Here is a 53,963-nt window from a genome sequence, read left to right as displayed (position 1 = left end):
CTTCCCACCGCCTCGATGATGACATCCGGCCCGTCGCCGTTGGTGAGCTCCTGGAGCTTCTCGTGCAAGTCCACTTTGGCTGGATTGATGGTGTGGGCTACGCCGATCTTTTGGGCGATTTCCAGCTTGGAATCATCCAGATCGATGGCGATCACGGTGGCTTTTCGGTTGACAGCGGAGGCCACGGCGCCCAGTCCGACGATCCCGCAACCCAAGACGGCCACGGTATCCTCGATTCCTACCCTGCCACGGGCTGCGGCATGGAAGCCCACGGTCAGAGGTTCCGCCAGGGCGAGCTCGCGCAGACTGAGTCTTTTGGAAAGAAAGAGGTCTTGCCAAGGGGCACAAACGTAGCGCGTCATTGCGCCGGGACGACGCACGCCCATGGTTTTGTTGGTCCTACAGGCGTTGGGACGGCCCTTTCGGCAGGCCACGCAAGTGCCGCAGGCGAGATAGGGGTAGAGCGTGACCCGGTCTCCGACCTGGACGGTGCCGGGTACGTCCGAGCCAAGGTCGACCACCGTCGCTCCGACCTCGTGACCGAGGATATTGGGGTACTCCTGAAGGGGGAAAAGGCCTTTGAACCCGTTCATGTCTCCGCCGCAAAACCCAACCATGCCCACTTCCAGCAGGACTTCCCCTGCTTTGGGCGATGGTTTTTCGATTTCGCGGACTTCTGATTTTCCGATTTCGGTAAGAAAAAGTGCTTTCATAGTTTTTCGTCAACCGACCACAGACGACAGTCCACAGCCGATGCTAGTTTTGTTTTTAAATTCATTTTCTGATATCGGACTTTCATCCTGGTCAGTAATTTAAATCCCCCTGCCCCCTTTGATTAGATTGGTATTTCAGGTTTAGCTTGAGAATAAAGGGGGAGTGGGCTCCCGCTTAGATCTTCGTGTTAAGTCTTGATACTAGCGTCTTGCTACTCGATACTAGATATTGTTTTCCGCCTTTCCCTCAAACCACATCCGGTTTTTCACCGGGGCGACTAGGGACTCGATCTGTGCCAAAAGCTCCGCCGGAATCTCAAAGTCCACCGCGGCGACGTTTTGCTTGACCACTTCCAGTTCGCACATGCCGACAATGGTCGTGGCGATGTCGGGATGGTTCATGGCATAGCGCAAAGCCACGTCACTCAGCCTCACTCCGTGGCTTTTGCAAAGCTCCAGCAGAACAGGCTGCATAGCTTTGACCTCGTCCGGAGAGCGGTGCCAGGGCGGAAGGCTGGCGTCGGAGAGGATGCGCTGCATCAGGGGTGCGGCATTCATCAGGCCGAAGCCTAGCTCTTTGGAAAGCGGCACCAGCTCGTCGTTGATTTCATCCTCGAGCAGGTTATAATGTCCCCAGGAAAGCACGCTGTCGGGCTTGCTCTCCCTTGCTATCTGGGCAAGGTAGCGCACGGGAAGTCCGGTGATTCCCCAGAATCTCGCTTTGCCGGACTGTACGACTTCCTGGATGGCCGGAATAGCCTCCTCGATGATGATACGCTTGTCCACAAACTCGATGTCGTGAAGCTGGAAGAGGTCGAGGTAGTCGGTCTTCAGGCGGGTGAGCGACTCGTCTATGCTTTGGAGGATTTTCTTTCTGGAAAAATCAAAGTCCTGCAAGTCGTATCGGCCACATTTGCTGGCCAGGATGATGTCTTTTCGCTTGCCCTCCAATGCTTTTCCCAAGCGGGACTCCGCCAAAGTCAGCCCGTAAAAGGGAGAAACATCGAAGAAGTTGACGCCATGGTCTAAGGCGTAGTGAACGGCGGAGAGGGCTTCTTTTTCATCGACGGGGTCAAAAACGTTGCCCATAGGGGAAGCTCCAAATCCAAGAATGGAGACTTTCATTCCGGTTTTTCCTAGGCTGCGATAGCGCATATTTTGGGTTTGAAAAAAGGTTGTGGAGCCAAGTTAAAAGATTTTCTATAAGTCTATGTCCTGTCTGCCGCCAAAAGGCTGTCCAGTTCCCAAGCTTTTCCACCCCAGGCGCTCAGCGCAAAGGCAGCCCCCGCGGCGGCGAAGACGGAGTAGTCAAACGCCCCTTTGATGCCGGTGGAGAAGGTCATCGACAGCCCAAAGATGAGTAGCAATACCCCGCTCAGCTTGGCAAAGAGCTCCGTCTTGAAGCCAAGCAGGAGGCAGATCGCAAAGAGGACTTCAGCCGCGGTGGCGATGGCAGCGAGCGAAGGGACGAGGGACTCGGGAAACCATGGATTGATGAGTCCGGTGTAGGCGACAAAATTGCCCCAGTCGCCCCAGACGGAGACTTCGCTGGGCCACATGCCGAATCGGTCTGCCACGGCGGAGAGAAAGCCAGCCGCCAGCGCGACCCGCAGAAAAAGCTTGATGAATTTGTGGTTTGGGTTTTCCATATGGTTGGTTGCTAAAGATTGTTCCCATTCAGGATCGTCCCGTCTTTCACCGTCTTCAGGTAGGTGACGGTCTTGCCGTCCTCGCCGACTTCGCAGACGCGGTAGCAGGGAAAGGGATTGCCCCAGCTGCCGCCAAAATGTCCTGACCAAAGGAAGGGGTTTTTCTTGTACAGCATGATTCCGTCCACGTCGTGGTCATGCCCGTGGAAGGTTGCTCGCAGGTTTGGATAGCTGGCGATGAGGTCGAGGATTTCCTGGCAGGCGACGCCGTGTCGGGTCCAGTCGTTTTGGGAGATGTGGACAAAAAGGAAGACGTGGGAGAGGGCCTTATACGCTTCGAGTTGGGATTTCAGAAATGCCGCATCTGCGCAGAGATAGTCTCCTGCTTCGTTGGAGCAGCTGGCCAGGATGATGCCATGCTGGGCTTTGCTGACAAATGCAAAGTTGTCCGGCCGACCCCAGATCTCTTCCCAAGCCGCATCGGACACACGGTCATGGTTTCCCCGGGTGGTGTAGTAGGGCACTTGCAGCGTGTCATAGACCTTTTTGACCTCCGGCATCCACTTGGGTTCGTCATGGATCAGGTCTCCGTTGAAGACCACGAAGTCGACGTTTTCCTCCCGGTTGATCGCCTGGATCAGGTCACGGTGGGAGCTTTCGAAGTCCGTGTTGGGCTGGCCATAGTGCCCGTCGGAAGCGGTGATGAACTTGAGGCGTGTGGCTTTGGGGAAGTCCAGTTTCCCGTAGGAGACAAAAGGAAGCGTCATGAGCGAGGTGCCGAGGAGGCTGATTTTTTGGAGAAAAGGGCGTCGGTGCATGTAGCCAATTTAGTGAATGAAATATTAGTACCCGTAATGATGCACGTAGAGACTTTTGATCCAGGATTTGTCGCGTATAGTCGTCCACAGTCGACAGACCACAATCCACAGCCTGAAAAAAAGGTGGTTCGACGCGGTTCCAATTGTACAAGTGTACGATTGCATAGAGACTTAGAATGAAATGCGGTCTCCTGTGCCTGGAGAGAAGAATTAGTTTTCTTCTAGATATCGCTTTCCTGACTTTGGTCATGGTTTGGCTTCAAGAGGATCGATACTTTTAACCATCAAAACTTTTCAACGTGGCCCTACCCCAAAGATTCAAGCGTTTTCTTTTTTCGAAAAGCCTGGTTCCGCCAAGGCGATGGAGACCTGCCGCCACTTTTGTGGTAGCCATCCTACTCGGCTTGGGTGTCTTCCTGTTGGACTTTTCCAATGCCTCCTCTTACCTCTCTGACGATCCCCAGGCCTGTGTCAACTGCCACCTGATGACTCCCCAGTACATCACCTGGACGCACAGCTCCCACCGCGAGGTAGCCAGCTGCAACGATTGCCACGTGCCGCATGACAACGTGGCTAACAAGTATTTCTTCAAAGCCAAAGACGGACTCTACCATGCTTCCATTTTCACCATGAGGGCCGAGCCCCAGGTGATACGTGCCCGTGAGCCCTCCATCGAGGTGATCCAAAACAACTGCATCCGCTGCCATCAGACCCAGGTGACGGATGCGAAGATGGAGGCTTTTGTCGCCGACCACGCGAGCAGCCGCACCGACCGAACCTGCTGGGAATGCCATCGCGACGTGCCGCACGGCCGAGTACGCAGCCTCTCCTCCGTGGGAGCCCAGATCGAGCCGATCAAAGAGTACTCTCCGGAAGATCTGAAGGTCATCCCCTCTTGGCTGGAGGAGTCGATGAAATCCGAAAAATCCAATCCCGAGTGATATGAAATCGAGCATGAATAGCACCTCAAACCTACCCTTGACTGCCTGTCATGCGAGATTCCATGTGGCGTTCAAAGACAAATCGTAAGCACATGAAAAACTGGATCCTTTTTACCATCACCGCAGTAGCTGCCTTTTTGCTTGCGCTTTTGGCAGTGAACATTTTCGAGCGGAAGTCCGAGGCGAAATTTGCCTACCAGCCCAAAGTGGAGATCGAGGGGATAGAACCCCGGGATTCGGTCTGGGGACTCAACTATCCCCGCCAATACCAGTCCTATCGCAAGACCGCCGATACGACTTTCCACAGCATGTATGGCACCTCGGGGCACAAGGATATGCTGGAGTCCGATCCTGAGCTAGTGGTGCTCTGGGCAGGCTATGCTTTTTCCAAAAACTACAATGCCCCCAAAGGCCACGCCTGGGCAGTGGAGGATATCACGAAAATACTGAGGACAGGCGCTCCCATGGCTCCCGGCGAAGGACCCATGCCCTCTACCTGCTGGACCTGCAAAAGCCCCGACGTGCCCCGCCTCATGAGCGAGCTGGGCGTGGCGGAGTACTACAGCCAAAAGTGGTCGGACTTTGGCTCCCAGGTCATCAACCCCATCGGCTGCGCGGACTGCCACAATCCCAAGACCATGCAGCTGACCATCACCCGGCCTGCTTTGATCGAGGCTTTTGAGGCCATGGGCAAAGACATCAACCAAGCCTCGCACCAGGAGATGCGCTCCCTGGTTTGCGCCCAGTGCCATGTGGAATACTACTTTGACAAGACCAAGCCAGGCATGGAAAAGGCGCAGTACCTGACCTTTCCCTGGAAGGATGGCATGGACGTGGAGGATATGGAGGCCTACTATGACAACATTGATTTTGCCGACTGGGTACATCCGCTCAGCAAGACGCCCATGCTCAAGGCCCAGCATCCTGACTATGAGCTCTTCGAAATGGGAGTACATGCCAAGCGCGGCGTAAGCTGTGCGGACTGCCACATGCCTTATCAGACCGAGGGCGGGCAAAAGTTTACCAACCACCACATCGGTTCCCCACTGTCCAATGTCGAAAACTCCTGCTTTGTCTGCCATCGGGAGAAAGTGGAAGACCTCGTGACCGACGTGTACGAGCGTCAGCGCAAGATCAAGGAAGGAACCGGCAACCTTCAGATCCTGATCGCCAAGGCCCATATCGAAGCAGCCAAAGCCTTGGAACTGGGCGCCACCGAAGCGCAGATGGCCCCGATTCAAAAGGGCATCCGCCATGCGCAGTGGAGATGGGACTACTCGGTCGCCTCCCACGGAGCAGCTTTTCACGCGCCTTTGGAAACCAGCCGCATCGTGACCTCTGCCACGGAGATCATCCAAAACACCCGCATCGACCTCAGCCGACTGCTGGCCAGTCTGGGCTACAACCAGGAAGTTCCCATGCCGGATCTCAAAAACAAGCAGGCACTCCAGGCCTACGTGGGCTGGGATATCCCGAAGGATCAGGCAGCCAAGCAGGACTTTCTGGAGCAGGTGGTGCCCCAATGGCTGAAGGAGGGAAAAGCCCGGGAGGCCAAAATGCCCGTCAAGACAGTCGGAAGCAACTAATCCGAAGAGGAAATGAAGCAGTTGAAATGGATTTTTGGAATGCTGGGGATGCTTTTGCTGAACCCTTTACCCAGCTTGGCGCAGTTCAACGTCGACGGGCAGATATTGATCCGAAGCGAATTCAGAAACGGCTACAACAAGCCAATTGCCGAGGGCCTGGATCCCGCGGGATTCATCGCCCATCGTGCCAGATTGCAGGCGGGCTATAAGCTGGATAGGTTTAATTTCTACATGAGCGTGCAGGACGTGCGCACCTGGGGCAGTACTTCCCAAGCCAACGTGACGGACGGGTTTCTCTCCCTGCACGAGGCCTGGGGCGAGGTGGATTTCGGGGAAAACTGGAAAGTGAAGCTGGGACGCCAAGAGCTCAACTATGACAACTTCCGCTTTCTTGGCAACCTCGACTGGGCGCTACAGGGGCGTTCCCATGATTTTGCCTTGGTGAAATATGAGAAGGAAAAGTCCAAGCTCCACTTCGGGGGAGGCTTCAACCAGGACGGGCAGGCGCTGAGCGGGAATATTTTCACCGTCCCAAACCAATATCGGGCGGCGCAGTTGGTTCGCTTTGAGAGCGTGCTCGGCAAAGTGGACTACACCCTGCTCTTTTGGAATGAAGGCAGGCAATGGACGACGAAGGATGCGGCTGGAAATATCACGGACAAAGGAGTTCGTTTTCGCCAGACGCTCGGGATTCCCATGCTCCGCACCACGCTGAAGAACACCACGCTCAGCGGCTACTTCTATTCGCAGTTTGGAGAGGATGTCAGCGGGACAAAAGTCTCCGCCTTCAATGCCAGCGCCCAGGTCAGCCAGCTGCTGGTCAGTACCGAGGAGGGGAAAAAGTGGCGCGCCACGCTGGGTGCCGAGTTGATCAGCGGGACTGACCGCGCTGGAGCCGACAAAAACAAGTCCTACACCCTGCAATACGGCACCAATCACCTCTACAATGGCTACATCGACTGGTTTTTTGTCAGCAACACCTGGGAAAATTCCGTCGGCTTGAAGGACTTCTTCATCCGAAGTCGTTACGAGTTCAATCCGAAATTTTGGATGCAGACCGATTTCCACAGCTTTTCTTCCTACGCGGATACGAGCCTTCCCGGAGAAAGCCCAGACTCCCAAAGCAAAAACCTAGGCTCGGAGCTGGATCTGACTTTCGGCTGGATCATCCACGAGGCCGTGTCGCTGCAAGGGGGATACAGCCAGTATTTTCTCTCAGATACCATGCGATCCCTGCATGCCCAGACCCTCAGCGATCAGCAAAACTGGGCCTATCTCATGGTCATCTTTCGACCTACGTCCAAGGCCAAATTCATCGGAGTCCTACAATAAACCGGCCTCACCCGAGCCGGCACATGCCCATACATGAAGTTTCTCTTTTCCACCAAAATCAGTCTCGTCCTCTTGTTAGCAATGGCCATTTCCATGGGAGTGGCCACTTTCATTGAAAACGACTACGGTACCCTCGTCGCCCGAAACCTCGTCTACGAAGCCTGGTGGTTTGAGCTGATCATGGCTTGGCTGTCGGTAAATTTCCTCTTTCATATCAGAAGCTACCGGCTCTTTTCAAAGGAAAAGCTTGCGCTGGGAATGTTTCACATCGCCTTTGTCATCATCGTGGTCGGAGCGGGGGTGACGCGTTTTTTCAGCCGCGAGGGCGTGATCCATATCCGCGAAGGACAGTCCCAAAGTACCTTTTACACGGCTGAAAACTACCTGCAGCTCGCTGACGCAACGGGTGCTGTGGCGCTCAGCCACCAGGAATTTATCCCGAAGGTTTTTGAGGCAAAAGCCTATCCGATAGAGCTGGGTGGAAAGAAGTTTTACCTCAAAGCCGAGGACTACATCAAGGGAGCCAGGGAGGACTATGGTCCGGGAACCGAGACCCTCATCGAGGTGTCGGTCTTGGATCAGGGAAACCGGCAGGATTTTACCCTGAAAAAAGGCCAAACCCTGAAAGTGGGTGAGCTTTTGATCAGTACTTCAGCGCAGCCCGAAGCGCAGATCCAGCTCATTCCCACAGACAGCACCTGGCAGCTGCTGTCTGCTTTTCCGCTCCAGCTCATGGAGATGGCCACGCAGCAGATGGGCAACCAAAATTCCCTTGTGATCGCTCCGCTGAAGCAGCGCACGCTTTACCAGTGGGAGTCGGGGGCTTTGGTCGTCCGATCGATTCGGGAAAACGTCAGCAAGATCCTCGTGGCCGAACCCGATGAAAAGGTGGCCAAGGACTTTCTCGACGGGGTGAAGGTGTCCGTTTTGGATGAGTCGGAGAAAGTTTTGAAAACCGGCTATTTCCTCAAAGTGAACCGGAATCCGGACTGGGTGGATTTTGATTTCGAGGGGGAAAGCTACCGATTTACCTACGGGCCAAAAGCGCAGACTTTGCCTTTTTCGCTTTATCTAAACGACTTTCAGCTGGAGCGCTATCCGGGTTCGAGCAGTCCCTCCAGCTACGCCAGCGAGGTGATGGTGGAGGATGGGGATGCGGAGCCCTGGCCTTACCGCATCTTCATGAACAATGTCCTGGACTACGGCGGTTACCGTTTCTACCAGTCCTCCTACGACTCCGACGAGCGCGGCACCGTCCTCTCGATCAACCAGGACCGGCCGGGCACCTACATCACCTATTTGGGCTACACCCTCTTGGCGCTGGGGATGTTTTGGACGCTTTTTGCGAGGGGAAGCCGCTTCCAGCTGATTCTTTCCCGTCTGGGGAAAATCAACAAAACGGCCATTTTGATCGCGATCCTTTCTTTACAAAGCCTGACACTTTTAGCCCAAGACAGCCTGCCGCGCTTCGTTCCGGAGGAAAAAGCCGCCGCCTACGGTCGCCTGATCGTGCAGGATCTGGATGGGCGCATGAAGCCGCTGAATACGCTCGCCAACGAAATCGTGCGGAAAATCCACGGCAGGTCACGCGTGGAGCTGGATCTGCCCATGGGCAAGATTAGTCTGAGCCCGGAGCAGTTTCTCCTGGCCGCGCAGATGAATCCCGAGCTATGGACCCGCGTGCCACTGATCAAGGTGGACGCCCAAAAGGGGGTTGAAATCTTTGGGATTCTGGGAAAGGAGCCGAGCGACTACCTGAGTTTTGCGGACTTTGTGGGCGAGGAGGGAGCCTACAAGCTTACCGCCAAAGTGGAGGAAGCCAACCAGCTCAAGCCCTCCCAGCGCAATGAGGGGCACAATGAGCTGCTCAAGGTGGACGAGCGCTTCAATATTTTCTACGGGCTGCTGATCGGTGACTTTCTCAAGCTCTATCCCAATCGCCTGGACGACAACAATACCTGGTACACGGGGCAGCAGTTTACGGAAGGGTTTGATGAGGAGGATGGGGTGTTTGTAAAAAACATAGGCCCGATGTACCTCCGAGCGGTGGCCAATGGCCTGGATACTGGAGACTGGACGGAGGCGGACGAGACGCTGGGCTACATTGATCTGTACCAGCGCAAGGCCGGCGAAGAGGTTTATCCCGGAGAGCTGGAGATCGATGCGGAGCTGCTTTATACCAAAATCAACTTGGGGAATCGCCTTTTTGGCGTGTTTTGGCTACTCGGGCTAGGCATGCTGGGGCTGGGGATTGCGATGCTTTTTCGTCAGAGCAAGGCGCTGTCCATTTCCTGGAAAGTCGGCGCGGTGCTGGCTTGGCTGGGTTGGCTGGCATTTACGGTCCACCTGCTTTTACGCTGGTTTATCGCCAAGCATCCACCTTGGAGCGACGGCTTTGAGATGCTCGTTTTTGTGGCTTGGGGCGTGCTGGTGTCTGGTTTGGTCTTTTCCGCCAAGTCCCGATTCACCATTCCCTTGGCCCTGCTTTTCTCGGGCACATTGCTTTTCGTGAGCTTTCTCGACTGGCTTAATCCCGAGATCACCAACCTCATGCCGGTGCTGAACTCCTACTGGCTCAAGATCCACGTCGCCATCATCGTAAGCAGCTACGCACCGTTGGGGCTTTCGGCTATCATCGGTCTGCTGAGCCTCATTTTGCTGATTTCGAAGCCGGCAAGTCCCCAGGCTTCTTGGTGGCGAGCGCAAAAGGAACTCATCGCCGTCAACGAGCTCTCGATCACGATTGGGCTCTTTTTGCTCGCCATCGGGACTTTTCTCGGTGGCGTTTGGGCCAATGAAAGCTGGGGTCGCTACTGGGCCTGGGATCCCAAGGAGACTTGGGCGCTGATCTCCGTGCTGGTCTATGCGATCATCCTGCACCTCCGACTCGTACCTGCCACCCGCTCCGCTATCGTGTACAACTTGGCCAGCCTTTGGGGCTTTTCCTCCATCGTGATGACTTCCTTTGGGGTCAACTACTACCTTTCCGGCCTACATTCCTACGCCAAGGGCGATCCGGTTCCCGTGCCGCTTTGGGTGTATTGGGTGGTGGCTGTGTTGGGCATTGTCTCCCTGCTTGCGGTTTTGAGATTCAAAAAGCTTTCGGCCAAGGAGAAGTTGGATTTGATGGTGTGAGTCGGCAGTATAGCGATTCGAAAGGAGCTAAAACAATTTTTCAAACTCGGAAGGAGTGAGGATTTTCGCTGTCAAAAACGGATTGAGTTCCAAAAGATCTTGGTCGCCTGTCACCAGATAGTCCGCCTTTGAGAAATCAATAAGATCAAGGAGGAAATTGTCTTTCGGGTCACGGCATAAAAAGTGCTTCGGGTGGTTTTCGATGCGGAGGGCGATGGTTTCCAAAAGGTCGATGAGTTCATTGACAGAAGCCTCTGGGAAATACCGTCTGATTTTTTCCCTGGAGGTTACTTGGCGAATTTCATCAATCAACTGTTGATCGATAACGATGGTAATGTCACCCCCTGAAATCCGGGTTTTTATGGATGTCAGCCGTCTGCCTATCAAAAAACTAATCCAAACATTAGTGTCAAAAATCACTTTCACGTTTTCGCTTTTCATAGATCCCTTGGCGGACATTTTCGACTTCCTCGGAAAGGGTGTCGAGATTCAGATCTTTTGTTTCGAAAGAATCCAGTAGTTTGGAAAGCTTGGAATCTATCGCGTCCTTTTCCAATTCTTTGGAAAGCCGCACTTTTTCTTTTTTTGGCAATTGTTTTACCAAGGAGAGGATTTGTTCGAAGGTTAGGTCTAGTTGCAAGGCAGCTTTCATGTTTTCCGGAGTGGATGGACTCAATTTAGTCAATAATTTTCTGTCTTTTTTTGTTCCAGATTTTATCTGGGATCAAGATCCAGCCCCCTGCCCAAAGTCGTAGCGCTTGTCCAAGATCCTTCTCAGGATGGCCAGCTGCCCGCAATGCCACAGCGTGTGCTTGATGTTCCAGTTGATGGCTTCGTATTTGGTCTTGGCGATGGGATGGGTGATTCCGGTCTTTTCGAGGGCGTCACCCAGTTCGTCTTCGGGCAGGAAGCCGATGATTTCCAGGGACTTTTCCTGCACCGCTTGGAGCTGGGGTAGCAAATCTTCTTTTTGCACTTTCCCTATCGATTTTGCGGGAGGAGCAGTGGTGAAGAGTTCGCTGTATTCCCTCATCGGAAGCTTGCCCAATAGATCTGGCTGATGGCCCCGGATCACCAAGACCGTGTGGAAGTAGTAGCTCAGCATCAAATGGCCAATCTGCCAAGTGATGTTGGTGTCGAGATTTTGGGGAATGTGGTCCCATTTTTTGCCCGGGATATCGGAGCTGAGACGCAGTGCCCATTCGTAGGCGTCTTCGGTTTGGGTACGGAGGTGGGAGATCAGGTCCATGAAAGCTGGGGCTAGAGGTGGATTGAAAAAAAAAAGGCGGGGACGGAGATCCCTATCGCTATGCCCCTGAAGTTAGTCAAAATGGCGTTTTTGGAAGCCTTTCTTTTTGAAAATCAAGTCGGCTCGCTCTGCGGCTTGTACAAACATGCTGCTGGGCGAGCAGCGGGTCAATTGTCTGAAACTATCTTTTTCATATCTTCCGGACAACTAATTTTATCCTATGAAACAGATCCTTTTGTTGGCCGTCTTTTTGGCCACGGCAAGCCTACCGCTTTCTGCCCAGTCCCATAAGCGGGAAATCAAGCAGTTCCAGAAAAAGCTCAACCATAGCTATGCCGATCCGAGTACCTCTCCTTTGCCTCCGGAAAAAGTCAACGGATTTGACGGGCTTCCTTTCTTCCCCGTCGATGAGCGCTATCGGGTGACGGCAAAGTTTCTAAAGCTTCCGGAAAAGGCCCTCTACACCTTCCAAACCAGTGACAACAGGCTGCGGGACTATGAGCGCTATGCCGTGGCGACATTTACCCTGCACGGGCAGGAGTATCAGCTGACCCTGTACAAAAGCACCGCAAAGGTGATCACCCCAGGCTATGAGAATTCACTTTTTCTGCCGTTCACGGATCAGAGCAACGGTAAGGATACCTATGGTGGTGGCCGATACATGGATGTGGAGATTCCAGAAGGCGACACGATTGTGCTGGATTTCAACCGCGCTTACAATCCCTACTGTGCCTATAGCGACCGCTATTCCTGCCCGATTCCTCCGCGGGAAAATGACCTTCCCCTCGCTATCGAGGCAGGCGTGAAGTATGGGAAATAGGGTAAAGGCTGTTTTTCCGCTTAGCCTAGATTAAGATCCCTTTCTCCGTAAACGCGGTGGTAGTAGGTGTAGGAAAGCATCAGGATACCCAGGATGATCAGCGGCATGCCGGTCTGGAAGCCCATGCCGTCCACCACCCAATGGCTGATGCAGGCAAAGACAAAATCAAAGACGAAGCCGGCATAGACCCATTCCTTGACCCGCTTGGGCAGGTTTGGAATCACCAGCAATATCGATCCGCCGACCTTGAAGAAGACCAAGGCGAGGCCAAAGTAGTCCGGGTAGCCAAGATGTCGGACACCTTCCTTCCCCAGTTCGGACTGGGAGAAGAGCGCGGGCATCACTCCCTCAAAGAGAAAGATGAAAATAGTGGAGGTCCAATAGATGATACGGTCGGATTTGGAGGCTTTCATGTCGTTTGTGGGATTGGTTTGTCCAAAATTAGACAGGGCAAATCCAAGGCAGCGACACCGATTCCGACAATCTGGGAGGGAGAATACGACACGATACTTGTCCAAGCTTCGGACTGGAATCCACATCAGTTCTGGGCCAAAAAAAAGTCCTCCAAGAATTTCGATCTCTCGGAGGACTGTTTGCTATAGGGATGGTCGGTCAGGCCTATTGCTTCCGCTCCACTTCTCTCAGGTTTTCCAGCTTCTTGTTTCTGAGGAATCCATTGATGTCCTCGAAGTGCTCTTTGACGCGTTTGTTGCCAAACTCAAACACTTTGGTCACCAAGCCGTCCAAGAAGTCCCGGTCGTGAGAAACGACCACCAAAGTCCCGTCAAAAGCCTTCAGCGCATCTTTGATGATGTCCTTGGTCTTCATGTCCAGGTGGTTGGTCGGTTCATCAAGGATGAGCAGGTTCACCGGTTCGAGCAAAAGTTTGATCATGGCCAGACGGGTTTTTTCGCCCCCCGAGAGGACTTTCACTTTCTTGTTGATGTCGTCGCCCTTGAACATGAAGGCGCCGAGGATGTCCTTGATCTTGGTGCGGACTTCACCGACTGCGATGTGGTCTATGGTTTCAAAAATGCTCAGGCTTTCGTCCAAAAGCGAAGCCTGGTTTTGCGCGAAGTAGCCGATCATGGCGTTGTGGCCGAGCTCGCACTTGCCCTGGAAGTCGATCTCGCCCATGATCGCCTTGATCATGGTGGACTTTCCTTCCCCGTTTTTGCCTACGAAAGCCACTTTTTGCCCCTGTTCGATGGTCATCGCGGCATCCTTGAAGACGACATGGTCGCCGTAGCTTTTGCTCATCTCATCCACGATGACCGGATATTTGCCGGATCGGGGAGAGGGAGGAAAGCGGAGTTTCAGCGCTGAGCTGTCCACTTCGTCCACTTCGATGATTTCCATTTTCTCCAGCATCTTCACGCGGGACTGTACTTGGAGGGTCTTGGAATAGGTGCCTTTGAAGCGGTCGATGAATTCCTGGATGTCGGCGATCTGGCGCTGCTGCTCCTCGTATTGCTTCTGCTGCTGCTCGCGGCGCTCTTTGCGCAGCTCCAGGTAATGGCTGTACTTGGCCTTGTAGTCGTAGATGCGGCCCATCGTCACCTCGATGGTACGGGTGGTGATGTTGTCCACGAAGGCCCGGTCGTGGGAGATGACCACGACGGCCTTGGCCTTGTTCATGAGAAAATCCTCCAGCCACTGGATGGACTCGATGTCCAGGTGGTTGGTCGGTTCGTCAAGGAGGATGAGGTCAGGCTTTTGCAAAAGGATTTTCGCAAGCTCGATGCGCATCCGCCAGCCTCCGGAAAACTCGGAAGTCGAGCGCTGGAAGTCGTCGCGCACGAAGCCCAATCCCAAGAGCACTTTTTCCACCTCAGCCTCGTAGTTGACTTCTTCGATCGCGTAAAACTTCTCACTCAGCTCGGATACCTGCTCGATGAGCTTGTAGTATTCCTCCGATTCATAGTCTGTCCGCACGGTCAATTCCTCGTTGATGCGGTCGATCTCGGTCTTCATGCCCAGGTAGGAGGAGAAAGCCTTCGCGGTCTCTTCCATCACCGTGCAGTCGTCCGCCGTCAGCAGGTGTTGGGGCAGGTAGGCGACCACGTAGCCCTTCGGCGCGGAGACTGCTCCGGAAGTAGGCTTGTTTTGCCCGGCGATGATCTTGAGCAGGGTAGATTTTCCCGCCCCGTTTTTGCCCATGAGGGCGATCTTGTCGCTTTCGTTGATGTTGAAGGTGATGTTGCTGAAGAGTGGGCTGCCGCCGTGGACCACGGAGACGTTATCGACTGAAATCATGAATCTTGGAATTGAAGCGGCAAAGGTAGGGAATTTGGAGTTTCGGGGGCAGAAAGATTTGATCTTGAAAGGCCTTTCGTGTAGACCTGCTGCCAGTCGCATCAATTGGCCATCTTTCCTTCTGAAGAGGCTTGTGAACTCCGCCAAAATGTGACACCTTTAGTCGGTATAGCTATTTAACATGAACAAAATAGGATTTAACGTGCTGGCTTGGTCAGCGGAAATGTCAGAGGCTTTGTTGCCGATTTTGGATCGATTGAAAAAGATCGGATACGATGGGGCCGAATTTTTTGTGGGAGGATCTCCCGAGGAGTCTTTTAAGCTGGTGGGAAAACACTGCGCGGATATCGGTCTGGAAGTGACCACCGTGACGGTGCTCAGTCCCGAAGAAAACCCGATTTCCCCCGATGCAGCCGTCCGGGAAAAGTCCAAGGAGCGGCTTCGATGGGTGCTGGATCGCGCGGCAGATCTGAATTCCCAGGTGCTTTGCGGGCCTTTTCATTCGGCCTTTGCGACCTTCGCTTCCCGGGCGCCCATGGAGGAGGAATACAACTGGTCTGCCGAAGTGCTGCACGAAATGGGCGACTATGCCCAAAAGCTGGGGATTGTTTTGACACCAGAGGCCCTAAACCGCTTTGAGTGCTATCTCGCCAACACCATGGGGCAGCTGGACTACCTTTTGGCCAAGGTGAACCATCCCAACGTGCAGGCGATGTTTGACACGCATCACGCGAATATGGAGGAGAAAAAACTGGGCGCGGCCATCGAGCTGATCGCGCCACGCCTGGGGCATTTTCATATCTCCGAAAACGACCGCGGCACGCCGGGTTCCGGCCATGTGGACTTTGACGAGACCTTTGCGACGCTGAAGAAAGTCGGCTATTCCGGCTGGCTGACCATCGAGGGTTTTACGCGAAATGACCCTGCTTTCGCCAACTCGATTGGCGTATGGAGAAACTTCTCCGAGCCCTGGGACATGGCTGAAAACGGCTACAAGCTGATCCGCGAAATGGGAGCGAAGCACGCCTTGTGATCACTTTTGTTTTCATGAAGACTTTGAGAAACTGGGCGTTCGTTGCGTTTTTTCTGGTGCTCGGGCAGGCTTTGGCCCAAGATGATCTCAAGCTTTCCGAACGCATTCTTCCCATCGGTCCGGAGCACATCTTCAAGACCGAAGGCTATTTCAACTGGTGTGGATCGGTGGTAAAGGGAGCAGACGGGAGGTACCACCTTTTCTATTCCCGCTGGCCGGAAGCGACCAAGTTTACCGGCTGGCTGCTCTTCTCCGAGGTGGCAAGGGCAGTCTCCGACTCGGCCACAGGACCTTGGGACTATCAGGAGACGGTCTTGACCGGCAGGGGGCCGGGATATTGGGATGCCATCACCGCCCACAATCCAAAAATCAGATATTACGAGGGAAAGTACTACCTGTACTACATCTCGACGCGCCTAGACGGAGACCCGGATTTTTCCGATCAGGATCTTTGGGAAATCAGCAAGACGTCGCGAACCCATCCACTTTGGAAGTCGGACCTGCGTCCCAACCAACGGTCGGGCGTGGCCGTGGCAGAGTCCTTGGATGGGCCTTGGGTTCGCCAAGACCAGCCACTCATCGAACCGGGTGGCCCGATCACTACCCTGACCGTCAATCCGGCCATCACCCAAGGCAAGGACGGGCGCTACTACCTGATCGTGAAGGGCGATAAGCCGAATGTCACGGGCTTTGTGAGAAATCAGGCCATGGCTATCAGCGAGCGTCCGGACGGAGACTTTGTGATCCAGCCCAAGCCCGTGATCGACTACCTCGATACCGAGGACATGTCGCTTTGGTACGATGAGGCGAGGGGATATTATTATGGCATTTTTCACTCCACGGAGCATTTTATCGGCTTGGTGAGTTCTCCGGATGGGATCAATTGGAGCAAGGCCGGGGAATTTAAGCTCATGGACAAGGCCATTGCCATGCGAGACGGCTCTTGGCTCAAGCCTCAGCGTCTGGAGCGTCCCTTTGTCTATGAAGAAAACGGGGCCGTGCGAATGATCGGCTTCGCGGTGAAGGAGGACGAGGAGTCCTATGTGGTTTGCCTTCCTTTGAAGCCTGAAAACTAGTCAGGACGCTCGGGGGATTACTAGTGTACCAGCAGCTTTTCAAAGGCCATCCTTGGAGCGCCAATAAAAAATACTTCGCCGCAGTAGCTGTAGCCCAGCTTTTCCAAGATCCGCAGCATGGGGGCATTGTCAAAATTGGTGTCCACCTTGATGCTGAAGACCTGTTTGGAAACGCATAAGTCTTCGATCATGCGGAAAAGCCGGGTCGCGACGCCTTTTCCTTTCACCGCATTCGAGGTGGCCACGCGATGGACGACGGCACTGTCTCCCTCGCTCAGCCAGGCGCCTTTGATGTCGCTGTAGGCGGGCTCCTCTTCGAAAAGGATGGCCGCGTAGGCTACCACTTCCCCTTCGTCCTCCAGCACGTAGCCGAAGTTGCTGGCTAAATCTTCCTCAACAGTAGACTCGTTGGGGTAGCCGTTTTGCCATTGTTCACTTCCCTCGGCTTTACGCTGGGCAATGGCTTGCTGCAAAATCTCCCAGATTTTTGGGATGTCCGCATCGCATGCTGCTCGTAGAAACATACTTTTTTTAATTAGATCGGAAATTAGCAAAAACGACATTCTTGAGACTTTTAGCCTCTGTTTTTCTTTTCAGGGAAAAAGCGAGGGCTGGAGACTGCCCAGCTATCGTGCAGTCGAAGTCTCGCTTAGGTGGCGGAGGATGGTTTCCTCCAAATCCATCTTTTCGTGGTACCTGAAGTAGGTGACCACCCTGCCTTTGGGGTCTAGCAGTACGGATGTCGGCAGTCTGGATATAAAGTATTTTTCCTGAAAACCCGTACCCTCACCCATCCAGCGTATGGGGTCGTATTTTCCACCGATTCCGGTTCTGATGTTTTCCTCATTGTCCCGTAGGCAGGTGATCGCGACCAGAGGGTACTTTTCGTCCAGCGCATCGACTTGCGCAGCGAGCGCCTCGTAGTCGGGATAGTCCAAAAATTCCACCACCAGATCAAACTTCAGGAGTACCCATTTTCCCCGAAGCTTTTTGCTCCGCAATTTTGTGCCGTCCACGAGGGTGAAGACAAACTTGGGCAGCTCCTCGCCGGGCTGTATTTGCTTGTGTTGGTTTCGGTTTCGGATGGTCAGATGGGCACTGTCGGGATGGTAATACCCGCGCGTCGGCTGACCATACTTGTTGAAGTCCTTATCCAGATAGGTAGATCCGCGTTTGCGTACGATCTCCATAAGTTCTTCTTCGCTGATCCGCTCCCCGGTCACTTGGTTGTAGATTTTGAAGGAGGTTTCGGGGCTTGTCAGGACCACTCGCTGCCGTTCTACCCCAATGGTCTGCGCCTGTGACGCTGCGACGACTAGGAAAGACAAAAGCAAAAGAAAGTTTCGCATGAAAAAGAGTGTTTTAGGAAATTAGGATAAGAGAAAGCGTCGAAGGGAGAAATGGTGAAAGTGGCGGGCGGCAGGATGGGAGGATGGCTGGAGCTTTCCAGAAAAACGCGGATCTGACCCAAGTTTCTTATTTTGAAGCCAGATGTCGTTTCCCATAGTGATTTTTTCCCAAATCCCATGATGCCATGAACCTACGTGCTGTTTGTTTTTTCGCCCTTTTCGCCGCTGCTTCGGCCTCCTGCCAAGCGCCGAGCGAGTCCATTCCCGTCGATCCCCTAGCCACTCTCGCCGAGCTCAAATGGATAGACCTAAGCTATTCCTATGACTCCTCGACGCTCTATTGGCCCAACAATCTGGAGGGATTCCGGCTGGAAACCGAGGCCGAGGGCATGACGGAGGGCGGGTATTTCTATTCCTCCTACAGCCTTTCCACTCCCGAACATGGAGGGACGCACCTGGATGCACCGATCCACTTTTCGGAAAAAGGGCAGAAGCTGGACGAACTCCGCTTGGATCAACTCACTGGAAAAGCCGTGCTGATTGATGTCAGTGAGCAGGCCTTGGCGGATCGGGATTATCGGATCGATACGGCGGCGATCTTGGCTTGGGAGAAAGTAAACGGGCAAATCCCCAAGCAAAGCATGGTCTTGTTCCGAACGGGGTATGGACAATTTTACCCGGATCGGGAGACCTATTTCGGCACAGCCAAAATGGGCTTGGAAGCGATTCCCGAGCTGCACTTTCCGGGAATTCACCCTGAGGCGGCGAAGTTTTTGGCCGAGCAGCGAAAAGTAAAAGCGGTGGGCTTGGATACCCCAAGTCTCGACTATGGGCAGTCCCAAGATTTTGCGACGCATCAGGTGCTGATGGGACATGATATCCCCGGCTTCGAGAACATGGCCAATCTGGATCAGCTACCCGACACCGGCATCTACATCGTCGCCCTTCCGATGAAGATCAAAGGCGGAAGTGGCGGGCCGTTGCGGGTGATTGCGGGGGTGAAAAATTGATCTACAATTATTGATCGTTTGTTGTTCATCCGCGAGCGGGAGAATAGGTGGTAGTCAAAGTCGAATTTTTACCAATCTCGATTGAGCCAAGTCTCATATGTTGATGCAGTTGTGAATTTCTTTTTTGTATTCCTCAATACTGTTGATTAAACTATTTATATTTTTTAGGGTCTTGTTGTGGTCTTGTGTTTTGGAAGATTCAATAAATTTGTTGATAGCCCTTTCGAAATTTGATCCTGCAGCTTGGTATTGGGAATAATACGTAGAGCTATAATTTATATGGAGCCTACTGATATCATTCTTGTTTTTCTCAAAATCTCTCCAAAACGATCTAATCCCGGATTCTGATTGATCTCGGTTAATAGTGCGTAGAGAATTTTGAAGAGAATTCAGGGCGTTAAAAAGTTGATGGTTTAGATTTAGTGCATACTTGTTAAATTCTATTTTTTTTAAAAACTCGAGTTTCACAAGTTCAATTTTAGAAGTGATTTCTTGAATATCTTCTTTCGTGGCAATATTCTTCCCCTTTTCCGTAAAGTAAGCTTTATAAAATAAAACCCAAAGTCCCAGTAGAATAATCAGAGTGTCCAATATTAATCTAGCTAATTCCATTTTTATTTAATTGATCACCTATATGTTTGATTATATTTTGTACTCTGCCTTTGCGAGTATTCGCTTCAGAGTTTCAGTCAAAACGTTTTCCTTCAGTTGTCAAAATTCTCCGTTTTTCTTTTTTCAATAACTCGTAAATAAAATATAGTTCAGTTTTTCCCTTTTTCCAAAAGGACCTTCCCAAAAACCGGCGCTACCGCGCTCCCTCTCCACCCCCCGGAATAATTCGCCGCCATATAGATATCCCGTGAAGGAATATAAACTACCTGCGTGCCCCAGAACCCAGAATGGCAATAGACTTCCAGTCCGTTGACCTGCACTCGGTACATGCCCATCTGGTAGTCCATTTGCGCCTTTTCGGCATAGGCTACCGGTTCGAGCATGGTTTGTAGCGTTTCGGGATGCTCGAAGATTTTCCCTTGGAACAGCGCCTGGAAGAAATCGACCAGTTCCTGCGTAGTAGATAGAAATCCCCCGCCGCCATAGTAGTCCATGGTGGGGCTGAATCCATAGGTGTCCATGCCCTGAAAATACTGGTGGATGCGCAGCTGATCCGTGGCGGGATCGATGCGCTCGAAATCCGTTCGATCTAGCCCAAGCCGCTCTAGTCCCAGCAGTTCCTTGATGCCTCCGTCCAGATTTTTGCCGGTATATTTTTCTATCAGTTCCCCCAGGATCACATAGCCGGTGTCCGAGTAGCTAAACTGTGCTCTTGGAGGGCCGATGGGTTCGCCTTTTTCCACGCACATGCGGAGCTGCTCTGTGCGAGTCCACTCGTGTGTTGGCGTTTTGAGGACGATGTCGAAAAATTCCGGAGCATGGGTATGGTCAAAGAAACCGGCAGCATGCCGCAAAATCTGCCTGATCGTAATCTTATCCAAGTCATAGTCTTGGGAAAGAATCTGGGCGTGTTCCGAGGAAATATGCTTGGAGATGGGGTCGTCAAGCTTCAAAACTCCCTTTTCCATCAGGCGGAGAATGCTGGCGGCCACATAGGTCTTGGTGACGCTGGCGATGCGGAAGGTTTGGGACGGACTCAGGGAATCCTTTTTGGAGATGTCGTCCAGTCCAGCAGCTCCGCTCCAGGAGAGCTTTTCGTCCCCGGATTCGATGGTGAAAAGAATGCCGGGCATCTTTTCGCTCACTTCGGCGTCGAGGATTTGCTGGAAGTCCTGGGCGGCAGCTTTTTCCAACTGAAAAAAGAAAAGGCAAAAACAGGCAAAAGTCAGTAGGGTTTTCATGGGGCTTGGGGGCAGGGATTGGCTTATGTCGATTTCAATGTCTAATTATTCCGGAATATACTAAAGTAGCGCTGCGATATTGAATGTAGTCAGTGTTGAATACGACGTTTCGATTCTTCGGCTAGTACAAATTCCAATCGGATAGGCGCGGGGGCTGACGCAGCAGCGGGCCAGCGTTCGGCCCCGTGCGGAGGGAGCTTTGCTGCGTCTTGATTTTTTGGTTCTTTTTTATCAAGAAAAAAGAACAATCAATAGAACAGCCTAGACTGATGGGCTTTACTCCAGAAATGAACAGAGGGAATGGTTCGGCTTTGTCCAAATAGACCCCTATATTTGACCATCAAATAAAAACAACGGGGTGCCTGACTGTAAGGCTGAGATCATACCCGAATACCTGATCTGGATAATGCCAGCGTAGGAATTGTCAAAGGCGGCTGCCTTTTACCCTTTCTGGGATGCATCCGGGTCTAGATTTTAGACCGATGAGCGAACTGATCAAACACGAAACATTCGAGGTGGCTCCCGAGGAGCTGCGGACTTGGCAGGGACGGAAAGAGTGGTTTTTCAACCGTGACGACACCGACCACTACGAGCAATACTACGAAGGCCCCTACAAGGAGCAGGAGGTCTGGCAAAAGAAAACCCTGGCTGGCCTGATCAAGCAGGACGAGCGGGTGAAGACCCTGCTGGAGTTTGGCTGCGGCACGACCCGCTTCACCCGCTGGTGGCATGAGATCGGTCTGGAGGCGACAGGCGGTGATATTTCCCCCTTTATGCTCGCGCAGGGCGTGCAGCTTTTTCCCGGGGATCTGGTCTTGGCCGACTCCCACCACATGCCGTTCAAGGATCACTCCTTCGATGCCCTGGCCTTTGTGACGACTTTTGAATACTACCTGGATCCCGTCGCCGTGATCCGTGAAGCCGTGCGCGTGGGTAAGTACGGGATCATCTTTGGGATGATGAACCGCAACACGCCCAAGCTGATCCGCCGCCGCGTGCAGCAGGCTTTTGGGAAAAACAACTACTACACCACTGCGCACTTCTATACGCCCGGCTCGCTGCGGGATTTGGTGGCCGAGGCGCTGCCGGATCGGAAGTACAGCATCGACTGGAATGCGACCGGTTTGCCGAAGTGGTTTCCCAAGCAGCAGTGGAAGGTTCCCTATGGAGACTTCTTTGCCTTTCATGTCAAGCTTTTGGACGTCTGATGGGGGCTTTCGTGGATTTTTCGGGTAAAGTAGATGCGCAGACTTTCAAGGAAGAGCTGATGGGACTTTGCGGGGCAAATCGACCCGAAGTGCTCTGTGGACCGGCTTTTGGCGTGGATACGGCGATCGTGGATCTGGAGGGCGGGCAAGCGCTGGCAGTTTCCAGTGATCCGCTGTCGCTGATTCCGGGCTTGGGGATGAAAGTATCCGCCTGGCTGTCTGTGCATCTTTTGGCGAATGACATGAGCACGACCGGCTTTGCGCCACAGTTTGCGCAGTTTGTGCTGAACCTGCCGACGAGCCTGTCCAGGGAGCAGTTTGCCGAGTACTGGGGACATATCCATTCGCTCTGCCAGGAGCTGGGGATCGCCATCACGGGCGGGCACACGGGGCAGATTCCCGGGCAGGAATCGACGATTTCAGGCGGAGGGACGATGTTTCTCCAAGCTCCCAAGGATCAAATCCTCAGCAGCAACCAAGCGCAAGCGGGCGATGTGATCCTGCTGAGCAAGCATGCGGCGCTGTCCAGCACGGCGCTGCTGGCGATGGCTTTTCCTGAGACCGTGACGGAGGCTCTTGGAGAAAAAGTTCAGCAAATAGCCAGCACCAATTTTTGGAAGCTCTCTGTGCTTCCGGAGGCGCTGATTGCCTCTGTGACGCTGAAGGCCAAGGAGGAACTGCGGGCCATGCATGATGTCACCGAAGGTGGAGTGTTGGGTGCGCTGATCGAGATGGCCGAGGCTTCGGGTTTGGGGTTTCGATTGGAAGCGAACCAAGTGCCAGTGCCGGAGGAAGTGCAAAAAGTTGCCCAACACTTCGATATCGATCCCCTGATCTCAGTAGGAGCGGGCGCGATGCTAATGACGGTGAAGGCGGGTTCGGAGGAAAAGCTGATCCGGGCTTTGGAGGAAAAAGGAATTCCAGCGACTCGGATTGGGGTTTTTACAGAGCAAAAGAACGGACTGCTTGTCGATGCGGAAGGTCAGGTTTCCGAGGCGGAATTTGACGGCCAAGACCCGTATTGGGCAGCATTTTTCAAAGCAGTGAAAGAAGGAAAGCGATGAACAAACTACAAGGAATCTATCTCGTTCTCGATCCCGCAAAGGGGGAAAAGGCTTTGCTTTCCAGCCTGAGGCAGGCGCTGGAAGGAGGTGTGGGATTGGTGCAAATTTGGAACCATTGGCCGGAGGCTTTTTCCCAAAAAGACAAGACCGAACTGTCAAAAAAGATCCAAGCCGTAGCGGCGGAATTTGCAGTACCCGTGCTGATCAATCAGGACTGGGAGCTCGCCTTGGAAGCGGAGCTGGACGGGGTGCATTTTGATCACATTCCGGAGAAATGGGGCTTGATCCAAGCCAAGCTCGAAGCTAAACTCATCGGGATCACGGTTGGGAACGACCTGGATCTCGTCCGCTGGGCGGAGGAAAACAGGCTATCCTACATCAGCTTTTGCTCGGTATTTCCATCGAGTTCGGTCGATACCTGTGAGCTGGTGCAGCCGGAAAGCATCCAAAAAGCCCGCGAGATCACCACGCTTCCGATCTTTCTTTCCGGGGGAATCCGGCCGGAAAATATCTCGCAGCTCGGCGGTTATTCCTTCGAAGGAGTCGCCGTCATCTCCGGAATCCTAGGCGCGGAAGACCCCAAACAAGCCGCCCAAGCCTATCTACATCAACTCAAGACCAAAGCATGAACCGTAAACTACTAGATAAACTCTGCTGTCCTTTCGACAAAAGCGACCTGCAAGTCCAAGTCTTCCACGAAACAGAAGACCAACAAATCGTCGAAGGCATCCTCAACTGCCCGAGCTGCGAGCGCTATTTTCCCATCATCTACGGCATCCCGATCATGACACCCGACCAGTATCGCGAAAAAGCCCTTGAACTGCCCAGTCTCAAGCGCTGGGGACTGGAGCTGGACGTGGACCGGGAGTCTTTTCGATTGGAAAAGCCGCTGGCACAGAAGGAACTCGAGGGGTAAGCTTTGGCTCTTGCGGGTTGATTTGGTATTTTTCCAAAGACTAGAAAAGAAAACCATGGGCAAGCAATTGGACTCCATCACAGAGGAACTGGCGGACTTTATTTCCTCCCAAAAGGTCTTCTTCGTCGGCACGGCTGCGGGCGAGGGTCGCGTGAATGTCTCACCCAAGGGCACGGATTCCTTTCGGGTGATCGGGCCAAATAAGGTCGTGTGGGTCAATCTGACCGGAAGCGGCAACGAAACTGCCGCTCACCTGCTGCTCAATCCGCGGATGACGGTGATGTTTTGCGCTTTTGAGGGCAAGCCCCTCATCCTGCGTCTGTACGGCGACGCGCGGATCTTTCACCAAAGAGACCCGGAGTTTGGGGACTACATTGGCCTTTTTCCGCCCAATGCCGGTTCGAGGCAGATCATCGAGATGGACGTGGACTTGGTGCAGACCAGCTGCGGCTTTGCAGTGCCGTTTATGGATTTCAAAGAAGAGCGCGAGACCTTAAATGCCTGGTCGGCCAAGCAGGGCAAGGAAGGGATAGCCGAATACTGGGAAAGGAAAAATACCCAAAGCATCGATGGCTTTGAGACGGGGATCTTGGGGGAGTGAAAGGGGGCGGAGACTTAGTCTTTCTTTCCCACAGATTTACGCAGAAAAAGACACAGAGTCACACAGATTTTGGCAATACCTTACTGCTTTCTACGTGGTTGCCCGAACATTCCTGTTCATCCATTTCGTCACTAAAAACATCAGCCCCAGAAAAATTCCCAAAAAGCCCAGCAGAAAGCCCTGTCCGGTGAGTATGGCCAGTTTGCCAAAAAGAAATGGCATCAGCGTGATGCCCACATACGCGCTGGCCATCTGCATTCCCATGATGGCTTGGGAGTGTTTTTCGCCAAAGTTGGCCGGAGTCTCGTGCAGTAGGCTGGGGAAGATGGGCGCGCAGCCCAGTCCAACCAGCAAGAATCCCGGAAACAGCGTGGCGGAGTGGGGCAGAGCCAGCAGCAAGATCCCCAAGCCGATCACTCCCTGACCGAGGTATACGAGTTGGCGGTTGGAAAAAAATCGGGTCAAAAAGCCAGAAAGAAACCTCCCCAGCGTGATGCCCAGATAGTAGAGCGAAACCAGTCTGGCGGCCTGGTCGGCGTCCATTTTCCGCTCAAAAACCAAGTAGCTTGCTCCCCAGAGTCCAAAAGTTGCCTCGATGCTGCAATAGCAAAAGAAGACCAACAGGGCCTGTTTTAGGCCGGGAAGGGAGAGCAGGCTGGAGCGGGAGGCGGACCGTTCTTCGTAGTTGTCTTGTTCAGTTACCTTGCTTTTCACCCAAAGCGGAAGCGATGCCAGCAGGATCAGCACCAAGGCCAACTGGATCCATGCCACGGTCTGGTAGCCGTCCGACCAGGTGTGTCCTTTGGCCAAGTGACCCGCGACGATGATGGGTCCGATGGCAGCGCCGACTCCCCAGAAGCTGTGGAGCCAGTTCATGTGGCGCGCCTTATAGTGCAGGGCGACGTAGTTGTTCAGCGCGGCATCCACGCTACCGGCGCCGAGACCAAGCGGGATGGCCAGAAGGCAGAGGAAGGCGAAATGCTGAGAGTAGGAAAATCTCAGCAAAGCCAAAGCCGTCATCGCGACACTGGCCGTAGTCACGGCGGCGACTCCAAACCGCGAGATGGTTTTTCCACTCAGCAGACTGGACACCACCGTGCCTGCCGCCACGATCATCGAGATGATCCCCGCATAGTCCACCGGCACGCCCAATTCTCCAAACATTGCCGGCCAGGCCGAACCCAACAGCGAATCCGGCAAGCCCAGGCTGATAAAAGCCAGGTAGATGACAAGGAGCAGGAGGAGTTTTTTCAAGTGTCAGCAGTTGTAAAAGTGGGTTGCGCCCCTGAGTAAAACTATGGCTCAAGACGCTGGGAAGCGGAGACTGGCGGTCGAGTGTGGACTGTTGACGAAAAGCTATTTGACCTCTTCATCCGGCACCGCCATGGTATGGTTGGCCAGCAGCTTGTATTCCCCGTTTACTTTGACATAAGTCCGCATGAAGTGATAGGTCACCGGACTCGGCGGTCTATCCACAACCGTGAAGCCACTGACTACGGCTGTTTCGCCCAGAATGATCACCTGTTGGTCTCTGGACGCCCTGCCCTTGGTGTTGTCGGCCTGGCCCGCCTGAATCCGCTTGGCACGGGCTACGGCTTTAGCCTTGTCGTCAATCGTCCCAGCGTGGTTGTGCACCCAGATGAAGTCTTCGGCCAGGAGGTTTTCCAAAAAGTCCACATCCGATTCCAAAAGGGCTTTTTCCCAAGCCAAATCCAGTTGGATCAGGGCTTTTTCCTCCTGGCTTTGCGCGAGCAAGAGCGGGAGTGAAAGAAACATAAGGCAGAGTGAAAGCAGGGCTTTTTTCATTGTTTTTGGGTTGAAAGTGGAGCGATGTCAGTCCAGGCTGTCACCAGAGCAGTTTCCTTAAATCTACCAATTTATCCGGCTTGGGCAGGGTCGTTGGGAAATCATCGTCTTTGGAATAGATGAGTTCCTCCGCTGTCCCGAGATGCTGGAGCCAGTAGGACTGCTCCAGGTAGCTTCGGTCTCTTCGGGAGCTGAGGGAAAAATCCCGCTTGCCGTTCACACGAAACTCCAGGCTTTTGCCTGTCTCCAGCTCTCCCACTTTCATCGCGTCCCGCTCCGGGTCGCCTACCGTGAAGTAGTTCCATTGAAAGTGGAGTTCCATTTTCCCGCTTTTCCCGGAGAGGCTCAGCGGTGCCGAGGCAAAAGTCTGGTTGGCCTGGAGCGCATGGACTTCCAGTTCCCGGGTATTCAGGTTTAGGGAAAAAAGCAGCGTTGCCGGGGCAAGCGGGAGTTCAGAAGTATCCACGTCCTTGCCCAGTTCGATCCTGCCTTCCTTCAGCCGAAAGGGAAGGTGGAGCTTCTGCGGAAAAGGGAGCCAGTCTTTCAGGGCCTGGGCTGGCTCCTCATGCTTGTTCCAGGTGAGTGTCCGCCTCAAGACCAAAATCACCTCCACACCTGTGGGGAAAGTCTGGGGTTGCGCTGCCATTTGTTCGTTTTTAGCGGTATTTGTCGTTCAGGCCTATGCCCTCGCGGATCATGGGAAGGATCTTTTCCAGCCTGGAAAGTTGCGTCGCTTCGCGTTTGGCCTCGGTGATGTACTCGATAAATTCCTTTTGTTTGAAAGGGGTGAACGCATCGAAAGCTGCCTTCAGCTCGGCATCGGAGTCAAGCTCTTCCTGCAAAATGCCCGGTACTTCCGCCGGGGCGGATTTTTCGGGCTTCCAGGCTTTGCCGTCTTTTTCGTTTTGGATGGCTTCCTTGACATACTCCAAGATCTTGTCGGCGTCGATTTCTTCCACAGACTCAAATCTCCACTGCCTCAGAGCCTTGGTTTTGCCCTCTTGGGCATTGACCAAGACCTGGTGGGGGTCGGAAAGAAATACGCCATTGTAAAACCAGAGCGCAAAATGGTTTTTCATGGCAGCATAGCCGACCACATTCTTGCCTTCATAGGTGAAGACCGGCATCCCCCATTTTTTGGTTTCGGTGAGCTCGGTTTGGGAGATTATCTGGTGCAGGATGCTTTGGGCCTCCGGCCATAGGGCTTGGCTAGGCATGGGTCAGTCTATTGTGAGTTTTTTGAAGATTTGGGACATGCTCTCCGGGTCAATCGCATCCATTTCCACCAACTGGAGCGACTTCACCATGGGGAGGGTCGCGGTCTTGTAGTGGAGAAAATGCGGGGTTTGGAGATGGGACTGGTAAGCGGCTTCGTTTTGGTAGATCTCCACGAGGCGGAGGGTAGTAGGGCTTTCCTTTTGGGACATGGGGAAAATGGCCACGACTCCTGGCTCTAGACGAATAGAGGCTTCGGCTTCGACCCGGAGGATCTCAAGATAGGCCGCCAAGTGCTCCGGGTGGATTTCGATTTCGGCTATCCGGATTTTGAGCGCTTCGGTGTCCATGGTTTGTGGACTTTGGGCAAAGGTTTGGCTGCAAAAGAGGATGCCTAGGAGGGCAAGAATGGCTTTTGGGAAAAGGATGCGCATAGCTGAGTCTGGAGGAGCCTTTAGCTGCAAAGTAAAAAATGTTTGCGAAATGAGGGGGATAGAGTCGCCGCCCCGCTTGCAGGGAAGCAGGGCCTTTTTACCGCCAGGGCCGCAAAAGAGGATTTTTTCACCACAGAGATCAGGAGAAAAGGAGGGGGATAGGGTTTGGGAAGAAAATCGGTACTGTTTCCGTGCACAGTAGAAATACGGGTATAAAGCCCCATCGGGGCGGCCGGTGCCTAGCCTAGGGTTTTAACCCTAGGTACCCGTGTTGGGATGTTGTGTCGGAAGTTTTGGCCGACAAGAGGTCAATGGAGTCGTGCAGGTTTCGCCAAAACCAGTTGGGGATTGGGCTAGATTTTTTGCGTTTCGCGCTGGGTTTACCGCGGAGACGCCGAGGGCGCAAAGGTTTCGCAGAGTTTTTCTCCTTTTCCTCCGTGCACTCAGTGGAATAATTTTCTTATTGGATTTTTTCACCACAGAGGGCGGGAGGATTAGGAGGGAAAAGGCCCTGTCGAAAGCCGCTTTTTGTTTTCCATCTTGGTAAAAGAACAGATTCAGAGCCCCATCGGGGCGACAGGTGCATAACCTAAGTTTCAACCCTGGGTTATGGGGTTGGGATGTTTGATGGTCAGTTTTGGCCGAGCGGAGGTCAATGGTGCCAATCAGGTTTCGCCAAAACCGGTTGAGGATTGGGTTATGTTTTTTTCGCTTCGCGCTTCATTTACCGCAAAGCCGCGGAGAACGCGGAGGTATCGCAAAGATTTTTTTCTCCTGCTCCCCTTGAACTCCTGTCGAAAAACAACCGAACGAACCTCAGGCACCGACCTGGCCAGTCTTTACCTCTCCAGCACGCAGGTAGTGGGCGATGATCACGCCTTTGGAAGTCACGATGCTTTCTTGCAGCGAAAATGCCGCCGGAATTGCCTGGTCGCCAAACAGTTTTTTGCCCTTGCCCAAGGTGATGGGGTGGATCATCAGCCAAAGCTCGTCCACCAAGTCATGCTCTAGCAGCAGTTGCACGAGTTCGCTGCTGCCCCAGACGTGCAGATCCAGGCCTTCAGAGGCTTTGACTTTTTTGATTTCATCTACGCTGTGGAGGAAGGTGGAATTGTTCCAATCGGAAGAAGTCCGGGTTTTGGAAAGGGCATATTTGGCGACCTCGTTGATTCCAGGCCAGTATTGCGCATGCTCGGGCCAATAATTTTCCCAGATCTCAAAAGTCTTCCTTCCCAGCAGTTGATCTGAGGGCTTCATGATCTTTTCCATGGCTTGGTTGGAGACTTCATCATCATACGGGGCTACCCAGCCTCCGTACTTGAAATCTTCGGCAGGATCTTCTTCTGGTCCACCCGGCGCCTGAATGACTCCGTCCAGGGTAATGAACTCTAAAACGACGATCTTTCTCATGGTCTTTCGCGATTTGATGTGGAGTAAAACTTGTGAATCGGCGCTTATTCTTGCTAGGCGATTGCGGCAATGAGGGAGGTGGAATACGTCAATGGAAAGTGCTGGTTGCTACTTTCGAAGCCCTTCGTCCAGATAGGTGTTTGTTTGTTGCGATCGGCAAACTGCTACTCACTGTCCAGCAACTTGTTCAGCTCATTTTCCAGTTGTTTTTTGTCTGGCAGGTAGAGTTGGTATTTGCTCACAAAGAGCTTGTTGCTCACGCTTTCAGTCGCATATTCCACCAAGATGTGGTCTTTTTCCGCTCCCAAGACAATTCCGATAGGCGCATTGTCCCCTTCTGTATGCACCTCTTTTTTGAAATAGTTCAGGTATAGATTCATCTGGCCGACATCCTGGTGTGTGACCTCGCCGCGCTTTAAGTCAATCAGGACAAAACACTTCAAGATTCGGTGGTAGAATACCAGATCCACATAAAAATGTTTCCCACTTATAGAAATCCGGTATTGACGTTTTTCAAACGTAAAGCCTTTTCCGAGCTCCAGTAAAAAATTTTGCAGGTTGGAAATTAGTTTCTCCTCCAGTTCGCTTTCAAGATACCTGTTTGCTTCGGGTATGTCCAAAAACTCCAACACATACGGGTCTTTCAAGATGTCTTCCGCTTTTTGGATCTCCAGTCCTTTTTCGGAAAGCGCCAAAACGCCTTTTTTGTCTTTGCTCAGTGCTAGACGATGAAATAACATGCTTTTCATCTGACGTTTGAGTTCTCGGACACTCCAGTTTTCTTTTTCTGTCTGCTTTGTGTAGAAATAAATTTCAAGTTCGTTGTCCAAACGCAAAATTTCAAAATAATGACTCCAGCTCAAAACGTTAGACAGTGTCTCACTTTTTGGAAAAGTGAGGTAAAGCTTGCGTATATACAACAGGTTTGCCCTGCTAAACCCCCTGCCATAAAGCCGGGTAAGATCTCTGGAAAGATGTTCGAATAAAAAGCTTCCATACTCGGCTTTTTCTTTTCCGCCTTGTTCAAACTCAACGATGTGTCTTCCGATCAGCCAATACGTCTGTACCAGAATCGTGTTGACGGAACGTGCTACCTGTTCGCGTCCATTTTTCAACAGGCCACCAATTTGGTCGACAAGGTCTTTGTGCTTTGCTTGTTCTATTTCCATAGTTCGGTTCCAAATATGCTAAAATGGCGAGTAAGTTTTTTTTGTTTTTGCCTACTCAAAGACAGCAACTGCCCTCACCGGCGAACCGGTGCCGCCCTTGATCTTGAGGGGAAAGGCGATAAACCGAAAACGCCCGCGATGGACAAGCTTGTCGAGGTTGACCATGTTTTCGTAGTGGGTAAAGCCCAGCTCCCCGCAGATCTGATGCACCTGCCGGTTGGATACCTTGCGCACCCCTGGCGACATAGTTTCCACTCCAAAGGCGGCGATTTTCTTTTCTCCCAGCCAGCGGGCCGCTTCGGCAGTCAGGCCGGGGCCATTTGGCCAGTTTTCGGTGCCAAAGTGCCTTTCGTAGTGCCGGGTGCAAAAAAGTACCGTATCCCCGGGCTGTATGCCCAAGCCAGCAGCCTGAAGCGAGGCTTCTATTTCCTGAGAACTGATCAGCTCTGACAGGCCTTTGTGGCTAAAATCCAGGCAAATCCCCTCGGTGTAAAACAGGGAAAGCGGCATGGTGTCAATGGATTGCCCGGCAAATTCCCTTCCCATGTGGTTTAGCGCGTCGACGTGTGTACCAGTGTGCTCACCAAGCTCCATCCTCAATACCGCCGGAGTATCGGTGTCCGCGTTTTCCATCCCTTCCCACTCCTCGTGGGTGGCATCGATTCCGATTTTCACTTGGGGAAGGCCGTGGAATACCGGCATTCCTTCATAAATATCCTGGCTTAGATCTATCAATTCCGCCATTGCAATAGTTTGTTATTTTGTGGAAAAGGCTATCTGCGTCCCGGCCTGATCTCCGCTATTTCATCTCTATGCGGAGAGGTGATGACCGGCTTGGACTTAGTTCCGGTTGGGGAGATGAAGTAGATGTCCGAGTTGCTGTCCACCGTACGCGTGTAGGCGATCCATTTCCCGTCCGGCGTCCATCTCGGCCAGCGGCTGTCCACCGTGTTTTCGGTCAGGTTTCGAAGGCCCGATCCGTCCGCATTCATGACATAGATGTCACAGTTGGGGCCGGAGCAGCCGTGGAAGGCAATTTTCTTTCCGTCAGGGGAAAAGGAAGGGAGTGCGTTAAACCCCTTGATGTCCGTCAGCTGGGTCACGGACTGGTCGGTGAGGGAAATCAGAAAAATCTCGGCATTGCCAGCTTGGCTGCTGCTGTCGGGCAGGGAGGTCTGGATGCTGGTGACGACCTGTTTGCCGTCTGGGGAAAGTTTTGCGCCCGACTCCACCCATTCGTTGTTGGAGACTCTGGTTTTGGCCTTCGTAGCGAGATTGTAGAGATATAACTCCCCCTTGGGATGCTCGCCTGCCAGGGCAAGCAAGAGGGTTTGATTGTCGCTGGAGACGTCGGCGATGGACCTGACCGTGCTGTCTCCCAATACCACTGTCTCGGTCTTGGTCGCAAAATCGTAGGAGTGGATCTGCCTGTTGGGTTGGTTGTAGACTGTGTAGTAGACTTTTTGGCCATCGGGTGCCCAGGAAATGTTGTACTCAGTGGCGGTGGAAGTGGTGAGCGCCAGGGTACTGTCGCCAGTCGCAAGGAAAATATCGTAGTTCCTGTCCCGGTAGCTGGCATAGGCGATTTCGTAGGGCCTGGGAGAGCAGGCGAAGCCAAACGCCAAAAACAGGAGCAGTAGCCTTGTGTTCATGGGAAAAGGGATGAGAGGGAAATGTATAAAACATCTGGGACTTTTGGGCAGTGCAGGGCGACGGCTTGGGTTTTTACCGCGAGGGCGTAAAGAAAGATTGTGTCAAGCCAAAGCCCCATCGGGGCGGCCGGTGCATAGCCTAGGGTTTCAACCCTAGGTTATGGGGGTTGGGATTTTTGATGGTCCGTTTTGGCCGAGCGGAGGTCAATGGTGCCAATCAGGTCTCGCCAAAACCGGTTGAGGATTGGGTCATGTTTTTTTCGCTTTGCGATGGGTTTACCGCAAAGACCGCGGAGAACGCGAAGGTCTCGCAAAGTTTCTTTTCGGCGTCTTGCCTCCTTTGCCTTTCCAAGGTCGCCAAGGGGACTTCGTTCTAGGTATTGGACTTTTTTCACCACGGAGACCAGCAGAAAGGGAAGGCTATATGGGTTTGGCCTTCGCAGTTCGTCAAGCATTATTCTCCTGCTCCTCTGTGGACTCCGTGGTAAAGTAGCAGGCAAAGCCCCATCGGGGCGGCAGGTGCCTAGCCTAGGGTTTTAACCCTAGGTTTCCGTGTTGGAATTTGGTGGCGGAGTTTTGGCCGAGGGGAGGTCAACGGAGTCGAGCAGGTTTCGCCAAAACCAGTTGGGGATTGGGATAGATTTTATGCGCTACGCGCTGGGTTTACCGCGGAGACGCCGAGGGCGCAAAGGTTTCGCAGAGTTTTTCTCCTTTTCCTCCGTGCACTCAGTGGAATAATTTTCTTATTGGATTTTTTCACCACAGAGGGCGGGAGAAATTGGAGCTCAATGTGGGCTTCGGAGGTCGTTAAGCATTTTTTTTCCTTTTCCTCTGTAGACTCCGTGGTGCAAACCCTACAGCCCAGCAAAACCGCTAGCTTGGTTTCCGCATCTGTAGGTTGAAGACCGTGCCGGCCGGGTCTTGGATCCAGTGCATGTTTTCCGGGATTTCCTCGAGCTCGTCGCAGGTCTCCACGCCTTTGGATTGCAGGTAGGCGGTGGCTGCCTCCATGTCGGGAACGGTCAGCTGCAGCCAGGTCTCGGAGTGCGTGTAGTTGTCCACACAGTCCAGCCAGAGGATGTTTGCGCCAAACTTCACCTCGTGCGTCCGGGAGACGGTGGGGTTGGTGATGGGGACTTCCCGCACTTCCAGTTTCAAGATATCGCGGTAAAACGCGACCGTTTGCCCGTACTTGTTTTTGGGGATCTTGATGGCGATGTTGATGCCCGCCTGAAACTCGCTTTGCATGTTGTTTTGGGTTTGGATGTCTTAGCTTTTTAGCTCCATGTGCAGAATGGGGTAGGGCTTGCCGCTGGAGTCCAGTTCGGAGCGCCCAACCACCTCAAAACCGAAGTGCCGATAAAACCCCAAAGCTTGATCGTTCTGTTCGTTCACGTCGACTTTTTTTACCCCAAGATACCGGAGTGCATAGTCCAGCAGGAGCTTGCCGACCCGCTGTCCCCGATGGTCTGGGTGGACAAAAAGCATTTCTAGGTTTCCTTCGGCTACGCCGGCGAAGCCGAGGATCTTGCCGCTGCTGTCCCTTGCGCAGCGCAGGTCCACGGCATCCAGGTAGATGTTCAGGATCAGGGGCTTGAAATAGGCGATGTCCTCTTCCTTCAAAAAATGGTGGGTGGCTCTGACCGAGGCCTCCCAAACGTCTACTACTTCTGGATATTCACCCTTTTTGATGGGGTCTATGCTGGGGATCATTTTTCTGATTGATGACAGTTTGGGATTGGGGAAAATTTCGAGACTAACTATGCCATGATCTCTGACGGCTGTGAAAGTTCAATATCATGCCTAGCGCTCTTCCTCGTCAGGCGCATATTCCAGAATGTCGCCGGGCTGGCAGTCGAGGGCTCTGCAAATAGCCTCCAAGGTGCTAAAGCGGATCGCCTTTGCCTTGCCGGTCTTTAGGATGGAAAGATTGGATAAGGTCAGATCCACTTTTGCCGAGAGTTCATTGAGCGACATTTTCCGCTTTGCCATCATGACATCCAGGTTTACGATGATGGGCATGGCTTATACAGTTAGGTCATTTTCGGCCTGGAGGTCTACGCCTTTTTTGAAGATCGTCGCAATGATGTAGATGACCGCGCCCATCAGGACAAAAGCCTGGCTGTCTTCCCAGAATTGGTGTAGGCTATCGGTGGCGATGCCGTGATGCGTCAGGTTTTTGGCGGTCTGTCGGGCAAGGTAGCTCAGCAGTCCGATGGCAATGGTGTAGTAGCTGACCTGGAAGATCTGCTTGGAAACAAACGTGTGGAAAGGTTTGGTCAAATCCATGGTGTGCATCAGTCGGATGACGGTGTAGAAAAGAACGGCTTTCAAAATCGAAATAGCCAGAATGAAGCTATACATCCCGAAAAAAGCCGCTGGGCTGCCTTGGTACATATCCGACAAGTCCAGTTTCTGGTAGAGGTTTTGGACGACATCCGGCTTGAGCCAGGCAAAAAAGAAATTGACCAGCAGGCCACCCGCCTCGATGGACAGGCCCACAAAGATGAGCCAAGCCACGATGTACAGGCCCCAGAATACGAAGTTGTTTGTTTTTGCCATGGTTTTAAGATTTTAGAAAGATGGCATAAAAGTGATAAATATTTATTGATAAACAATAAAAATGTGCTTTTTTTCAAAAAAAATAGCGCTATCGAACTCGGCAGGATGTGGCTATTTTAGCCGAGCCGCAAAGCCCAAGTATTAAAAGGGGGGGGGGGGTTCAAATCTGAAGGAAACAGCAAGGCGGGGTTACAAGCGCCTAGGATAATTTCAGGCCGCTCCTTTGGACGAAAAGGGCAGGCCGGTTTTCTGTTCCGACCTGTCTCGTTCTTGCTGCCGCTAGAAGGATTCCGCTACCAGGCTGTGGTTGATCATGGCTCCGGCGAGATTTCCGGCATGGACTGCCGAAGCGACGGAGCGCATCATCGAAGTACAGTCACCGCAAGCGTAGAGTCCTGAGACATTGGTCTGCTGGAGGGCGTCCACCTGTATCCTTCCAGACTCGGCGATTTTGCAGCCTAGCCCCTGCAGGAGCTTTTCCGGCAGGGAAAAGGGCACATCCGCATAGACTGCGTCAAAAGGCTCCGCAGTGCCATCGGCAAAAAGGACTTCGCTCAGCATGCCGTCTGTATGGCGGATTTCCGAAACTTCAGTTTCGACGACTTCCACGCCGTTTTTGGCCAGTTTTTCCATCTGGCTGGGCGAAAAAGAACCGGGGCCTGCGCTGAGGATCTTGACTTTCTGGCTCAGGTTCGATACCAAGCTTGCCAAGTGGAATGCCCGGTCTCCCTTGGCCAGAATTCCGGTCTTTTTTCCCCTAAACTCAAAGCCATGGCAATACGGGCAATGGAGCACGGATATCCCCCAGCACTCGGCAAAGCCGGGAATAGCGGGCAGCTCGTCCTTGATGCCAAAAGCGAGCAGCAGTTTTTGGGAGAGGTAGCGCTGGCCCGATTGGGTTTTCACTTGGAAGCCTCCGTTCAGCGCAAGTGCTTCCACGACCAGATCCTCCTTAAACTGCACGGTGGGGTAGGCAAGGGCCTGCGCCTTGGCGGCTTGGGAGATGGCGGCGGGAGTCTGGCCGTCTTGGGTGAGAAAATTGTGGGAATGAGGCGTCTGCCGGTTGCAGGGCTGGCCGCCGTCCAGGATCAATACGTCCCGGAGGGATCGGCCTAGGGCCATGGCTGCGGAGAGGCCGGCATAGCTGCCGCCGATGATGATGGCGTGGTGTCTGATAGTGGTCATTGTGGCGTGATATAAAAGTAGATAGGTGCGGATTTTGTGATAATGGCAACCGAGCGGTCAATTATTATATCATGCAACAATGTTGCTTTAAGGTGAGTTCCAGCGATACCCTCTTTCCAGCAAATCGTCCTACAGGCACCGGAGAGTTTCCCGGCATTGGGTAAAAGAAGCTGGGAAAAAGACGTAAATTGAAACATCATGATTCAACTGGTACAAGAGAAAATGGATCGAATCGCCGAATTGTGCAAGGCGCACCAGGTGGATTCCCTTGCACTTTTTGGATCTGCACTGCGAGCAGATTTTGGGGATTCCAGTGATTTGGATTTTTTGGTCAGTTTTTCCCGTTCGGTCGACCTTTTGGACTACGCGGACAACTACTTTAGTCTTTTAGAAAAACTGGAGGATTTGTTTGGTAGGCCGATTGATTTGGTGTCCGAAAAATCCCTTAAAAACCCTATTTTGATAGCTGAAATCGAGAAAAGTAAGGTATTGCTCTATGAATCCGAAAGTACTGAAGTACATTCTTGATATCGAAAGCATCCTGTGGGAACTTGACCAGATCAAGCTTCGCGTTGGGAATGATTTCAGTCAATACAAGAAGGACTTTGTGGTCAAAAGGGCAGTAGAACGTGATTTGGAGATCATTGGTGAGGCGGTAAAGAAGCTCGTGTCACAGGCTCCGGAGATCAAACTTTCCTCAGTCAAGAAAATCATTGGATTGCGAAATAGAATAAGTCACGCCTACGATTCCCTCGAAGATGAGTTGATTTGGAGCATTCTGTAAAAGGATATTCCGCTCCTCAAAACTGAAATCGAAAGCCTAAAATCCTGAACGGACTTCCCGAATTTGATGAAAACAACACTTTTCACGATTGCCGTATTGTTTTTCACTGTAGTGCACGCTCTTTTTGCCCAGCAAGCCAAGCCCCTGTATCAATCAGAAAACCTGGAAATCCGCCAGGTCAGCGCGCATGCCTTTGTCCATGTGAGCTACCTGAAGACGGAGGACTTTGGCAAGGTCGCCTGCAACGGCATGATCGTCGTGGATGGGGGCGAGGCGCTGGTCTTTGACACGCCGACCGACGATGCGGGAAGCCGGGAACTGCTAGGCTGGCTGGAAAAGCGTGGCGTAAAGGTGAAAGGCGTGGTCGCGACCCATTTCCATGACGACTGTGTCGGCGGACTGGAGGCCTTCCACGCCTTGGAAATTCCTTCCTACGGTTCTTTCAAGACCATTGAGCTTGCCACAGCGGAAGGGAATCTGGTTCCCCAAAACGGTTTTCAGGCTGAGCTGGATCTGGACGTTGGAGAGTTGTCCGTCAGCAACCGGTTTTTTGGCGAGGGGCATACCCGCGACAATGTAGTCGCCTACCTCCCTGCCGATGGGGTACTTTTTGGGGGGTGCATGGTCAAGGAGCTCGGTGCCGGAGTGGGCTATCTGGGAGATGCGAATACCGCTGCCTGGCCAGAGACGGTCACCTGTGTGAAGACCGCTTTTCCGGACTTGAAGCTCGTCATCCCGGGGCATGGCAAGGAAGGGGACGTGGCACTGCTGGACTATACGGTCAGACTGTTTGAGGCTAGATGAAGTGGAGGTGTCCGGGTGTAAGGGTCATTTCCCAATGCCCCAGCCAGCAAACCTGTCCCTGATCGCCTGCCACTCGCAGTCCAAGATGCTGTAGTAGACGGTGTTCCTTCTAAATCCGTCGTACAGCAGCGTATGGTTTCGCAGGATGCCTTCCTGCTGTCCGCCGATCTTCTGGATGGCAGTCCTGGACACGGTGTTCCGTTCGTCGGTTTTGAACTCCACCCTTTTTGCCCCCAAGTATCCAAAGGCATAGTCCAGCAGAAGGAACTTGCAGTGGCGGTTGAGCCCGGTTCGATGAAAGTCCCGACCATACCAGGTGCCGCCGATTTCCAGCCGCTCGTCCGGATTGGAGATACTGAGCAGGCAGGTGACTCCTGCGTAGGCATTTGCCCGCTTGTCAAAGACGATCAGGGAATAGCGGATCTTGTTTCTGCGGTTTTCCGCGGCCTTTTGGAGGTAGGTGGTCAGTAGCTCACGGGAATGGATGGGGGCAAGGGAGTAGCGCAGCAGCTGGGGATCCTGTGTGGCGATGGGCAGCAGGGCATCCAGGTCGCTTTCCCGCAGGGGTCTGAGCAGGACGGCTTCGTTTTCCAAAACCAGTTCTTTGTCAAAGGAAAAGTCCATGGGTCGGGATGGGTTGGCAGCCTGAAATTACACCAAAGGGAGGACGTTTTTCGCAGTCCGGGCTTTTTCCAACCTCATTTTTCTCAGGTGGTAGCTATGGATCACGCAGAAGACTGCCCCGGCGATGATCAGAGGGGTGGAATACCTATTTCCAGAAGTTCTCTGTCAGATAGAACACTGTGTCAATGAAAAACAGAACATCCTCTCTGGTGAGCACACGCCGTCATTCAATTTGATGACGTGATCGGAGTCTTTTAAGAAAACTCGTTGCTCTGCTCCTTCACTGATGTATTGGCTTAAGTCGATGTCGTCTATCCAAAGCCCATTTCGCGAAGCAAACACTTCTAACCTCTTCTTTTCTTGGTCGAGGATTGGCTTAGGGATTTCAGCTTTCGGGCCTGCTTGCGTGCCATTGTCAAGGTGACGGGCGACTGCTTGGATAGCCGCTCCAAACCTAACTTGGCTCTTTCCTGAAATGACATCGTGGATTTCATCTTTGAGATGGTTTTGCGCCTATCCAAAAGTAGTCAAAGTGCATGACGATAGAAAGTAGGGGTAGCAAAGTGGAAAAGGGGATCTGTCAGACTTGCCCCGTGGGAAGCTGGCCTTTGCCAGCCCGGACTTTTTCCAGTCTCAATTTTCTCAGGTGGTAGCTATGGATAACGCAGAAGACCGCACTCGCGATGAGCAGGGGGATGGACTCCAAAAATACCGCATAGACCACATAGAAGAGGTTGGAGATAAGGTGCCAAATCCGGAAGGTCCCCATGTCCTTTTTGGTGGCAGCAAAGAATCCGGCGGAGATGGCAATGTATCCCAGTGTTTCGGCTATCCAGTTCATAGGGTTTTGAGGTTTTCGGAGGTGCGCTGTTGGTAGTTGCTTTCGGCAAATTTGAGTTCCAGGTTACGGAGCTCGTCGAGGAAATGGGGGCTGTCTTCGACCAATTGCTGCATGGTCATGATTCCTGCGTCCCAGTGCCTGCGAAACTCCGGAAGGAGGTTTTTTGCCTTTTCGCTGAGGCTGAGGAGCTGCTTACGGGAGTCGTTTTCGTCGGATTGACTGAGGAGGTAGCCCTTCTTTTTCATCCCGTTGACGATCTTGACCATCCCGGGATGTGACATCTTCAGCTCCTGTGAGATCTCCGTGATGGTCATCTGTTCCTGTCTTTCGAGGAGGAGAAAGACCAGGTGCCAATTGGGCTCGATGTCCAGGCCCGTGGACTTGTAGTAGGCCCGCGTACTATAGAGCAGCTCGTCGCTCAGGCGCTTGAGCCTGCCGGCCAGTCCTTCGTGTGTGATTGCGCTGAGAAAATCCTCCATAGCCTGTTTTTGTGTAACCAGTTACGTAAATGTAGGGAGAAGTATGTGTAACTGGTTACGTTTATCGGAAAATTTTTTTCAAGTCCACGCAACGCTGCCGCTGATCTTAGTCCTCGCGCCAGCTCCTCAGGGTCTGGTACTTGGAAGGTGTCGCTATGGACTTGTGCAGAATCTAACCCATTTGGGGCACAAAACCCCGCTTTTCTGGGTTCAGGTAGTTTGACAAAAACCAAAACAATATGATCTCACTAAAAGGAAAAACGGCCATCATCACCGGTGGCGGACGTGGACTTGGCAAGGCCGTGGCCCTGCTGCTCGCCCAAGAGGGTGTGCATATCGGCATCACGGGACGCAATGAGGAGCAGCTGAAAAAGACAGCGGAGGAATTGAAGGCGACGGGTGTAAAAGTGGCCTATGCGGCATTCGACGTTGCCTCTGAAGCCGCGGTCAAAGCGGGGATTGACGCCTTGGTGGCGGAACTTGGCACGGTGGACATTTTGGTCAACAATGCCGGAATAGGCAAGCTGGGAACCCTGGAGGCCATGTCCTCTTCAGATTGGGAACAGGTCATCCAGACCAACCTCTTTGGCGTCTACTACACGGCCATGGCGGTGTACCCCTACCTCAAAGCCAAGGGCGAGGGCGATATCGTCAACGTGGCCTCAACGGCCGGCCTGAAGGGTGGTGCGACCATGTCAGCCTATGCGGCGTCCAAAGCGGCGGTGATCTCCCTCTCCCAATCCATGATGGCAGAATGGCGCAAGCAAAACATCCGCGTGATCACCCTCACACCGAGCACCATCGCCAGCGACATGAGCATACAGGGTGGGCTCACCGACGGCAATCCGGAGAAGGTGCTCCAACCCGAGGACTTCGCCGAGTGGGTGCGCGACATCCTGAAGATGAACCGCCGTGCGCTGATCGCCAACGGGTCAATCTTTTCGACCAATCCCTGATCGGAACAATGAGGTTTCGAGTACGGAAAGCCCGCGGTATGAAGCTGCGGGCTTTTTGCTGATTGGTGTGTCAATGGTTTTCTCCCTGGCTTTTCCTATTTTGATCCTGCCAAACCCAAAAAGCCTATGAAAACCCTTTATGCCCTAGTCGTCGGTGTTTTACTTTTTTCTTGCCAGCCCAAGACCCAAACTGTCACCGAGCGCGCTTCTACTTCCCAAAAGCCCCGCACCATCGTCACCACCGATGGGGAGATTGACGATGTGGATTCCTTTATCCGCATGCTGCTTTATGCCAATGAGTTTCGCATCGAAGGGCTGGTCTATTCCTCTTCCATGTGGCATTATGCAGGAAATGGGAAAGGCACTGAGTTTACCTCGGAAAAAGCGGATCTATGGGGCAAAGACAGACCTGCGCTGGCCAGGTACGGAGTGGATGAATCCGCTATTGGATGCCTATGGGGAAGTCTATCCAAAACTCAGCCAGCATGCGGAGGGATTTCCCACGGCTGACCATCTGAGAAGTCTGATTCGGGTGGGGAATATCGAGTTTGAAGGGGAAATGGAAATGGACACGCCAGGCTCGGACTTCATCAAGGAAAAGCTGCTGGATGGGGACATGGAGCCGATTTACCTGCAGGTGTGGGGTGGGACGAATACCATTGCCCGGGCGCTGAAGTCCATCGAGGATCAGTACAAAGGAACACCGGAATGGGAAGCCATTTACCAAAAGGTGGTGGACAAAGCTATTCTATATGCCATTCTTGATCAGGACGCTACCTATCGGAAATACATCGCGCCCAACTGGCCCGACTTGCGGATCTTTTACAATGCCAGCCAGTTTTGGTGCTTTGCCTACCTCTGGAAGCGGGCGGTGCCCGAGTCCCAGCATTACCTTTTCGAAGGGGGATTCATGGGAGCAGAAATCATCAACAACCACGGGCCGTTGCTCAAGCAATATTACAGCTATGGAGATGGGCAAAAGCAAGCCGGGGACGAGGAGCATATCCATGGGGATTCCGCAAAGTTGGGAAATGCCCAGTGGGGGACTTTTGGGGTCTATGACTTCATCTCCGAGGGTGATTCTCCCGCCTACCTGCACCTGATCGATGTCGGCTTGGACAACCTCAACCATCCCGAGTGGGGAGGCTGGGGAGGTCGCTTGGTGCAGTCCCCTGAGCAGCCCAATCGATGGGAAGACGGTGCCGGGGTTTTGGATTTCAACCCCTTTACCGATACCCTCGACGCTACCTATCCCCAGATCCGCTGGGTGGAGGCGATCCAGCAGGATTTTGCCGCCCGGGCGGATTGGTGTGTGAAGGACTATGCTGATGCCAACCACGCTCCGATGGTGAAGGCAAAGGGCCAAGCGACACGTTCTGCCAAAGCTGGGGAAAGTATCGTCCTGGAGGTGGAGGCTTCTGATCCTGATGGGAATGAGTTGGAAACCAAGTTTTGGATCTACCAAGAGGTCGGAAGCTACCAAGGCGAGGCTGGCTTATCCGCCGCCGGAAACCAAGTGACCGTACAGCTTCCTGCCAATGCCACCGGTCAGCTCCACGTCATCGCTGAGGTCAAGGACAAAGCTGAGCATCCCATGACCAGGTATGTGCGGTTTGTGGTGGAAGTGGAGTAGGCCGTTTCCAGTGTTCAGTCACAGTCTCAGCCTCCGTCCGGCAGGCTCCAGAACCCTTTCAGGAATCAGTCACAGTTTTCGGTTAGTACGCGATATCTGGGGCTGATTCCCAAATCCCAAATCCCAAATCCCAAATCCCAAATCCGAAATCCGAAATCTAAGCTCTGGCTTCGACTTCCCCCAGCCTGGCAGAGCCCGGAAAGCAGAGCCCTCAGTCTTCCAAGCCCCGGATCATGTCCTCAGAGTCCTGGATGATTTTTCGGTATTTTCTCATGCCCCATCTTCCGAAAAAGAACATAAACAGCAGCCCAGCGGGCACGTAGATCAGCCAGAAGTAGGGCTGTCGGATGATGTCTGCTTTTCCGGAGATTTCGGCCAAAGGAGGTAGGACGCTGATCAGAAAGAGTCCCGAAAGGAAAAACCCAAACTGCTGCACTCTGAAGAATTGAATCTTTCTTTTGGCAAACTTTTCCAAAGTCTTGGCTGGAGTCGTTTGGACGAGATTCAGCTGGTTCAGATTTCGGACGGCCAAAAGACTGGCGATCGGCAGGCCGATCAGAAACAGGATGTCAAAGGCCGCAAAGACCTGGTTGATCGTGACGGTCAACTTGGAGAAGCTGAGGATAAAGTAGGCCGCATAGCCCAGGCAGACGATGCTTCCCAGCAATTCCGGGATTCGGATGGAGTTGAGGCGCTTTCTATAGTTGTGTTGAGTGATGTCCATGAGTACTTTTTTTTGGATTTTTTCCTGTTGTTCTACTTTGAGGCTGAGTTCTTCCCAAAGCGATTTCATTTCTTCGAGTTCCATGGTTTGTTGCTTTAGTGAGTGTGGATGCCTTTTCTTAGTTTTTCTTTGATCCGCGACAAGCGCGTACCGACGTTGCTGACACTGATTCCTAGGATATCCGAGATTTCTTCGTGGGATTTGGCTTCGAGAAAAAGCAGCACAATGCCCTTGTCCAGCAGGTTCAGCTTTTTGATCTCTGCGTAGAGCTGGGAAAGTTTTTCCTCACTTTCCGAATCCGTTTCCTCGATCCATTGCAGCTGGATTCCGTCCAAAGGCACTGCAGTTACCTTTCGTTTGGACTTGTTGAGCTGCGTGATGGCGGTGTTCATTCCTATCCGGTAGAGCCAGGTGCTGGGCTTGGAGTTGTTTTGAAAAAGGTCAAAAGACTTCCAAACCTGATAGATGATTTCCTGGCTCAAGTCCTCTTTTTCCTCTTTGGAAGAGGTGTAAAAGGAGGCGATCTTGAAAATCAGTCCCTGGTGCGCATGGATTAAGGCAATGAATTCTTCTTCTTTCCTCATCTACCGGTGTTTACAGCATTAGTCTCTGAGAATTTAGAAAAATCACAGAAGAGGAAAGTTTTTTTGAAAAAGAAGTGGAAAAATCGAGAGCCGCCGCTCGCGGAACAGCGGGCGGGCCCTTAGTCGGCCTTTACCTTCAACCGGTAGAGAATAATGCCGTCATCTTCCGTCTCGGACATCGCCGCGATTTTGGATACCACGAGTTCGCCTTGCTTGTTGACCACGTTGGGGTAGTTGGCATTGATGGGAAAGGGGACGTTTGTCGCCAATTGCTTGAAGTCCTTGTCGAAAATCGCCGCATAGCTGGGGTTCATTCGTTGCCTCGCTAGGTCTCGCTCGGTGGATTGCTGTAGCTCGGTGGTCTTGGCTTCGGGTAGTCCTTTGTTGTACACCGCGATGTAGTAGTCTCCGGATACGAGAATGTTGGTCAGGTTACCGGGCATTTTCTTTCTGTTTTCTTCAAAAAATCGCTGTGCTTGGTCTAGCGCTACAGGTGTGTACGGAACCCAATCCGGGATATCCACTTCTACGGTCTTTTCAAAGACAAAGCGATCCCCTTCTTTGGCATAGACGTAAAATCTCGGCTCAAACCACATACTGAGCAGCAGCCGGTTACCATCCAGCGTGTAGACCGGAACCGGAAAACCGTGGATCTGATCCCCGAGTAGCGTGGATGTCTCCGGCAAACTGAGTACGCCCAAGGTGTCTCCTGTGCTCTTGTCCTGGGACTCGATGATAGGAAGTCGGTACATCGTCTGATAAAACTCGCCTTCTTCCATGTTGACGGCGAGTGTTTCCGGCCATGGTTTGGGGTAGTAGAGCTTGTTGCCGATTTCAAAGACTCCGAGCTTTGGATTCATGATTTGAACTTGGTAGGGATAGGGGATTTTGATTTCCCCGACCTTAGTCGAGTCGCGGAAGCGGTAGTAGCCTTTGGGCGGATTAAATACCGTCACATCGCCGTCGAAGTAGCCCAATCCCATGGCTTGGCTGACGGGAGCGAGGCCCTCTTCGCTAAACTTATAATGGTTGAGGATCTTTCCCTGCCCGTCCACCTCGAGGTATTCGTAATACACGTCGGTCGTGAGTAGGTATTTGTCCGCTTTGGGATCGTAGTCCTGGAGCATCATCTCTCCGAGAAAATCTACCTGGACAGAATCGACGATCTCGAGCGAAAAATTTTGGGGACTGTTGCTGTTTTCGGGGTTTCCTCCGCAGGAAAATACGCCAATGGTTAGGGCGCTAAAGGCAAGTTGGGTCAAGGGGGCTTTCATGTGAAAAATCAAGGGTTGAAAAGTAGGCTGGCGAAATGCCATTTTTATATACTAAAACCCAAGGAGATAAATATTGGCGAAAACAACAACTAAACAATAGTTTTTAATTTGGTTGGGCTGACCGGATCTAGTGGGGTTTGGAATTCATCTTTTGGGAAATGTCCCTAAGGGCGATGTCCAGCTCTTCGGCCGACACTTCGAGATTTTGGATCAGGGTGATCTTTTCCATCGAATCCAGGGTTTCGGGCTCCTGCAGGAGATTGGCGATGCCCATGATCCTGGCCAAGGGAGCCCGCACGAGGTGGGACTGCTCGGAGGCCAGCTCTTTGAGCTGGGTGTTGTGGGCTTCCAGGGCTTTCAGAAACCGCACCTCCTCGGTGATGTTTTGAAAGGCGACGATGTAGCCGGGAGCCTCGTTTTTGTTGGGCTTGATCCGCATGCCATAGCCGCGGATGATGATTTCCTGGCCGTTTTTGGTCTGGAAGTGCTTTCTGAACACAAAGTCGCCGTTGGAGTTGGAGTTGGCGATTTTTTGCAGCTCCGTACCATCCTGTTCCCGTCGGTTTTCGGGCGTGTAGTGGTTGATGTGTTTTCCCACCAGCTCCTGGGAGGAGTAGCCTGTGATCGCGACGATGTTGCTGCTCACCTGCGTGAAGATCCCCGTCGCGTCGAGCTTCAGGATTCCCAAGTTGGGATTGGAAAAGAGCAGTTCCAGCTCCATTTTCCGCTTGTTGATGCTGTTGGTCATTTTCCGGATGAGGTAGTAGAGCATCAGGCAGGTGACGCCCACGTAGAAAAAGCCTTTCAGCAGCTGAAACTGGGACAGCTTTCGGATGTCGTCACTGAAAAAGTAGGCGGCAAGCCCATCGCTGAACAAAATCCAGAAAATGCCCACGACCAAATAGGTCAGGCAGATGACTTTGGCGTTGTAGAGGGAACGAGTTTTTGGCATGGCACCCGGACGGAATTTGGGTTAAAATACTGGAAGTTTCGGTAAAAACTGAAGATTGTGTTGAATACTCGAAGTATTGGTTCCAGTTGTTTGGGCGTCGGTGTTGACGCTCCCGACCTCAAAAATGAAAGGCCTAGCCTACTTGGCCTTCAGCGCGTCACCGTCGAAGCGGATACCCTCCCAGCCCTTGAGCATGAAGTTGCGGATGTTTTGGTGGTCGGTGCCATTGGGATTGCCCAGTACGTCGACACGGTAGTAGTCTCCAAACAGCGCCAGGGTCTGCTCGGCGGTCAGCATGTTGAGCTTGGCAAAGGAGAAGATCTTGCAGCTTCCGTTGTTTTGTCCAGCTTCATTCACTGTCACTCCGTTGACAAAGCGGGTGGGGGTAAATTCGTAGTGTTCATCGATGTAGGCGATGACCTCGGGAAAAGTGATGGACTCGGGATGCTCTTTGATGGCTTGGAGTAGTTTCATGTGGTTTGTGATTTGACTGCAAATTGGGAAATTTTTCGGTTTTGCAGGTTTGTTTTCAAGCAGAGAAAAGTTTGGTATTGGCAAAAGGTTGTTGATAATTAGTGTCAATGCCCTATTTTTCCGCCATGAAGAAATTTCCTTTTTCCGGCCTTTGTCTTGGCTTTTGGCTCCTGCCTCTTTTTTCCGCTTTTTCCCAGCAAGAACAGCCCAATATCCTCTTCATCGTCGTGGACGATCTGGGATATCACGATCTCGGTGTCACCGGGAGCAGCTACTACGAAACTCCCCACGTGGATCGCTTGGCTGGGAAATCCTACCAATTTACCCAGGGCTATACCTCCTCGCCGGTATGCAGTCCTGCGCGGGCGAGCCTGATGACGGGACTGACGCCAGCGCGGCACGGGATCACCGACTGGATAGGTGCACCCGAGGGAGAAGCCTGGCGGGATATGGGGCGGCATACCAAGCTGCTGCCGCCGAGCTATTCCCACGCGCTTGACTCCGAGCTGACGACACTTCCGGAGGCTTTGCAGGAGGCTGGGTACGAGACTTTTTTTGCGGGAAAATGGCATCTGGGAAGCGAGGGCTCCTATCCGGAAGACCATGGCTTCGAGACCAATATCGGTGGGTTTGAGTCGGGAAGCCCCAAAGGCGGCTACTTCGCCCCCTACGACAACCCCAAACTCAAGCAGGGCCCCGACGGGGAAAATCTCAGCATGCGCCTTGCCAACGAAACAGCGCAGTTTATCGAGGGAGACCACGAGCGTCCTTTTTTTGCGATGCTCTCCTTCTATGCCGTGCATGGCCCCATACAGACGACCGAGGAGAAGTGGGCGAAGTTTCGTGTCAAAGCGGAGAAAAACGGTATTGCTGACCAAGGCTTCGAGATGGAGCGGAGGCTACCCATCCGCGTGGAGCAGGACAATCCTGTGTACGCGGGACTTGTCGAGGCCATGGATGATGCCGTGGGTAGGGTGATGGAGGCGCTGGACAAGGCAGGTTTGGCGGAAAACACCGTGGTCGTCTTCACCTCCGATCATGGAGGCGTCGCTTCCGGGGACAACTTTTCCACCTCCAACTTGCCCCTGCGAGGAGGCAAGGGCTACCAATGGGAGGGAGGATTGCGGGTGCCGTACTTTATCCACCTTCCCGGACAGGACCAAGGGCAGGAGCTCAGCATCCCTGCTACGGGCATAGATATTTACCCCACGCTTTTGGCTTTGGCGGGCGCAAAGGCTCCGGCTGAGATCGAAGGGATAGACCTGTTTGCGGCCGGGAAAAGAAAGAAGTCGGCGGAGCGGGATTTGTTTTGGCACTACCCACACTATGGAAACCAAGGCGGAGACCCCAGCTCCATCATCCGGCGTGGAAAGTGGAAGCTGATCCACTATTGGGAAGATGGGCGTCGGGAGCTCTACGATCTGGAAGCTGATCCCAGTGAGCAAAAGGACATCGCGGCGCAGGAGCCAAAGCGCGTAAAGGAGATGGACGCTGTCCTGCTGGCCTATCTGAAAAAGCACGGTGCCAACATGGCCTACGCGGATCCCGCCTACGACGCGGAGGCTGAGCGTGCCTACCTGCAGGGCGTGCGCGAAAAGCGCTGGCCGGCGCTGGAGAAGGAACGCAAAGACATGCTTTCCCCTACCTGGCAGCCCAATGCCAACTGGTGGAAAAGCAAGGTGAGCCAAGACTAGTCCCGAAGCGCGGAAGCCTTATTCCTCCTCCCGTCTCCAGTTTTTGGTTTTCCGTTCTTTTTTGAATCGTGCCGACTTGGCTTTTACCCCGTCCCGAGTGCGGTCGCTGACGAAGTGCATGTGGTACTCTGTCAGCCAGGAATCTTGACGGATCATCATCCCGTCAAAGGGGCAGCCGGGATGGCCGCAGTTGTGCCGGGAGTACTCGCCAAAGTTGCGGTGCTTGATCTTCTTGTCCGCGAGGATGCGCTCTTGGTTTATCCGGATTTCCCGCCAAATCTGTGCGGCATCTGCTTTGGTTAGCTCCTCGCCGAGGGTGCTGAGCTCAAAATAGGTGCGGGGATCTTTGACTTGGAGAAATTCGAAGGTCTTTTCGAAGAAGCGATTGGCAAAGTCCCGGACTTCGATGCGTGCGGCCAGATCCAGGCTTTCGTTTTCGCAGATGGAGCGGTAGAGCCCCAGCGTGTTGAAATCGGAGTAGTCCGCGTGATGCTCGATGAAGTGGCGGTATTCGTCTCTGCTGAGCTGGTTGAAGGGGCGATCGATTTTCATTGGAGCATGTTTCGGAGCTGGCTAAGGAAGGTAGCCTTCCTTAGCCAGATCTTCAACTTTGTCCCGGTCAAACTCCCAGCACCTTGATATCCGGCACCTCCAGTACTTGTTTGGAATAGCCTTCGGTGACCGTGCGGATCATTGCGCGACCGACCTCGTGGAGGCTGAGGGTCTTTTTGGGCATGAAGAAAGGCAGGATGGCAATGAAGGGTTTGAAGATGCCCTTGACGTTTTTTTGTCCTTTGACTGGCGTCATCAGGCCTGGCCTGAAATTGTACTGGCCACGAAAGGGCAGCTTCATCAGCTCGTTTTCGGTTTTCCCTTTGACCCGCGCCCACATCGACCTGCCCTGTTCGCTGCTGTCGGTGAGCGCGCCGGTGACGAAGTCAAACACCATCTCGGGATTGAGTTTCGCCAAGACTTGGGCAAAGCGGAGGGTGGTGGTCAGGGTGATGTGCGTATAGTCCGCTTCGCTCATCCCAATCGAACTCACGCCCGCGCAATAGAAGCAGGCGTCGAAGCCCCGCAGCCGGTCGCGATGGGCATCGATCTGCATGAAGTCGGACAGCAGGAGTTCGGAATATTTGGGGTGGGAAATGGCATAGGGGCGACGGCTGATGCTGAGCACCTCGGAAACCTGGTCGTTTTCGAGGCATTCGAGCAGGACTCCTTCGCCGACCATGCCGGTGGTTCCTGTGAGTATGATTTTTAAGCCCATGGCGTTTTTTTGGGGAAGGGGTTGGAAGGTCAATTTACGCAATCGACAAAAAAAGTTTTCCTCAGTCGTTTAAGCCCTTGCCTTCCAAGATCGCAGGGAGGCACTTGGCAATGCGCGCTTCGCGGGTTTTGGACTGCTTGGCTTGGGAAAAATGAAAGAGATAGGCCCGCTGCCGCCCAGGGGTCAGTGCTTCAAAAGCCGCTCTGAGGCGAGAGTCTGAGTCCAGTTTGACTTGGAACTCCTCCGGCACTTCGTATTCTGCGGTTTTCTTAAGCTCGACTTTGAGGCCGGCTTTTTCCACCTCGATGGCCTCGTAGATGTGGGCTTTGACCCAGGCCTCCTGCTCTTGGATTTCTTTCAGGTCAGTGAATCGGATCTGCCTAGCCGCCTGCACGTTTTTGGTTTGCTGGATGAGGATGCCGTGGGTGTCGGAGAGCAAGGCGCCCTTGAAGAAGAGTAGCGCGCAATATTCCTTGAATACGTGGATCAGGATGATGTTGGCGCCGTGGAGGGTGTAGCAGGGGCATCCCCATTTGAGTTCCTCCGCCAGGCCGGTAGCCAGCGCGATTCTCCGAAGCTCGGTGATTTCCTTTTTCCAGCGTTCATTTTCTGAAAAGTAGAAGTCGACTTTGGGGTTGTTCATGCGTGGATGGATTTTGGGGGGCGCAGCCGAAAGATAAAGTGTTTTGTCCTGCAAGCCTAGGCTTAAAACTGCTTTGGCTTCATTCCTTTGGCAGCGAGGTCGGCGATCTCTCGGATCCGCTTTTGGCGGGTTTCGGGTCGTCGGGCCAGCACGAGCGAGGTCAACATCATTTTTCTCACGGACTTGCTCAGGCTTTCATAGAAATCCATCGCACCGGGTCGGTCGGTCAAGGCTTGGCGAAAATCATCCGGGATGAGCAGGTCCTCGGCTTCGTCCAGCAGTGTCCAAGAGCCGTTTTGCTTCGCCATCTCCACCGCATCCAATCCTGCCTTTGCCATCAGCCCGGCTTCGGTCAAAGCGGCGATCTTGTCCTTGTTGATTTTGGACCAGGTGCTTTTTGCCTTGCGCCTGCTAAAAAACTGATGGAAGGTCTCCGCATCGATTTTGACTTTTTTGCTGTCGATCCAGCCGTAGCACAGCGCCATGTCCACGGCATCGCTCCAAGTGACCGAGGGCTTTTCGGACGCCTTGGAATAGAATACCAGCCACACCGACGTTTTGCAAGCATGGTTTGTCGCCAGCCAGTCTTGCCAGTCGGAGGCGGTTTTGGGGTAGAAGACTTCGGTGTCGGACATGTTGGGTCAGGCTTTCAGGTTTTCCCCGTCGCGGAAATGCAATCTACGAAACACCAAGCTGGAAAGGATGGTCAGGCTGCCGATGACTAGGAAGGTATAGCGAAAGGCATTGTGGATCTCGTTGTGGATCAGCTTCACGTCGCCCTCGAAGAGCTTCAATACGATCAGCCCAAACGCCACCCCAAAGCCGATGGCCAATTGCTGATTGACGGAAATTAGGGAGTTGCCGCTGCTGGTGTGGTAGCCCCGAAGGTCGGCGATGGAGATGGAGTTCATGGAGGTAAACTGGATGGAGTTGAAAAATCCCAGCAAGGCGATGATGGGCAGGTGCCAGTAGATCGAGGAGTGAAGGCTTGGGAGGGCAAAGGAACAGATCAAAGCCCCTATGATGAAGGTGTTGGCCATGAGCGTATTTCTGTAGCCAAAGCGGTCGAGGATGCGGATGACCACTGTTTTTCCAAAAATCGCCGTCAAGGCCATGGGAGCCACGATCCATCCGGATACCACGGCGGACTGCCCGTAGGCAATCTGGACCATCAGTGGCAGCAGCAGCGGAACGGAGCTGATTCCGAGTCGGGTAGCCAAGTTGCCCAAGATGCCCACGCGGAAGGTACGCACTTGGAACAGGTTGAGCGGGAAGATAGGGTTTTCCTCTTTTTTCGCATGGCGGTAGTAGAAAAACAGCATCAGAAAGCCCAACACCAAGGCTCCCAAAATGGGCGTGATGTGTATCGTGTTCCCAAGGAGTTCCAGGGAAATGGAAAGCAGAAAGGACGCCGCTCCAAAGAACAGGAAGCCCTTCAGGTCAAAGTCCAGGCGCTTGGATTGGTAGTCGGGCATAAACTTCAGCCCCAGGACGATTCCCATGAAAGCGATGGGCAGGTTGATCAAAAAGATCCAATGCCAAGAGAGGTAGTCCACCATGTATCCACCGACCAAAGGGCCAAGCACAGGGCCGATGAGAGCGGGCACGATGGCGTAGTTCATGGCTTTGACCAGCTCGTTTTTCGGGTAGGTCTTGATGAGGGTGAGCCTTCCCACCGGGGTCATCAGGCTTCCTCCGACGCCCTGCAGTACCCGCGCGAAGACCAGCTGGGTGAGGTTTTGCGAGAGCGAGCAAAAGAGCGATCCCAGCGCAAAGAGCAGCAGTGAGGCGATGAATACCTTCCGTGTACCAAACTTGTCCGCCAAAAAACCGCTGATCGGCATCAGCAAGGCCAAAGTCAGCACGTAGCTGATGATGGCGTTTTGCATATTGAGCGGGGATTCGTTCAGATCCTGGGCGATGGCTGGCAGGGAGGTGTTCAGGATCGTGGAGTCCAGCATCTGCATGAAGATGGACGTGGCCAGGATGCCGGGAAGGATTTTTTTGACCTGAGGACTGATGGTTTCCGGATTCATCTGATGAACATCAAAAAAGAAAAGATGCCCCTCGGGAGTGTTTCGGGGCTTTGCTGGGGAAAACAGGAATCCTTGCGATGCGGTTCCTTGCGCATTCGTCTATTGCTATGCCAACCCGGTTTTCATCCGTCTGGGATTTTTCTCCCTCGTTTTGCCCTTGGCTGGAACTATTTACAAAAGCTGCGCGGTTTATCTGTGTATATACATATAAAGTATCAACAACCAACTACCATGAACGTAATCCAAAATCTCAAATGGCGCTATGCGACCAAAGCTATGAATGGTAAAGCCGTGCCTGAAGACAAAGTGGAATATATCCTAGAAGCCATCCGGCTAAGTGCCTCCTCATCCGGCCTGCAGCCCTACGAGGTGCTGGTCGTCACCGACCCGGGCGTCAAGCAAAAGCTCCGCGCAGCGGCCTATGACCAAAGCCAAATTACCGATGCTTCCCATGTTTTGGTGTTTGCGGCTTGGGATCAGTACACCGAGGAGCGGATCAACAAGGTTTTTGAGAGAAGCAACAAAGAGAGAGGCCTGCCGGATAGCGCGACAGATGCCTACCGCACCCGCCTGATTGCCATGACCACCGCCAAGACCGCAGAGGAAAATTTCCACCACGCGGCCAAGCAAGCTTACATCGCTCTGGGAAGCGCGCTGGTAGCGGCAGCAGAGCAAGAGGTCGACACCACGCCCATGGAGGGCTTTGATAGTGCCCAGGTAGACCAGATTCTGGGCTTGGAGGAAAAAGGCCTGCGCAGCGCGATAGTCCTACCACTCGGCTACCGTGACGAAGCCAAAGATTGGCTGGTGGCCATGAAGAAAGTCAGAACACCAAAAGAGGAGTTTATCACCCTCATTTAAATAGGTTCGAGACTTCACGATTTTTTACTGGAGGAAGTCTTGAGGCCTATTTGCGGCTATCGGTTGCGGAGACCTTGCGGACTCGGCAGGTCCGGTAGCCGCTCTTTTTTGAAGATGGTTTTTGGATGTGCTTTTTTGGGGCTAGCGGCCTATTTGGCTAAAAAAGAGGCAAAATTCTTGGGTACGCCGTTTTTTTTGCGAGATCAACATCAATTTTTTTCCGCCGGTTGGACGCTTTTTTGGAGAAGTCTGGTCAAAGGGAAGCTAGGCGATAATTTTAAGAAGGGCTGTAGTTAAACCGCTGTTTTTTTGGGTTTTACCCCTGTCGCTAATCCAAAATTTAATTTAAGGATATTGCAAAAAATCAATATTAATTGATAATGAAGTCAGTTTGTCTAAAAAAATTAATAAAGAATTATTGATTTGGATAAAAATAACCAGACTTGATTTTGTAAGCGATGATCATTTTTCTAGCTTTAAATTACAGACGAGTAGCACCTGGCAAAGGTTTTCCGTCCACCATGCCCAATCAGACCGATCCTAGGATGAGTTTTTTTTCATCCTGAAAGACATATGTTGCGAGATGCCCTTACATCTCGACTTCGTACCGTATCCGGCTTCCGGATAGTCCAATTAATTTATTTCTAACCATTTACTACCAGTTATGAGAAAGTTTTTACCAATTGCTTTCGCTCTGGCTGTGTTGCTGAGCCTGTCAAGCTCAGTGTACGGTCAACAGCGGGTATTAAGGGGGAAGGTCACCGCATCGTCAGACGGCCTTCCTTTGCCAGGAGTGACGATCCTGGACAAGAGTAACCAGTCGGGTACCACCACCAACGTGGATGGGGAGTACTCGATTTCGGTCACCGACCAATCCGTGTTGGTGTTTTCTTTCATCGGCTTTTCTTCCAAAGAGATCACCGTGGGCAACCAGACAGAGCTCAACGTGGTCATGGACGAGGAGGCAAGTGACCTCAGCGAGGTGGTCGTGACTGCCTTGGGTATCAGTAAGGAAAAAGAAACCCTCGGCTACTCAGTGACTGCCGTGGGCAGCGAGACCCTGACCAAAGCCCGCGAACCAAACGTGGCCAACTCCCTGGCGGGACGCGTGGCCGGTCTGGTGGTGAAGGGCACCAACAGTGGTCCCGGCGGAACCTCCAAGATCACGCTGCGTGGTCTTCCGAGTATCTCCGGAACTGGCTCTCCGCTCTATGTAATCAACGGTATCCCCATGGACAACACCCAGCGTGGCTCCGCAGGCCAGTGGGGTGGAGGTGACAACGGGGAC

The 53,963-nt window shown here is 52.9% G+C and carries 63 protein-coding genes and 1 riboswitch (2 of these 64 running past the window's edge); of the genes, 22 read left to right on the top strand and 41 right to left on the bottom strand.

Annotated elements, in window-relative coordinates; translation table 11 throughout:
* From J0A68_RS09705 to J0A68_RS09690, 4 genes are all read right to left on the bottom strand, one after another.
* On the bottom strand, nt 1-713 hold the 5' portion of the coding sequence (locus J0A68_RS09705; RefSeq protein ID WP_206578013.1) for a zinc-binding alcohol dehydrogenase family protein. It extends 313 nt beyond the left edge of the window; only the first 713 of its 1,026 coding nucleotides appear in the window; it begins with the start codon at nt 711-713; its stop codon lies beyond the left edge, outside the window.
* A 222-nt stretch (nt 714-935) separates the two neighbouring features.
* Nucleotides 936-1,868 carry an aldo/keto reductase gene (locus J0A68_RS09700; RefSeq protein WP_206578012.1) on the bottom strand — a complete coding sequence of 311 codons (933 nt, stop codon included), beginning with the start codon at nt 1,866-1,868 and terminating at the stop codon, nt 936-938.
* 53 nt (nt 1,869-1,921) lie between these two features.
* Nucleotides 1,922-2,362, bottom strand: a complete 441-nt coding sequence (locus tag J0A68_RS09695) for a DoxX family protein (RefSeq protein WP_206578011.1) — start codon at nt 2,360-2,362, stop codon at nt 1,922-1,924.
* An 11-nt stretch (nt 2,363-2,373) separates the two neighbouring features.
* Nucleotides 2,374-3,180 carry a metallophosphoesterase family protein gene (locus J0A68_RS09690; RefSeq protein WP_206578010.1) on the bottom strand — a complete coding sequence of 269 codons (807 nt, stop codon included), beginning with the start codon at nt 3,178-3,180 and terminating at the stop codon, nt 2,374-2,376.
* A gap of 299 nt (nt 3,181-3,479) precedes the next feature.
* Here J0A68_RS09690 and nrfH point away from each other — a divergent pair, with 299 nt between their 5' ends.
* The 4 genes from nrfH (at nt 3,480) to J0A68_RS09670 (ending at nt 10,174) form a co-directional block, all read left to right on the top strand.
* Entirely contained in the window at nt 3,480-4,121 is a 642-nt protein-coding gene (gene nrfH, locus J0A68_RS09685; protein WP_206578009.1) for a cytochrome c nitrite reductase small subunit, read from the top strand.
* Nucleotides 4,122-4,213: 92 nt separating this feature from the next.
* On the top strand, nt 4,214-5,707 hold the full coding sequence (gene nrfA, locus J0A68_RS09680) for an ammonia-forming cytochrome c nitrite reductase (protein WP_206578008.1): 1,494 nt from the start codon (nt 4,214-4,216) through the stop codon (nt 5,705-5,707).
* Nucleotides 5,708-5,719: 12 nt separating this feature from the next.
* Nucleotides 5,720-7,039, top strand: a complete 1,320-nt coding sequence (locus tag J0A68_RS09675; protein ID WP_236021442.1) for an alginate export family protein — start codon at nt 5,720-5,722, stop codon at nt 7,037-7,039.
* Nucleotides 7,040-7,072: 33 nt separating this feature from the next.
* Complete coding sequence (locus tag J0A68_RS09670) at nt 7,073-10,174, top strand: cytochrome c biogenesis protein (protein WP_206578007.1); 3,102 nt, start codon at nt 7,073-7,075, stop codon at nt 10,172-10,174.
* A gap of 27 nt (nt 10,175-10,201) precedes the next feature.
* Here J0A68_RS09670 and J0A68_RS09665 read toward each other — a convergent pair whose 3' ends face one another.
* The 3 genes from J0A68_RS09665 to J0A68_RS09655 all read right to left on the bottom strand — a co-directional run bounded on the left by J0A68_RS09665 (nt 10,202) and on the right by J0A68_RS09655 (nt 11,423).
* Nucleotides 10,202-10,615, bottom strand: a complete 414-nt coding sequence (locus J0A68_RS09665) for a putative toxin-antitoxin system toxin component, PIN family (RefSeq protein WP_206578006.1) — start codon at nt 10,613-10,615, stop codon at nt 10,202-10,204.
* Complete coding sequence (gene vap15 / locus J0A68_RS09660) at nt 10,584-10,814, bottom strand: type II toxin-antitoxin system VapB15 family antitoxin (protein ID WP_236021440.1); 231 nt, start codon at nt 10,812-10,814, stop codon at nt 10,584-10,586. Before vap15 ends, J0A68_RS09665 begins: the two co-directional genes overlap by 32 nt.
* An 84-nt stretch (nt 10,815-10,898) precedes the next feature.
* Nucleotides 10,899-11,423 carry a DinB family protein gene (locus J0A68_RS09655; protein ID WP_206578004.1) on the bottom strand — a complete coding sequence of 175 codons (525 nt, stop codon included), beginning with the start codon at nt 11,421-11,423 and terminating at the stop codon, nt 10,899-10,901.
* Nucleotides 11,424-11,643: 220 nt separating this feature from the next.
* Between J0A68_RS09655 and J0A68_RS09650 the strand changes: the two genes are divergently transcribed.
* Entirely contained in the window at nt 11,644-12,243 is a 600-nt protein-coding gene (locus J0A68_RS09650) for a DUF1684 domain-containing protein (protein WP_206578003.1), read from the top strand.
* A gap of 20 nt (nt 12,244-12,263) precedes the next feature.
* On the opposite strand, the gene J0A68_RS09645 is transcribed toward J0A68_RS09650, so the two are convergent.
* Both J0A68_RS09645 and J0A68_RS09640 read right to left on the bottom strand, forming a co-directional pair.
* Nucleotides 12,264-12,656, bottom strand: coding sequence for a DoxX family protein (locus tag J0A68_RS09645; RefSeq protein WP_206578002.1), 393 nt, complete (start codon nt 12,654-12,656; stop codon nt 12,264-12,266).
* A gap of 205 nt (nt 12,657-12,861) precedes the next feature.
* A complete protein-coding gene (locus J0A68_RS09640; RefSeq protein WP_206578001.1) occupies nt 12,862-14,499 on the bottom strand; it encodes an ABC-F family ATP-binding cassette domain-containing protein in 1,638 nt (545 codons plus the stop codon).
* A gap of 181 nt (nt 14,500-14,680) precedes the next feature.
* Between J0A68_RS09640 and J0A68_RS09635 the strand changes: the two genes are divergently transcribed.
* Complete coding sequence (locus J0A68_RS09635; RefSeq protein ID WP_206578000.1) at nt 14,681-15,532, top strand: sugar phosphate isomerase/epimerase family protein; 852 nt, start codon at nt 14,681-14,683, stop codon at nt 15,530-15,532.
* 14 nt (nt 15,533-15,546) lie between these two features.
* Nucleotides 15,547-16,608 carry a glycoside hydrolase family protein gene (locus tag J0A68_RS09630; RefSeq protein ID WP_206577999.1) on the top strand — a complete coding sequence of 354 codons (1,062 nt, stop codon included), beginning with the start codon at nt 15,547-15,549 and terminating at the stop codon, nt 16,606-16,608.
* Nucleotides 16,609-16,628: 20 nt separating this feature from the next.
* On the opposite strand, the gene J0A68_RS09625 is transcribed toward J0A68_RS09630, so the two are convergent.
* Together J0A68_RS09625 and J0A68_RS09620 are read right to left on the bottom strand one after the other, a co-directional pair.
* On the bottom strand, nt 16,629-17,132 hold the full coding sequence (locus tag J0A68_RS09625; RefSeq protein WP_206577998.1) for a GNAT family N-acetyltransferase: 504 nt from the start codon (nt 17,130-17,132) through the stop codon (nt 16,629-16,631).
* 102 nt (nt 17,133-17,234) lie between these two features.
* The gene (locus tag J0A68_RS09620; RefSeq protein WP_206577997.1) at nt 17,235-17,957 is read right to left on the bottom strand and encodes a TlpA family protein disulfide reductase; all 723 of its coding nucleotides are present in this window, start codon (nt 17,955-17,957) and stop codon (nt 17,235-17,237) included.
* 185 nt (nt 17,958-18,142) lie between these two features.
* Here J0A68_RS09620 and J0A68_RS09615 point away from each other — a divergent pair, with 185 nt between their 5' ends.
* Nucleotides 18,143-18,967, top strand: a complete 825-nt coding sequence (locus tag J0A68_RS09615) for a cyclase family protein (protein WP_206577996.1) — start codon at nt 18,143-18,145, stop codon at nt 18,965-18,967.
* Between the two features lie 93 nt (nt 18,968-19,060).
* On the opposite strand, the gene J0A68_RS09610 is transcribed toward J0A68_RS09615, so the two are convergent.
* Both J0A68_RS09610 and J0A68_RS09605 read right to left on the bottom strand, forming a co-directional pair.
* A complete protein-coding gene (locus J0A68_RS09610) occupies nt 19,061-19,579 on the bottom strand; it encodes a hypothetical protein (RefSeq protein WP_206577995.1) in 519 nt (172 codons plus the stop codon).
* A gap of 149 nt (nt 19,580-19,728) precedes the next feature.
* Nucleotides 19,729-20,820: a serine hydrolase domain-containing protein gene (locus J0A68_RS09605; protein ID WP_206577994.1), complete on the bottom strand. Its 1,092-nt coding sequence runs from the start codon at nt 20,818-20,820 to the stop codon at nt 19,729-19,731.
* A 344-nt stretch (nt 20,821-21,164) separates the two neighbouring features.
* Nucleotides 21,165-21,258: riboswitch (TPP riboswitch) on the top strand.
* 44 nt (nt 21,259-21,302) lie between these two features.
* On the opposite strand from J0A68_RS09605, the gene J0A68_RS09600 reads away from it, so the two are divergent.
* Genes J0A68_RS09600 through J0A68_RS09580 form a run of 5 tightly spaced genes read left to right on the top strand, consistent with a single transcriptional unit; the run spans nt 21,303 to nt 24,609 of the window.
* Nucleotides 21,303-22,028, top strand: a complete 726-nt coding sequence (locus tag J0A68_RS09600; protein WP_206577993.1) for a class I SAM-dependent methyltransferase — start codon at nt 21,303-21,305, stop codon at nt 22,026-22,028.
* A complete protein-coding gene (locus tag J0A68_RS09595) occupies nt 22,028-23,092 on the top strand; it encodes an AIR synthase family protein (RefSeq protein WP_206577992.1) in 1,065 nt (354 codons plus the stop codon). The genes J0A68_RS09600 and J0A68_RS09595 overlap by 1 nt, the downstream gene beginning before the upstream one ends.
* On the top strand, nt 23,089-23,721 hold the full coding sequence (locus J0A68_RS09590; RefSeq protein ID WP_206577991.1) for a thiamine phosphate synthase: 633 nt from the start codon (nt 23,089-23,091) through the stop codon (nt 23,719-23,721). The genes J0A68_RS09595 and J0A68_RS09590 overlap by 4 nt, the downstream gene beginning before the upstream one ends.
* Entirely contained in the window at nt 23,718-24,008 is a 291-nt protein-coding gene (locus J0A68_RS09585; RefSeq protein ID WP_206577990.1) for a Trm112 family protein, read from the top strand. The genes J0A68_RS09590 and J0A68_RS09585 overlap by 4 nt, the downstream gene beginning before the upstream one ends.
* A 55-nt stretch (nt 24,009-24,063) precedes the next feature.
* Nucleotides 24,064-24,609, top strand: coding sequence for a pyridoxamine 5'-phosphate oxidase family protein (locus J0A68_RS09580; protein WP_206577989.1), 546 nt, complete (start codon nt 24,064-24,066; stop codon nt 24,607-24,609).
* Between the two features lie 90 nt (nt 24,610-24,699).
* Here J0A68_RS09580 and J0A68_RS09575 read toward each other — a convergent pair whose 3' ends face one another.
* The 14 genes from J0A68_RS09575 to J0A68_RS09510 all read right to left on the bottom strand — a co-directional run bounded on the left by J0A68_RS09575 (nt 24,700) and on the right by J0A68_RS09510 (nt 36,042).
* Nucleotides 24,700-25,863, bottom strand: coding sequence for an MFS transporter (locus J0A68_RS09575; protein ID WP_206577988.1), 1,164 nt, complete (start codon nt 25,861-25,863; stop codon nt 24,700-24,702).
* Nucleotides 25,864-25,965: 102 nt separating this feature from the next.
* Nucleotides 25,966-26,415 carry a nuclear transport factor 2 family protein gene (locus J0A68_RS09570; protein ID WP_206577987.1) on the bottom strand — a complete coding sequence of 150 codons (450 nt, stop codon included), beginning with the start codon at nt 26,413-26,415 and terminating at the stop codon, nt 25,966-25,968.
* Between the two features lie 40 nt (nt 26,416-26,455).
* Complete coding sequence (locus tag J0A68_RS09565) at nt 26,456-27,061, bottom strand: hypothetical protein (RefSeq protein ID WP_206577986.1); 606 nt, start codon at nt 27,059-27,061, stop codon at nt 26,456-26,458.
* A gap of 10 nt (nt 27,062-27,071) precedes the next feature.
* Nucleotides 27,072-27,632, bottom strand: a complete 561-nt coding sequence (locus tag J0A68_RS09560; protein ID WP_206577985.1) for a YdeI/OmpD-associated family protein — start codon at nt 27,630-27,632, stop codon at nt 27,072-27,074.
* 3 nt (nt 27,633-27,635) lie between these two features.
* The gene (locus J0A68_RS09555; protein ID WP_206577984.1) at nt 27,636-28,064 is read right to left on the bottom strand and encodes a putative quinol monooxygenase; all 429 of its coding nucleotides are present in this window, start codon (nt 28,062-28,064) and stop codon (nt 27,636-27,638) included.
* A gap of 816 nt (nt 28,065-28,880) precedes the next feature.
* Nucleotides 28,881-29,474 carry a dihydrofolate reductase family protein gene (locus J0A68_RS09550; protein WP_206577983.1) on the bottom strand — a complete coding sequence of 198 codons (594 nt, stop codon included), beginning with the start codon at nt 29,472-29,474 and terminating at the stop codon, nt 28,881-28,883.
* A gap of 164 nt (nt 29,475-29,638) precedes the next feature.
* A complete protein-coding gene (locus J0A68_RS09545) occupies nt 29,639-30,643 on the bottom strand; it encodes a PDDEXK nuclease domain-containing protein (RefSeq protein ID WP_206577982.1) in 1,005 nt (334 codons plus the stop codon).
* A 51-nt stretch (nt 30,644-30,694) separates the two neighbouring features.
* Entirely contained in the window at nt 30,695-31,387 is a 693-nt protein-coding gene (locus J0A68_RS09540; protein WP_206577981.1) for a cyclase family protein, read from the bottom strand.
* A 29-nt stretch (nt 31,388-31,416) separates the two neighbouring features.
* Complete coding sequence (locus J0A68_RS09535; RefSeq protein ID WP_206577980.1) at nt 31,417-32,295, bottom strand: TolB-like translocation protein; 879 nt, start codon at nt 32,293-32,295, stop codon at nt 31,417-31,419.
* A gap of 873 nt (nt 32,296-33,168) precedes the next feature.
* Entirely contained in the window at nt 33,169-33,543 is a 375-nt protein-coding gene (locus tag J0A68_RS09530) for a VOC family protein (RefSeq protein WP_206577979.1), read from the bottom strand.
* A gap of 21 nt (nt 33,544-33,564) precedes the next feature.
* Nucleotides 33,565-34,008 carry a GNAT family N-acetyltransferase gene (locus tag J0A68_RS09525; RefSeq protein WP_206577978.1) on the bottom strand — a complete coding sequence of 148 codons (444 nt, stop codon included), beginning with the start codon at nt 34,006-34,008 and terminating at the stop codon, nt 33,565-33,567.
* Between the two features lie 90 nt (nt 34,009-34,098).
* Nucleotides 34,099-34,317 (bottom strand): helix-turn-helix domain-containing protein, encoded by a 219-nt coding sequence (locus J0A68_RS09520; RefSeq protein WP_206577977.1) that lies wholly within the window; start codon nt 34,315-34,317, stop codon nt 34,099-34,101.
* A 3-nt stretch (nt 34,318-34,320) separates the two neighbouring features.
* On the bottom strand, nt 34,321-34,857 hold the full coding sequence (locus tag J0A68_RS09515; protein ID WP_206577976.1) for a DUF2975 domain-containing protein: 537 nt from the start codon (nt 34,855-34,857) through the stop codon (nt 34,321-34,323).
* A 279-nt stretch (nt 34,858-35,136) separates the two neighbouring features.
* Nucleotides 35,137-36,042 (bottom strand): NAD(P)/FAD-dependent oxidoreductase, encoded by a 906-nt coding sequence (locus tag J0A68_RS09510; RefSeq protein ID WP_206577975.1) that lies wholly within the window; start codon nt 36,040-36,042, stop codon nt 35,137-35,139.
* 198 nt (nt 36,043-36,240) lie between these two features.
* Here J0A68_RS09510 and J0A68_RS09505 point away from each other — a divergent pair, with 198 nt between their 5' ends.
* The 3 genes from J0A68_RS09505 to bla all read left to right on the top strand — a co-directional run bounded on the left by J0A68_RS09505 (nt 36,241) and on the right by bla (nt 37,630).
* The gene (locus tag J0A68_RS09505) at nt 36,241-36,570 is read left to right on the top strand and encodes a nucleotidyltransferase family protein (protein ID WP_206577974.1); all 330 of its coding nucleotides are present in this window, start codon (nt 36,241-36,243) and stop codon (nt 36,568-36,570) included.
* Entirely contained in the window at nt 36,539-36,826 is a 288-nt protein-coding gene (locus J0A68_RS09500) for a HepT-like ribonuclease domain-containing protein (protein ID WP_206577973.1), read from the top strand. Before J0A68_RS09505 ends, J0A68_RS09500 begins: the two co-directional genes overlap by 32 nt.
* A 66-nt stretch (nt 36,827-36,892) precedes the next feature.
* Nucleotides 36,893-37,630 carry a subclass B1 metallo-beta-lactamase gene (gene bla / locus J0A68_RS09495; protein WP_206577972.1) on the top strand — a complete coding sequence of 246 codons (738 nt, stop codon included), beginning with the start codon at nt 36,893-36,895 and terminating at the stop codon, nt 37,628-37,630.
* A 24-nt stretch (nt 37,631-37,654) separates the two neighbouring features.
* On the opposite strand, the gene J0A68_RS09490 is transcribed toward bla, so the two are convergent.
* The 4 genes from J0A68_RS09490 to J0A68_RS09475 form a co-directional block, all read right to left on the bottom strand.
* Nucleotides 37,655-38,254, bottom strand: a complete 600-nt coding sequence (locus J0A68_RS09490) for a GNAT family N-acetyltransferase (RefSeq protein WP_206577971.1) — start codon at nt 38,252-38,254, stop codon at nt 37,655-37,657.
* Nucleotides 38,255-38,419: 165 nt separating this feature from the next.
* A complete protein-coding gene (locus J0A68_RS23140) occupies nt 38,420-38,626 on the bottom strand; it encodes a putative polyvalent protein kinase domain-containing protein (RefSeq protein ID WP_369075005.1) in 207 nt (68 codons plus the stop codon).
* Between the two features lie 208 nt (nt 38,627-38,834).
* Nucleotides 38,835-39,095: a YgjV family protein gene (locus J0A68_RS09480; protein WP_206577969.1), complete on the bottom strand. Its 261-nt coding sequence runs from the start codon at nt 39,093-39,095 to the stop codon at nt 38,835-38,837.
* Nucleotides 39,092-39,574 carry a MarR family winged helix-turn-helix transcriptional regulator gene (locus J0A68_RS09475; RefSeq protein WP_206577968.1) on the bottom strand — a complete coding sequence of 161 codons (483 nt, stop codon included), beginning with the start codon at nt 39,572-39,574 and terminating at the stop codon, nt 39,092-39,094. Before J0A68_RS09475 ends, J0A68_RS09480 begins: the two co-directional genes overlap by 4 nt.
* A 239-nt stretch (nt 39,575-39,813) precedes the next feature.
* Here J0A68_RS09475 and J0A68_RS09470 point away from each other — a divergent pair, with 239 nt between their 5' ends.
* The 3 genes from J0A68_RS09470 (at nt 39,814) to J0A68_RS09465 (ending at nt 42,163) form a co-directional block, all read left to right on the top strand.
* Nucleotides 39,814-40,530, top strand: a complete 717-nt coding sequence (locus tag J0A68_RS09470) for a 3-ketoacyl-ACP reductase (protein ID WP_206577967.1) — start codon at nt 39,814-39,816, stop codon at nt 40,528-40,530.
* A gap of 126 nt (nt 40,531-40,656) precedes the next feature.
* Nucleotides 40,657-41,040, top strand: coding sequence for a nucleoside hydrolase-like domain-containing protein (locus J0A68_RS22810; protein ID WP_236021438.1), 384 nt, complete (start codon nt 40,657-40,659; stop codon nt 41,038-41,040).
* Complete coding sequence (locus J0A68_RS09465) at nt 40,964-42,163, top strand: DUF1593 domain-containing protein (protein WP_236021437.1); 1,200 nt, start codon at nt 40,964-40,966, stop codon at nt 42,161-42,163. Before J0A68_RS22810 ends, J0A68_RS09465 begins: the two co-directional genes overlap by 77 nt.
* A gap of 211 nt (nt 42,164-42,374) precedes the next feature.
* On the opposite strand, the gene J0A68_RS09460 is transcribed toward J0A68_RS09465, so the two are convergent.
* The 5 genes from J0A68_RS09460 to J0A68_RS09440 form a co-directional block, all read right to left on the bottom strand.
* Complete coding sequence (locus J0A68_RS09460) at nt 42,375-42,971, bottom strand: hypothetical protein (RefSeq protein ID WP_206577966.1); 597 nt, start codon at nt 42,969-42,971, stop codon at nt 42,375-42,377.
* An 11-nt stretch (nt 42,972-42,982) separates the two neighbouring features.
* The gene (locus J0A68_RS09455; protein WP_206577965.1) at nt 42,983-43,471 is read right to left on the bottom strand and encodes an RNA polymerase sigma factor; all 489 of its coding nucleotides are present in this window, start codon (nt 43,469-43,471) and stop codon (nt 42,983-42,985) included.
* Nucleotides 43,472-43,590: 119 nt separating this feature from the next.
* Nucleotides 43,591-44,745 (bottom strand): hypothetical protein, encoded by a 1,155-nt coding sequence (locus tag J0A68_RS09450; RefSeq protein WP_206577964.1) that lies wholly within the window; start codon nt 44,743-44,745, stop codon nt 43,591-43,593.
* A 127-nt stretch (nt 44,746-44,872) separates the two neighbouring features.
* Nucleotides 44,873-45,697, bottom strand: coding sequence for a PAS domain S-box protein (locus J0A68_RS09445; RefSeq protein ID WP_206577963.1), 825 nt, complete (start codon nt 45,695-45,697; stop codon nt 44,873-44,875).
* Between the two features lie 138 nt (nt 45,698-45,835).
* The gene (locus J0A68_RS09440; protein WP_206577962.1) at nt 45,836-46,171 is read right to left on the bottom strand and encodes a HopJ type III effector protein; all 336 of its coding nucleotides are present in this window, start codon (nt 46,169-46,171) and stop codon (nt 45,836-45,838) included.
* Between the two features lie 125 nt (nt 46,172-46,296).
* On the opposite strand from J0A68_RS09440, the gene J0A68_RS09435 reads away from it, so the two are divergent.
* A complete protein-coding gene (locus J0A68_RS09435) occupies nt 46,297-47,865 on the top strand; it encodes a sulfatase (RefSeq protein ID WP_206577961.1) in 1,569 nt (522 codons plus the stop codon).
* A gap of 18 nt (nt 47,866-47,883) precedes the next feature.
* Here the strand turns inward: J0A68_RS09435 and J0A68_RS09430 are convergent, their stop codons facing one another.
* The 5 genes from J0A68_RS09430 to J0A68_RS09410 form a co-directional block, all read right to left on the bottom strand.
* Entirely contained in the window at nt 47,884-48,417 is a 534-nt protein-coding gene (locus J0A68_RS09430) for a hypothetical protein (RefSeq protein WP_206577960.1), read from the bottom strand.
* Between the two features lie 67 nt (nt 48,418-48,484).
* Nucleotides 48,485-49,177, bottom strand: a complete 693-nt coding sequence (locus tag J0A68_RS09425) for an NAD-dependent epimerase/dehydratase family protein (RefSeq protein ID WP_317195099.1) — start codon at nt 49,175-49,177, stop codon at nt 48,485-48,487.
* 19 nt (nt 49,178-49,196) lie between these two features.
* Nucleotides 49,197-49,778 (bottom strand): YdeI/OmpD-associated family protein, encoded by a 582-nt coding sequence (locus J0A68_RS09420; RefSeq protein WP_206577959.1) that lies wholly within the window; start codon nt 49,776-49,778, stop codon nt 49,197-49,199.
* Nucleotides 49,779-49,840: 62 nt separating this feature from the next.
* On the bottom strand, nt 49,841-50,413 hold the full coding sequence (locus tag J0A68_RS09415) for a YdeI/OmpD-associated family protein (protein ID WP_206577958.1): 573 nt from the start codon (nt 50,411-50,413) through the stop codon (nt 49,841-49,843).
* Between the two features lie 6 nt (nt 50,414-50,419).
* Nucleotides 50,420-51,814 (bottom strand): MFS transporter, encoded by a 1,395-nt coding sequence (locus tag J0A68_RS09410; RefSeq protein ID WP_206577957.1) that lies wholly within the window; start codon nt 51,812-51,814, stop codon nt 50,420-50,422.
* 231 nt (nt 51,815-52,045) lie between these two features.
* Between J0A68_RS09410 and J0A68_RS09405 the strand changes: the two genes are divergently transcribed.
* Nucleotides 52,046-52,675, top strand: a complete 630-nt coding sequence (locus J0A68_RS09405; RefSeq protein ID WP_206577956.1) for an NAD(P)H-dependent oxidoreductase — start codon at nt 52,046-52,048, stop codon at nt 52,673-52,675.
* A gap of 664 nt (nt 52,676-53,339) precedes the next feature.
* Nucleotides 53,340-53,963 carry the start of a SusC/RagA family TonB-linked outer membrane protein gene (locus J0A68_RS09400; protein ID WP_206577955.1) on the top strand. The gene runs 2,442 nt beyond the window's last position, so only the first 624 of its 3,066 coding nucleotides appear in the window; its start codon is at nt 53,340-53,342; its stop codon lies beyond the right edge, outside the window.

The sequence above is a fragment of the Algoriphagus oliviformis genome, assembly GCF_017254915.1.
Lineage (GTDB): Bacteria > Bacteroidota > Bacteroidia > Cytophagales > Cyclobacteriaceae > Algoriphagus > Algoriphagus oliviformis.
This window is presented reverse-complemented; position numbering and strand designations above follow the sequence as displayed.

Coding starts and splice junctions, on each gene's coding strand:
- J0A68_RS09630 (WP_206577999.1), top strand. CDS start 15,547: ATGAAGACTTTGAGAAACTGGGCGTTCGTTGCGTTTTTTCTGGTGCTC.
- J0A68_RS09640 (WP_206578001.1), bottom strand. CDS start 14,499: ATGATTTCAGTCGATAACGTCTCCGTGGTCCACGGCGGCAGCCCACTC.
- J0A68_RS09570 (WP_206577987.1), bottom strand. CDS start 26,415: ATGAAAAAAGCCCTGCTTTCACTCTGCCTTATGTTTCTTTCACTCCCG.
- J0A68_RS09505 (WP_206577974.1), top strand. CDS start 36,241: ATGATTCAACTGGTACAAGAGAAAATGGATCGAATCGCCGAATTGTGC.
- J0A68_RS09465 (WP_236021437.1), top strand. CDS start 40,964: ATGAATCCGCTATTGGATGCCTATGGGGAAGTCTATCCAAAACTCAGC.
- J0A68_RS09405 (WP_206577956.1), top strand. CDS start 52,046: ATGAACGTAATCCAAAATCTCAAATGGCGCTATGCGACCAAAGCTATG.
- J0A68_RS09670 (WP_206578007.1), top strand. CDS start 7,073: ATGAAGTTTCTCTTTTCCACCAAAATCAGTCTCGTCCTCTTGTTAGCA.
- J0A68_RS22810 (WP_236021438.1), top strand. CDS start 40,657: ATGAAAACCCTTTATGCCCTAGTCGTCGGTGTTTTACTTTTTTCTTGC.
- J0A68_RS09690 (WP_206578010.1), bottom strand. CDS start 3,180: ATGCACCGACGCCCTTTTCTCCAAAAAATCAGCCTCCTCGGCACCTCG.
- J0A68_RS09540 (WP_206577981.1), bottom strand. CDS start 31,387: ATGGCGGAATTGATAGATCTAAGCCAGGATATTTATGAAGGAATGCCG.
- J0A68_RS09700 (WP_206578012.1), bottom strand. CDS start 1,868: ATGCGCTATCGCAGCCTAGGAAAAACCGGAATGAAAGTCTCCATTCTT.
- J0A68_RS09525 (WP_206577978.1), bottom strand. CDS start 34,008: ATGATCCCCAGCATAGACCCCATCAAAAAGGGTGAATATCCAGAAGTA.
- J0A68_RS09605 (WP_206577994.1), bottom strand. CDS start 20,820: ATGAAAACCCTACTGACTTTTGCCTGTTTTTGCCTTTTCTTTTTTCAG.
- J0A68_RS09510 (WP_206577975.1), bottom strand. CDS start 36,042: ATGACCACTATCAGACACCACGCCATCATCATCGGCGGCAGCTATGCC.
- J0A68_RS09520 (WP_206577977.1), bottom strand. CDS start 34,317: ATGCCCATCATCGTAAACCTGGATGTCATGATGGCAAAGCGGAAAATG.
- J0A68_RS09595 (WP_206577992.1), top strand. CDS start 22,028: ATGGGGGCTTTCGTGGATTTTTCGGGTAAAGTAGATGCGCAGACTTTC.
- J0A68_RS09560 (WP_206577985.1), bottom strand. CDS start 27,632: ATGCCTAGCCAAGCCCTATGGCCGGAGGCCCAAAGCATCCTGCACCAG.
- J0A68_RS09535 (WP_206577980.1), bottom strand. CDS start 32,295: ATGAACACAAGGCTACTGCTCCTGTTTTTGGCGTTTGGCTTCGCCTGC.
- J0A68_RS09530 (WP_206577979.1), bottom strand. CDS start 33,543: ATGCAAAGCGAGTTTCAGGCGGGCATCAACATCGCCATCAAGATCCCC.
- J0A68_RS09445 (WP_206577963.1), bottom strand. CDS start 45,697: ATGCCAAAAACTCGTTCCCTCTACAACGCCAAAGTCATCTGCCTGACC.
- J0A68_RS09475 (WP_206577968.1), bottom strand. CDS start 39,574: ATGGAGGATTTTCTCAGCGCAATCACACACGAAGGACTGGCCGGCAGG.
- J0A68_RS09545 (WP_206577982.1), bottom strand. CDS start 30,643: ATGGAAATAGAACAAGCAAAGCACAAAGACCTTGTCGACCAAATTGGT.
- J0A68_RS09665 (WP_206578006.1), bottom strand. CDS start 10,615: ATGAAAAGCGAAAACGTGAAAGTGATTTTTGACACTAATGTTTGGATT.
- J0A68_RS09555 (WP_206577984.1), bottom strand. CDS start 28,064: ATGCGCATCCTTTTCCCAAAAGCCATTCTTGCCCTCCTAGGCATCCTC.
- J0A68_RS09460 (WP_206577966.1), bottom strand. CDS start 42,971: ATGGAACTCGAAGAAATGAAATCGCTTTGGGAAGAACTCAGCCTCAAA.
- J0A68_RS09455 (WP_206577965.1), bottom strand. CDS start 43,471: ATGAGGAAAGAAGAAGAATTCATTGCCTTAATCCATGCGCACCAGGGA.
- J0A68_RS09450 (WP_206577964.1), bottom strand. CDS start 44,745: ATGAAAGCCCCCTTGACCCAACTTGCCTTTAGCGCCCTAACCATTGGC.
- J0A68_RS09600 (WP_206577993.1), top strand. CDS start 21,303: ATGAGCGAACTGATCAAACACGAAACATTCGAGGTGGCTCCCGAGGAG.
- J0A68_RS09415 (WP_206577958.1), bottom strand. CDS start 50,413: ATGTCCGACACCGAAGTCTTCTACCCCAAAACCGCCTCCGACTGGCAA.
- J0A68_RS09620 (WP_206577997.1), bottom strand. CDS start 17,957: ATGCGAAACTTTCTTTTGCTTTTGTCTTTCCTAGTCGTCGCAGCGTCA.
- J0A68_RS09615 (WP_206577996.1), top strand. CDS start 18,143: ATGAACCTACGTGCTGTTTGTTTTTTCGCCCTTTTCGCCGCTGCTTCG.
- J0A68_RS09515 (WP_206577976.1), bottom strand. CDS start 34,857: ATGGCAAAAACAAACAACTTCGTATTCTGGGGCCTGTACATCGTGGCT.
- J0A68_RS09695 (WP_206578011.1), bottom strand. CDS start 2,362: ATGGAAAACCCAAACCACAAATTCATCAAGCTTTTTCTGCGGGTCGCG.
- bla (WP_206577972.1), top strand. CDS start 36,893: ATGAAAACAACACTTTTCACGATTGCCGTATTGTTTTTCACTGTAGTG.
- J0A68_RS09470 (WP_206577967.1), top strand. CDS start 39,814: ATGATCTCACTAAAAGGAAAAACGGCCATCATCACCGGTGGCGGACGT.
- J0A68_RS09430 (WP_206577960.1), bottom strand. CDS start 48,417: ATGAAAATCGATCGCCCCTTCAACCAGCTCAGCAGAGACGAATACCGC.
- J0A68_RS09655 (WP_206578004.1), bottom strand. CDS start 11,423: ATGGACCTGATCTCCCACCTCCGTACCCAAACCGAAGACGCCTACGAA.
- J0A68_RS09625 (WP_206577998.1), bottom strand. CDS start 17,132: ATGTTTCTACGAGCAGCATGCGATGCGGACATCCCAAAAATCTGGGAG.
- J0A68_RS09650 (WP_206578003.1), top strand. CDS start 11,644: ATGAAACAGATCCTTTTGTTGGCCGTCTTTTTGGCCACGGCAAGCCTA.
- J0A68_RS09645 (WP_206578002.1), bottom strand. CDS start 12,656: ATGAAAGCCTCCAAATCCGACCGTATCATCTATTGGACCTCCACTATT.
- J0A68_RS09635 (WP_206578000.1), top strand. CDS start 14,681: ATGAACAAAATAGGATTTAACGTGCTGGCTTGGTCAGCGGAAATGTCA.
- J0A68_RS09440 (WP_206577962.1), bottom strand. CDS start 46,171: ATGAAACTACTCCAAGCCATCAAAGAGCATCCCGAGTCCATCACTTTT.
- J0A68_RS09565 (WP_206577986.1), bottom strand. CDS start 27,061: ATGGCAGCGCAACCCCAGACTTTCCCCACAGGTGTGGAGGTGATTTTG.
- nrfA (WP_206578008.1), top strand. CDS start 4,214: ATGAAAAACTGGATCCTTTTTACCATCACCGCAGTAGCTGCCTTTTTG.
- J0A68_RS09675 (WP_236021442.1), top strand. CDS start 5,720: ATGAAGCAGTTGAAATGGATTTTTGGAATGCTGGGGATGCTTTTGCTG.
- J0A68_RS09550 (WP_206577983.1), bottom strand. CDS start 29,474: ATGAGAAAGATCGTCGTTTTAGAGTTCATTACCCTGGACGGAGTCATT.
- J0A68_RS09500 (WP_206577973.1), top strand. CDS start 36,539: ATGAATCCGAAAGTACTGAAGTACATTCTTGATATCGAAAGCATCCTG.
- J0A68_RS09610 (WP_206577995.1), bottom strand. CDS start 19,579: ATGGAATTAGCTAGATTAATATTGGACACTCTGATTATTCTACTGGGA.
- J0A68_RS09580 (WP_206577989.1), top strand. CDS start 24,064: ATGGGCAAGCAATTGGACTCCATCACAGAGGAACTGGCGGACTTTATT.
- J0A68_RS09420 (WP_206577959.1), bottom strand. CDS start 49,778: ATGAACAACCCCAAAGTCGACTTCTACTTTTCAGAAAATGAACGCTGG.
- J0A68_RS09490 (WP_206577971.1), bottom strand. CDS start 38,254: ATGGACTTTTCCTTTGACAAAGAACTGGTTTTGGAAAACGAAGCCGTC.
- J0A68_RS09435 (WP_206577961.1), top strand. CDS start 46,297: ATGAAGAAATTTCCTTTTTCCGGCCTTTGTCTTGGCTTTTGGCTCCTG.
- J0A68_RS09410 (WP_206577957.1), bottom strand. CDS start 51,814: ATGAATCCGGAAACCATCAGTCCTCAGGTCAAAAAAATCCTTCCCGGC.
- J0A68_RS09480 (WP_206577969.1), bottom strand. CDS start 39,095: ATGAACTGGATAGCCGAAACACTGGGATACATTGCCATCTCCGCCGGA.
- J0A68_RS09585 (WP_206577990.1), top strand. CDS start 23,718: ATGAACCGTAAACTACTAGATAAACTCTGCTGTCCTTTCGACAAAAGC.
- J0A68_RS09590 (WP_206577991.1), top strand. CDS start 23,089: ATGAACAAACTACAAGGAATCTATCTCGTTCTCGATCCCGCAAAGGGG.